The organism is Pseudomonas sp. KD5, assembly GCF_012932895.1.
Taxonomy (GTDB): domain Bacteria; phylum Pseudomonadota; class Gammaproteobacteria; order Pseudomonadales; family Pseudomonadaceae; genus Aquipseudomonas.
Window position 1 is genome coordinate 1 of record NZ_JDWJ01000021.1, and the last position, 43,135, is coordinate 43,135.

Genomic DNA, 43,135 nt, shown 5'->3' on the forward strand with positions numbered 1-43,135 from the left:
AGTCGTTATGCAGGGCTGGACGTGCGACTGACCCAGTCTGGAACGAGCATCGACAAGCCCGGACGCCTGAGCAAGGGTGGCAACGCCTACCTGCGCTCGGCGATGTTCATGCCTGCCATGTCAGCGATCCGCTGCGATCCTTATGTGAAGGCTTTTTACGACGTGCTAGTCGGTCGTGGAAAACGAAAAATGCAGGCCATCTGTGCGGTTATGCGCAAATACCTGACAGGCTTGTGGGCCTGCATACGCGCTGGAGAGGATTTCGATACGGCCAAGCTTTTCAGCGAAAAACATCTGCTAAAAGCTTGACCGTGAACAGAGTATCTACAGGATTGTCGGTCTTTCAAGAACCAAACGCCCGCGCCAGCGCGGTGAAGCTTGGTCCGGCCAGCACGATCAGCAATGCCGGGAAGAGAAACAACATCATCACCACGGACATTTTTGCGGACATCTTGGAGATGTATTCCTGCAAGCGTGTCAGGCGTCGGTCATCGAGCAGCAGCTTGAGCCCCAGCAGTGATTTCATCGCGCCGCCGCCCTGGTGAATCAGTTGTTGAAGGATCACGCAGGTGTCGGTGAATTCGTCCACCGCGAGCAATTGGGTGGCCTTGTTCAGTTCTTCGCCCAGTTCTAGACCGGAATCGACCCGCGCCAGTATCAGGCGCAATTCGTGGGTCAGGGCTGGTAGCAGTTGTTTGCTTTCGATGCTCAACACTCGCAGGGACTGTTCCACCGCCATGCCGGATTCGAACAGGATGCGCAGCAGTGGAATGAAGGTTGATACCTCGATCGCCAGTTGTTTTTGCCGCTGCTGCGCGGCGGCGGCGAGTAAGCGTTTGGGCAGCAGGTAGCCGAGGGCGGTGGCGAGGGTTGGAGTGATCCAGTGGTTGTTCACCTGCGGGAAGAACAGGCCCTGAATCAACAGGCACAGGGCCAACGCCAGCACCGGTGTGCCGATCTGGCAGGCGGCGAACAGCGAGCGTTGTCGGGCGCTGCGCCAGCCGAGGCGGTTGAGCAGGGTCTGGGTTTCGTTGTCCAGTTGGATCGAACGCTGACCGATGCGGCTGTCGCCCAGCAGTTGTAGCCAGTGACTGACGCGATGGTCGCTCAGCGGTTTGCCGTCCAGCCGTAGGGCTACCTGGCGCGCACGCCGGTGCTGGTCCAGCAGGCCGCTGAGCAGCAACAGCGTGGCCGCCAGAAACAGCAGTGCGCTCAGCAGCAGGGCGATTTTCATACACTTCGCAACATGCGCCACAGCGCCAGGCAGCCCACGACCTGTAAACCGAACGCGGTCGCCAGCATCATTTGTCCCGAGCCGCTGTGCCACATAGCCAGCAGGTATTTCGGATTGGACACCAAAAAGTAACCGGCAAGCCCCACAGGCATCAGGCCCAGGACCACGGCGGTGACGCGGGTTTCGCCGGTCATGGCGCGCAGTTGGCGCGCCGCCTGGTCTCGTTCGCGGATCATTTTGATCAGGTTTTCGAACAGCTCACTGGCATTGCCGCCATAGCGGTGATTGACCTTCAGGCCCAGCGCGAACAGGCGAAATTCGTCTTTCTCATACAGCTCGGCGAGGTCTGAAACGGCGTCCGGCAGGCTGACGCCCAAGTGCACGTTGCGCTGAACCCGACCCATGGCGTCTTTGAGTGGCGCTTCGGCGGCGTTGATGGCGCCCAGCACTGCATCGGCCAGGGTGCGTCCGGACTTCAGGCTGCGCACGGTGTGATCGAGCAGCGTCGGCAGTTGTTCGATCATGCGCTTGAGCCGGCGCTGATAACGCCAACTGATGTACAGCCGCAGAGCGAGGGGCGGCACCAGCAGCAACATCAACAAACCGATCCAGCCCGCGAGGGCAAACCCCAGCAGGACGCCAAAGGCCCAGAGCAGCAGCCACGACCCGATACGTTCGGTGGGACGGCCGAGGCCGGCGCGTAGAAAGGCTCGTTCCAGGCCAGACCAGGATGATTTCGCCACCGTCAGTTGCGGTTGTCCCTGGGTCAGGCGGCCGAGGGTTCGGTCGATGCCGGCCTGGCGCAGACTGTTGTAGAACAAACGGATCGACACCCCCAACAGCGTCAGACAAAGCAGGATGAGCAGCGCCGGTTTGAGCATACCGTGACCCTCAATATGCCAAGGGAGAGAGTGCCGACTCGCGACGCAGTTTGTCGCCGGCGGGGTTGGCTGCCTCGCGCAGAAAACCGCGGCCGGTGTGTCGGTCGAAGCGGAACAGGGTGTTGGTCACGTAGACGTCGTCACGAATACCGACGACCTCCACCACTTCGCTGATGCAGCGGCGGCCATCGGGCAGGCGTGTCAGTTGGATCACTACATCCAGCGCCGCGCAAATCATTTGCCGCAGGGTGCGTTCGGCGATGAGCCGCCCGGTCAGGCCCACCAGCGTCTCCAGGCGCAACAGCGCATCCTGGGCGTTGTTGGCGTGCACGGTGCTCATGGAGCCGTCGTGCCCGGTGTTCATGGCGGTGAGCACGTCGACCACTTCGACGCCGCGAATCTCGCCGAGGATGATCCTGTCCGGGCGCATCCGCAGCGCGTTGCGAATCAGGTCGCTGGCCTTCACTTCGCCGTGGCCTTCGGCATTCGGCGGCCGGGTTTCCAGGCGCACCACGTGAGGATGGCCGAGTTGCAGCTCGGCGACGTCTTCGATGGTGACCAGCCGTTCGTGAGGGGCGATCAATTGGCTGAGAATGTTCAGCAGTGTGGTCTTGCCGGTGCCGGTACCGCCGCTGACCAGGATGTTGCAACGCTTGCCCACGGCCTCCTGAATGAACTCGAAGATCGCCTGGTCGATGGATTGCATCGCCATCAGGTCGGTGCTTTTGAGCATGTCCTTGCGGAACTTCCGAATCGACAGGCATGGGCCGTCGAGGGCGATCGGTGGAATGATCGCGTTGACCCGACTGCCATCGGGCAGGCGCGCATCGACCATCGGCGAAGACTCATCGAGCCGTCGGCCGAGGGGCGCGAGAATTCGTTGCATGACCCGTTCGACGTGGTGGTCGTCGATGAACCGCAGGTCACTAAGGTGCAACACTCCCTCACGTTCGACGAACACCCGGTGCGGGCCGTTGACCAATATCTCGGTCACCGCCGAGTCGCGCAGCAGCACTTCCAGCGGACCGAAACCGGTGAGTTCGTCGACGATTTCTTCCGCCAGCCGTTCCATCTCGTAGCGGGAAATCGCCAGGTGCAGACGGGCGATGTACTCGGCGACTTTGTCGGTGACGAACTGCGACAGCATGGGCCGCGACCCTTCCAGCAGGTTTTTCCCGGACTCTTCGATGGCGTCGATGATGTAGCGGTGCAGCACCAGCTTCAGGCCTTCGTGGTCGGTATTGCCGGTCGGTCCGTGCGAGGGCGCGCCGAAGAGTTTTTCCCCGCTCATTGCACGCCCCTCAACCGGTTGAACCAGCCGGCCTTGGGTTTATCCAGGCTTTCGGAGCGTTTGGCCAGCCATTCGCCGAGGGCACGCAGGCTTTGCGTCAGGCTCTCGCGTGGGGCCAGTTCGAACAGGCTCATGCCCTGATTCTTGGCGTTGAGCCGCACTTCCGGGCTGTAGGCAAACACCGCGATCACCTCCATGCCGAAAGTTTTGCCCAAGGTGTCGGAGTCCGGCGCGACGCTGCGCAGGTAGCGGTCCACCAGCAGTCTGGCGTGGTCGAGCTTCAGGCCTTTTTCGCGCCAGCGGCTGAGCACCTCAAGGTTGCGTCGGCAGTCGAGCACGTTTTGATCGGTGTACCACAGCAACTTGTCGCAATGGCTGATGAAGGTGCGCAATGCTTCACTGTCCGACTGGCCGGTGAGGTTCACCACGATGTGCTGGAAATGTTGGCGCAAGGCACTGAGCAGCATGTACAGCTCGGCGGCGCTGGTCTGTTCGAGCGGTTCATCGTTGCTGGCGTAGGCGAGGATTCGCAGCCCGGCGTCGCAGGTGGTGAAGGCGCTGTCGATCAGCGTTGCGTCGAGGCGCCTGAGGTGACGCAATGCATCGCCGAAATGAAACGAACTCTCCAACCCCAGCAAGGCCAGGCTGTCGCCACGGGGCAGCCCCAGATCCAGCAACAGCGTTTGCTGGCCGCTCTTTTGCACCACGTGCGCCAGGTGGTTGGCGAGCAACGCGCCGTCGCCATTGCTCTGCGCGCCGTAAAGTACGGTCAGGCCACCTTGTGAAACCTGTTGGGTGTTCGGCGCCACGGTCGGCAGGCGTTTACTCAGGCGTCGCACCAGGCCGGCGACTTCACTGGACCGCGAGCCGTAAGAGACAAAATCCCGCGCTCCGGCGCGCATGGCATTGAGCACCAGTTGGTTGTCCATGCCATCGCCCAGGGCCACGATCGCCAGCATCGGTTTGGCTTCCAGGGCTCCCTCGATCAACGCGCTCTGGGCCACCACATGCTCATGGTCCAGGCCCACGAACACCAGGCTGGCGAAGGTCACGTCCACCAGCGTCAGGAGCTCGTCGAGGTTGCCGCCACCGGCGCTGATCACCCGGCCCAAAGGGGCGAGCGCCCCTTGCAGCCACTCCAAGTCGGTGCTGTTGCGTGTGATCGCGAGGAAGGTCTGGCTCAGGTTCTGGCTTTGGCTCATTGCGATAATCCGCCGTGTTTATCGACGTGGCCGTTTTCGCGGAAGTGCGGCGTGAAACATCTGCGCATGGAGAGTCCTCGCTCGATTCAGGGCGTTTGTTGGGTGACGGCATTGCCGCGGATGACTTCCACGCTCGGCTTGCGCGGTGCTGCGCCTCTGGGGGCGGGGGATTGTGGAGTGCCGGCCAAGGCCAGTTGACTGAACTGCACCAGCTCGCGGTTGGCATTGGCCAGGCTCGCCGATGAGTCACCACGGCCGGCCCAGTATTGGCTCAGGCGTTGTTCCTCGGCGCTGCGCACAGCCAGACGCAAAACCCCGACCTGTGCCGCGAGCATCAGGCGGCTCAAGAGGGATTCAGGGACGGCAAGCAACACGGTGCGGGCGCTGGAACGCAGTTGTTCCTGCTTGAGTTTCTCTTCATGGCTGAGTGCCGGGTTGGCAGGCTTGCCATCGTTCGTCAGCCCCAACTGCTCGCCGACCCCGAGTACGCGCAACGCCGGGACCACGACCTGGGCCGACTGCTGGAGGTTGTTGGTGTCCATACGCAGAAACAGCAGGACGTCGACATAGTCGCCGGGGCTCAATTGGCCGCCGACATTGATCACATCATCCGCCGCCACGGCGAGGGCGCGTTCATCGGCGCGGATCATCCGCGCCAGCGTACCGCCGGCTTCGAAACTCTGATCATTGAGCCAGCTGCCGGCGGTGAGCGCGTGCCAGGGTGTACGGCCAATGGCTTGATCGAGACGGGTCAGGCTGCCGACGGGGGCAGTACGCAGTTTTTCCAGGGTCACGTCGGCGGCGGTGATCTGCTCGAACGGTGCGATATCACGCAGCAGCACCACCACCGGTTGGCGGGTCGGGTCATCCACCGAGACCTGTATCGAGGGCGTTGATGTGCCGATTTGCGCGACAGGCTCGGGGGCCGGTTGGCGACTCAGCGCCAGCCCCCAGTAACCGGCAATGATGGCGCCTGCCAGGAACAGCCCGGCCAGGCCAAGGGTGACGCGGCTGTTCATGAAGGCTTTCTCCCTTTCCTGCGCGTAACGCCCCCAAGAACTCTAACGAGATGACTTCGCAATCAGGCAGTCATGAGCGTGGGACTGTTTCGCTATTTGACGGTAGCGCAGGTAAAGCAAAATGCCATCACAGGGCGATAAATATCTGACAAAAGTAACGGGCTGATGCCCAAAGTACTGTTTTGTGACGTTAATCAACCGGTTACTGCTTAAGTATTAATGCGTTCTTACAGTTGTTGGGCATGGGTTTGCCGACAATGCTGATGCTGGCATAGGGGCATCATGTTGCGGTCGTGCAACATCCGCTGTCATTCAGGAGACATGTCATGTTCTTCACTAAGACGGTTCAGAAGATCAAATCCCAAATCGCTTTTTACAAAGACCTTGCCAAAGACACCGAAGGCGCTTCGGGCATCGAGTACGCGATCATTGCAGGCATGGTGGCACTCGCGCTTGCGGCGTTTGTGACACCCATCTCCACGAGGGTCTCCGCAATGTTTCTCACGCTTCAAAACGCGCTTTGATTTGAAGGCTGGCAATGGGCAGTCATTTGCCAATCCCGTAAAGGGCCTCTAACGTCAAGGCTCAGTCCATTGCAGGTGTTACCCCATGAACGCTCCAGCCCTCCCTCGGCAACAGCTTCTTCTGGTCGATGATGAGGAGGATGCGTTACTGGAACTGGCGGAGTTGCTGGAGGGCGAGGGCTTTACGTGTTTTACGGCAACGTCGGTCAAGCTCGCCCTGCATCATTTGACTCGCCATCCTGATATTGCGCTGGTGATTACTGATTTGCGGATGCCGGAGGAAAGCGGCATCTCGTTGATCAAGCGTCTGCGTGAGCACACGGCTCGTCAGCATTTGCCGGTGATTGTGACGTCGGGGCATGCGGATATGGAGGATGTGAGTGACATGTTGCGCTTGCAGGTGCTGGATCTGTTTCGCAAGCCGATCTATCACGTGCGGTTGTTGGAGACGTTGAACAATTTGTTTCCGCAGCCTCGGGGTTTGATGAGTTCCTGAGTGTACTGTGGCGAGGGGGCAAGCCCCCTCACCACAATCCATCAGGCAACCGGCCGCCACTGCCCCACCATATGCTCGATCTCCCCGGCCCCCATCAACTGGAAATCTCCACTGGACCCCGCCGCGCTGGACATCAGCGTCACCTCGCTGGGCAAACGCACCGGTTTTCTGAACTGCACCGCAATCTCGACGTTGGCCGTCGGCAAATGATCGCTCAGGGCTGCCAGGGTGCGCGCCTTGTTCCACAGGCCATGGGCGATGGCGCTGGGGAAACCGAAGAGTCTGGCGCTGATCGCGCTCAGGTGAATCGGGTTGTAGTCTCCAGACACTTTGGCGTATCGGCGACCAATGTCCGCCGGTGCTTTCCAGTGGGCTACTTCGGTCAGCGACAACGTTGATGCAAACGCTTGCTCGACAGGCTCGCCTGCCAGTTTGACCCCGCGACAGAGCATCTGGCTTTCAGCTTCCCACAGCAGCCCCAATTGGTCGTCGAGCGTCGTCACTAATTCGAAGGTCGCGCCCTTGGCATGGGGTTGCAGGTTCTGCACCTTCACGCTGACCCGCACGCGACTCACGCCGCCCATGGGGCGCATGACTCGAATGCGATTGCTCAAGTGAATCAGCCCCAGCAGCGGGAAGGGAAACGCCTTGGCGGTGAGCAGCTGCATCTGCAAGGCAAACGCCAGGATGTGTGGATACGTCGGTGGCAGCAGCCCGTTGTCGGCGAAACCACACACTTTGCGATAAGCCTCCAGGCGTTTCGGATCGACGTTGACCCAACAGTGATAACCCAGCTCAGGCAGTGCGGTGCCAGTGATTTTGCGTCGCGTCGCCGCTCTCAAATACAGCGTCTGCAGGCCCGGTTCGCTATTGAGTGTGTGCCAGTCGGTGGTCATGGTCAGGCTCCCAACACGCTTTGCCCGCACACGCGCAGTGCTTGCCCGGTAAACGCTCCGGTGCCTGGTTGTGCCATCCAGGCCACGGCTTCGGCGACGTCTTGCGGCAGGCCGCCCTGGCCCAACGAACTCAAGCGCCGCCCGGCTTCGCGTACGCCGAAGGGCAGATGCGCGGTCATCTGGGTTTCGATAAACCCTGGTGCCACCGCGTTGATGCTGATGCCGCGCCCTGCCAGCAGTGGCGCCCAGGCCTGGGCCAGGCCAATCAGCCCGGCCTTGCTCGCGGCGTAATTGGTTTGCCCGCGATTGCCGGCGATGCCGCTGATGGACGCCAACAGGATCACTCGGCCGTCGTCGCGCAGGGTGCCGCTGTCGAGCAGCGCCTTGGTCAGCACTTGCGGCGCGTTGAGGTTGACCGCCAGCACCGCGTCCCAGAATTCCGGGGTCATGTTGGCCAGGGTTTTATCCCGGGTGATGCCCGCGTTGTGTACCACGATGTCGACGCCGTCGGGCAAGTGTTCGATCAGTTGCGTGGCGGCGTTTTCGGCGCAGATGTCCAGGGTGATGCTGCGCCCGCCGAGGCGCGCGGCCAGGGCGTCGAGGTCGGTTTTGGCCGGCGCCACGTCGAGCAGGATCACTTCGGCACCGTCCCGGGCCAGGGTTTCGGCGATCGAGGCGCCGATGCCCCGGGCTGCCCCGGTCACCAGTGCCTTGCGCCCCGACAAGGGGCGCGTCCAGTCCATCACCTGCGTCGCACACGCCTTCAAACGTATGACTTGTCCGGAAATGAACGCACTTTTGGGCGAGAGGAAAAACCGCAACGGGCCTTCGAGTTGATCTTCGGCCCCTTCGCCGACATAGATCAGCTGCAAGGTGCCGCCGTTGCGCAGTTCCTTGGCCAGCGAGCGGCTGAAGCCTTCCAGGGCACGCTGGGTGCTGGCGGCGAACGGGTCGCTCAAGGTCTCCGGCGCGCGACCGAGAATCACCAGGTGCGCATGGTGATCGAGGTTTTTCATCAGTGGCTGGAAGAATTCGCGCAGCTGTTTCAGCTGATCGACCTGCACCAGGTCACTGGCGTCGAACACCACGGCTTTGAGTTTCTGGCCGTGGCCGGGAATCCACGCGGTGGCCAGGGTCGGGTCGGTGCCGTAGCTGTAAATCGTGTCGGTCAAGCGGTTGGCGAGGGTGCTGATTTTTTCCGTCAGCGGGCCACCGCCTATCAACAGCGCCCCCTCGACAGGCCGCAATCGGCCTGCTTGCCAGCGTTCCAGCCGTACCGGCGACGGCAGACCCAGGGCACCGACCACACGATGGCCGATTGACGAATTGGCGAAGTCGATATAGCGGTCAGACATGAATCACGCTCCAGAAGCCGGGGTTAAAAGTGTGGACCAGGAATGGCAATTAGTCGTTCGATCCACGAGATAAGGCCTACGCTTGAACATTGCAGGTTGGTTTGAGCTTGGGTTTAGCAGGTCTTTCAGGAATTGCAGCCCGCTCCCACAGGGATGTGTGTTCACCATTGACTATCAGAAGGAGCTTTTTTCATGACTCAGCTGCGCCGCGTCGCGATTATCGGCGGTAACCGTATTCCTTTTGCCCGGTCCAACGGGCCGTACGCCACTGCCAGTAACCAGGCGATGTTCACCGCAGCGCTGGAAGGCTTGATCGAGCGCTATAACCTGCACGGTGTGCGCATGGGCGAAGTGGCGGCCGGGGCCTTGCTCAAGTATTTGCGCGACTACGGCCTGACCCGCGAATGCGTATTGGGCTCGCGGTTGTCGCCGACGACGCCGGCCTACGACATCCAGCAGGCCTGCGGTACGGGGCTGGAGGCGACGTTGTTGGTGGCGAACAAAATCGCCCTGGGGCAGATTGAATGTGGCATTGCCGGTGGTGTCGACACGGCCTCGGACGTGCCGATCGGCGTCAACGAAGACTTGCGCAAGATTCTCTTGCAAGCCAACCGTGCCAAAAGTACCGCTGACAAACTGAAAACCTTCCTGCAATTGCGTCCCCGACACCTGATCCCGGACTTTCCAAGTATCGGCGAGCCGCGCACCGGCCGGTCGATGGGCGAACACTGTGAATTGATGGCCCAGACCTGGGGCATCCCGCGTGACGAGCAGGATCGGCTGACCCTCGAAAGCCATCAGAAACTGGCGGCGTCCTACGCCGAAGGCTGGCACAACGATCTGATGACGCCGTTCCTCGGCCTGACCCGGGACAACAACCTGCGCCCGGAGCTGACCCTGGAAAAACTCGCCTCACTGAAACCGGCCTTCGAGAAAAGTACCAAGGGCACCCTGACCGCGGGCAACTCCACGCCACTCACCGATGGTGCATCGGTGGTGCTGTTGGGCAGCGAGGAATGGGCGAAGGAGCGCGGTTTGCCGGTGCTTGCCTATTGGCGCGATGGCGAGGCGGCGGCGGTGGATTTCGTCAACGGTGCCGAAGGGCTGCTGATGGCGCCGGTGTATGCGGTGCCGCGATTGCTGGCGCGCAACGGCCTGACCTTGCAGGATTTCGATTACTACGAAATCCACGAAGCGTTTGCCGCGCAGGTGCTGTGCACGTTGAAGGCCTGGGAAGATCCGGAGTACTGCAAAACCCGTCTCGGCCTCGACGCGGCGCTGGGTTCCATCGACCGCAGTCGCCTCAACGTCAAAGGCAGTTCACTGGCCGTCGGGCATCCGTTTGCCGCTACCGGTGCACGCATTGTCGCCAACCTGGCGAAGCTGCTGGACGCGGCGGGCAAGGGCCGAGGGTTGATTTCGATCTGCGCCGCCGGCGGTCAGGGCGTGACGGCGATTATCGAGCGCTGATTATTGAGGGCTGAGCACTGCCGCGTTTTGCTGCGCGGCCAGTTGCCGGTTGCGGTTGGCGTAACCCTCGGCCATCACCGAGCACACGATCAGCTGCAACGGGTGGTAGATCATGATTGGCAGCAGGATCAACCCAAGGCCGGGGTTGGCACCAAAGATCAACGCCGCCATCGGTGCTCCGGCCGCCAGGGATTTTTTGCTGGCGCAGAACACCGCGGCGATCTCGTCGGCGGGGCTGAACTTCAGCGCGTGGGCGGTGCGGGTGGTCATCCACAGGATGATCGCCAGCAGAATCGCGCTGCCAATCAACGCCGTGAGAATCACGCTGTTGCCCTGTTGCTGCCACATCCCCGAGACCATCGAGTTGCAGAACGCCGAGTACACCAGCAGCAGGATCACCAGTTTGTCGGCGATGTTGGTGTAGCGCTTGTGCCGAGCGAAAAACCTGCCCAGCCATGGCCGCAGCAATTGCCCGAGTACCAGCGGCAACAACAGCATCGCGCACAGGTCGAGCAGGGTTGAACCCAGGTCGATGCCGCCAGCGCCGCTGCCGACCACGAAACTCACCAGCAACGGTGTCAGGAAAATCCCCAAGACGCTGGACAGGCTCGCGTTGAGAATCGCCGCCGGTACGTTGCCGCCCGCGCTGCCGGTCAGGGCCACGGATGAGGAAATGGTCGAGGGCAGGGCGCAGAGGTAGAGGAAACCGAGCATCAGCAACGATGGAATGTGTGAGCCCAGCAGTGTGTCGCTCAGCAGCCAGATCAACGGAAACACCGCAAAGGTGAAGGCTTGGACCATCACGTGCAGCTTCCAGTTTTTCAGCCCGTGGCGGATCTGTTCGCTGGAGAGGTTGACCCCGTGCAGGAAGAACACCAGGAACACGCCGATGTTGATCACCCACTCGGCATGCATCCCGCCGCCGGTAGCGCCGAAGGTCGGGAAGAAATACGCCAGCAGCGTGGCGATCAGCATGCCGCACAAGAACCAGTCGGTGACCACGCGTTTAAGGTGTTTGAAGGCATGCATAACCGGCACCGAATCCATTTGTAAGAATTGATGACTTAGCCTAACGTCGGCCCTGTCAGCCGTCTTGCGACATAAGGCCAATCAATGCCGACTAACGGACAACTTACCCTCGAGCGGACCATCCCGGCGCTGACGGTGTTGCCGCGTCCGTTGTATGCGCGGGCGGAAAGCCTGAACGCCGGTTCGTGGACGCCGCCTCATCGTCATGATTGGGTGCAGTTTTCCTACGCCATCAGCGGTGTTCTCGGCGTGCACACCGCCGAGGGCAGTTTCTTTGCGCCGCCGCAGTGGGGCATCTGGATTCCGGCGGATCTCGAGCATCAGGTCGTGACCTCGATGCGTGCCGAAATGCGCAGCCTGTACGTGCGCCGCGAGGACTGCCAATGGGCGGACGAGCGTTGTCGGGTGCTGGAAGTTACGCCATTGGCCCGGGAGTTGATCAAGCGCTTTTGCCAGTTGCCGGTGGAGTATCCACAGGGCGACAGTCAGGAGGCGCGATTGGTGGGCGTGCTGCTCGATCAGTTGGCGAGTCTGCCGGAGGTGGGGTTTTCCTTGCCGCTGCCCCGGCATGAGCGACTGCTGGGTTTGTGCAACGAACTGATCGAAAGTCCTGAGTGCACGGTGACCTTGCAGGAATGGGCCGAGCGTTTGGGCATGTCGGAGAAAACCCTGATGCGGCTGTTTCAGCGCGAGACCGGGTTGAGCTTCCGCAGTTGGCGGCAGCGCATGCGGCTGCTGTCGTCGTTGAGTTTGCTGGAGGAGGGGGACAGCGTGACCAATGCCGCGCTGTCTTGCGGGTATGACTCGACGTCGGCGTTTATTGCGGCGTTCAAGGGGTTGTTCGGGTTTACCCCTGGTGAGTTGTTCAAACAGTAATTGTGGCGAGGGAGCAAGCTCCCTCGCCACAGGTATCTATTTCGACCAGTTGGATCAGTGACTTCAGGTTCTGAAGCGGCGAACCAACCCGTCCAGCTCATTCGACAACCCTGCCAGGCTCTGAGAGTCCAGCCGCGCCGAGTTTGCCAATTCCGCCACCAACTGCGCATCACCATGAATCTGGCTGATATGCCGATTGATGTCCTCGGCCACCTGATGCTGTTCCTCAGCCGCCGTAGCGATTTGAGTGTTCATGTCGCGAATCACATCCACCGACTCACGGATCTGCCCGAAGCTGCTGCGCGCTTCACCGATGCGGGTCACCGATTGCTGAGACACCTCCAGGCTCGCATGCATCTGCTGTGTCACCTGACTGGTGCGCTTGGCCAGGTTGCCCAGCAGGCCGTCGATTTCAGCCGTGGAATCGGCAGTTCGTTTGGCCAGGGCGCGAACTTCATCCGCCACCACCGCAAAGCCACGACCCTGTTCACCGGCCCGGGCTGCTTCGATGGCAGCGTTCAGGGCCAGCAGGTTGGTCTGTTCGGCGATGGAACGGATGGTCCCGAGGATCGACTGAATGTCGTTGCTGTCGCGCTCAAGCTGTTGCATCGATTGCGCCGACTGTTCGATTTCCTGGCTCAAGCGATCGACACTGCTCACCGCGGCATCGATCTGCTGCTGGCCTTCACGGGCCTGGCGCTGACCGCTGTCGGCCGACTCGGCGGCCTGGCTGCAAGAGCGCGCGACTTCGTTGGCGGTGGCGACCATTTCGTGGAACGCCGTGGACACCATGTCCACCGCTTCACGCTGACGCCCGGCGGCTTCGGCCATGTCGCTGGACACTTGGGTCGAACTCTTGGAGGTGGCGAGGATCTTGGTCGCGGCGCCGCCGATGCTTTGAATCAGGTTGCGGATCGCCGCCAGAAACTGGTTGAACCAGTTGGCCAGTTGCGCGGTTTCATCGCTGCCACGGATGGACAAATTCTTGGTCAGGTCGCCTTCACCCTGGGCGATGCCTTCCAGGCCGCTGGCCACGCTGCGGATCGGCCGCACGATCAGGCTGGCGAAACTGGCGCCGACGATGGCGAAGAACACCGCCAGTACCGCTGCGATGATCGCGATCAGCCAGGTCAGTTGAGTGGCCGAGCTCATCACATCGGTCTGCTTGATCAGGCCGATAAAGGTCCAGCCCAGTTGCTCCGACGGCCAGACGTTGGCCATGTAGCGCTCGCCATTGAGCTCAACTTCCACCAGCCCTTTGCCGGCCTTGCCGAGTTGCGCGTAACCGTCGCCGAGGCTGCTCAGGGCTTTGAAGTTGTGTTCCGGCTGCTTGGGATCGACCAGTATGGTGCCGGTGTTTTCCACCAGCATCAGGTAGCCGGTTTCGCCGAGTTTGATCTGTTTGACGATTTCAGTGAGCTGCTTGAGCGTCACGTCGATGCTGACCACGCCGCCATTGCTGCCCAGTTTGTTATCGATGGTGCGCACGGTGCTGACGTAGGTCGCGTCATCCTGAGCCCAGTAATAGGCCTCGGTGCGAAGCGGCTTGCCCGGCTTGGCCTGGGCCGCCTTGTACCAAGGGCGCTGGCGCGGGTCGTAATTGCTCAGCTTCGCATCGTCCGGCCAGGATACGTAACCGCCCGCCGCCGTCCCGAGAATCGCATAGGCGTAGGCCGGGTGGCTGTTGCCAAGGTCCTGGAGGAGGGCGAAGACCTTCTTGTCCATTTCGCCTTGGGGAATGCTCTCGGCGTTGGCGCTCATGTAGGTTTTGAGGCTGTCGTCGGAGTTCTTGATCAGCGGTTGGGTGGCCAGGTAGTCAACGTTCTGGCTGATGCCATCAAAGAACAGTTGCATGGCATTGCTGACCTGACGAATCTCGCGGCCACTGCCGTCGACAAAATTGTCCTTGGCATCACTGCGCAAGTTCAGCACGACGAGGGTGGCGACCAGCACCACGGGCAAGCAGGCGATGATTGCAAACGCCCAGGTCAACTTCTGTTTGATGTTCATCCGCGCTCCAGTTTTTCTTGTAGGCCCACGCAGTACTGATGACTCGCGGATTATTGGCAGCCGAAAACGTTTGATACGCCCCGATCCTTGAGCGCGCCTTCTTGATTATTGTTGAGGCGATTGTCAGACAATTCCTTTTCTCTCTAATGACTTCGGCTGAAGCGCGGGGAAATTGAGGTCTTTTGAGAAAAATCCTGCGAACGCCAGGGATCGAGGTTAGATTCTGTCGCAAATACCTTGGCACTCCGTCGTCAACAAGTGGTTCTCGCTCAGCTATGATCCCGGGCGGTCGATGAGTTTTGCCTGATTAATCCGGCACATTGTGTGCATCTTGATGTTCATGGGAACGTTCATAGGTCGGCAACCCCTCCCCCGAATGAGAGGATTGCCGTATAACGAATGACTTTCGCGTGTTTGGTAATAAAGGACCCACAATAAAAGCTGATGAAGACTCCAAAACGCATTGAACCCCTGATCGAGGACGGTCTGGTCGACGAGGTGCTGCGCCCACTCATGAGTGGTAAAGAAGCAGCTGTTTATGTGGTGCGCTGCGGCAACGAGCTGCGTTGTGCCAAGGTCTACAAGGAGGCGAACAAACGCAGTTTTCGTCAGGCGGCCGAGTATCAGGAAGGCCGCAAGGTGCGCAACAGCCGGCAGGCTCGCGCAATGGCCAAGGGCTCCAAGTTTGGCCGCAAGGAAACCGAAGACGCCTGGCAGAACGCCGAAGTGGCGGCGCTGTTCCGCCTGGCCAGTGCCGGGGTGCGGGTGCCCAAGCCGTATGACTTCCTCGAAGGCGTGCTGCTGATGGAACTGGTGGCTGACGAGTACGGCGATGCCGCGCCTCGCCTGAACGATGTGGTGCTGGAGCCGGACCAGGCACGCGAGTATCACGCTTACCTGATTTCGCAAATCGTGCTGATGTTGTGTACCGGTCTGGTGCACGGTGACCTGTCCGAGTTCAACGTGCTGCTGACGCCGACCGGCCCGGTCATCATCGACCTGCCGCAAGCAGTGGATGCAGCGGGCAACAACCACGCGTTCAGCATGCTGGAGCGGGACGTGGGCAACATGGCGTCGTACTTCGGTCGTTTTGCACCGGAGTTGAAACGCACCAAGTATGCCAAGGAAATGTGGGCGTTGTACGAAGCCGGCACCTTGCACCCGGCCAGCGTGTTGACCGGCGAGTTCGACGAGCCGGAAGAACTGGCGGACGTCGGCGGGATCATGCGCGAGATCGAGGCGGCCCGTCTCGACGAAGAGCGTCGCCAAGCGATTCGGGCGGCGGACGATGCGCCACCAAGCAAAGCCGAAGAACCGCCTCCGCCGTGGATGCAGTGATCGGTTGACCCAAAACCCGGCTTTGGCCGGGTTTTTTACACTAGCAATACCCCGCACACTCAAGGACTGAATGTGAACTCCATCCGCAATGCTCAGTTGATCGTCGCCGCCCGGCTGATTTCGGACTTCGGCGCTTTCCTCAACATGGTCGCCCTGGCTACCTACGTCTACCTGCTCAGCAATAGCGCCATGAGCGTCGGCATCTTCCTCGCCAGCCGTGTCGCCGGGGGGATCCTGGCCAGCCTGATCGGCACCCGGTTCTATCGCCGCTGGGCCGGGCGCCTGCCGCTGATTGCCTTCGATCTGCTGCGCGCCGGTTTGCTGGGTCTGCTGCTGGTGCTGCCGGTCAGCCAACAAGCGTTGCTATTGCCGCTGATCGCGTTCGGCCTGGGGTTTGGTAATTCGATGTTCGCCATCGGCCTCAACAGCCAATTGCCGCACCTGATCGAAGAGGCGCAATTACTCAAGACCAACGCCTGGATAACCTCAGCGTCGTCTGCGGCGATGGTCAGCGGGAGTCTGGTGGCTGGGTTGTTGGTGGCGGGATTTGGCTTTGAAACAGTATTTGCATTGAACGTGGTTACGTACCTGCTGGCAGCGCTGCTGATTGTGCCATTGCGGTTTTGCGGACCGGTCCCCAGTTGTGATGAACCTCTTCACAAACAGGGCGAATGGCAGGCCCTGCGCCAGGGGTTGCGCACGGCGCCGGTACTGGCGGCGATGCTGGCCGTTGCCATGGCCGACACCCTGGGCAGCGCCGCGCACAACGTCGGTCTTCCAATCATTTCAAAACTGCTCACACCCGAGTCGGCCAGCACCACCCTGGGCCTGATGCTGGCGGTGTGGGCCTGCGGCAAGTTCATCGGTGCGCGAATCGCCAGTCGCCTGAAAGGCACGGACAACGCGCACCTTGAGCGGCGATTTTTCTTTGGCGTGTTGCTGATGTCCTGCGGTTTCATCCTGACGTTTCAGCAGCAGACCCTGTACGGTTTGCTGCTGTTTTCGTTGCCCGCCGGGATAGGCGACGGTTTTTCGGAGGTCGGCCTGATGTCGCGCCTGCAACGTGAACCGGACAGCCTGCGCCTGCCGATTTTCAGTTTTCTGACGCTGCTGCAAATGACCGGGTTCGGTGTCGGCATGTTGATCGCCGCGCCGTTCTATTCCTGGTGGACACCCGGCGCGGTGGTGCTGTTGTTCCACGGCATTCCCCTCACCCTGTTGCTGGTGGTGAAGGGGTTGGCGCTCAAGAGTGAGCGGGTTCGACGCAACAACCCGAGGCCAGCTCCTTGAGAATCGGGCAGTCCGGGCGGTGGTCGCCGTGGCAATGTTCTACGAGGTCTTGCAGGGTGTCGCGCAACTGACCAAGTTCGCGAATCTTCTGGTTCAGCTCGTCGATGTGCTGACGGGCCAAGGCCTTCACATCGGCACTGGCGCGCTGGCGATCCTGCCAGAGGGTCAGTAGTTTGCCGACTTCTTCCAGTGAAAAACCCAAGTCCCGAGAGCGCTTGATGAACGCCAGGGTGTGCAGGTCGTCGTCGCCATAGACGCGGTAGCCACTGTCGGTGCGATGGGCCGCCTTGAGCAGGCCGATGGATTCGTAATAACGGATCATCTTCGCGCTCAGACCACTCTGGCGGGCCGCTTGGCCAATGTTCATCGATCGTCCTCCGGGTCTTTGGGTTTCCAGGTTTTCAACAGTAACGCATTGCTGACCACGCTGACGCTCGACAGCGCCATGGCCGCGCCGGCCAGCACCGGGTTGAGGAAGCCGAATGCCGCCAGTGGCAGGCCGATCAGGTTATAGACGAAGGCCCAGAACAGGTTCTGGCGAATTTTCGCGTAGGTCTTGCGGCTGATCTCCAGCGCCGCCGGCACCAGCCGTGGGTCACCGCGCATCAGAGTGATGCCGGCAGCGTGCATGGCGACATCCGTGCCGCCGCCCATGGCAATGCCGATGTCAGCAGCAGCCAGGGCCGGGGCGTCGTTGATGCCGTCGCCGACCATCGCCACCACGCCGGTTTTTTTCAGGGCGGCGACGGTGGCGGCTTTGTCCGCCGGGAGTACTTCGGCGTGAACATCCTTGATGCCCAGCGCTTGGGCGACGACTTTGGCGCTGCCGCGGTTATCGCCGGTCAGCAGGTGGCTGCTGATATTGCGGGCGCTTAGGCGTTGCACCGCTTGCAGGGCGCCGGGCTTGAGCGTGTCACCGAAGGCGAACAGGCCCAGCACCCGAGGTTCGGGGCTTTGTTCGATCAACCAGGACAGCGTCCGGCCTTCGGTTTCCCAAGCGCTTGCGGAGTCGGCCAATGGCCCGGCATTCAAGCCACTTTCTTCCAGCAAGCGCCGGTTGCCCAGGGCCAATCGCCGACCATCGAGGCTGCCGGCAATGCCGCGCCCGGTCAGCGATTGACTGTCGCTGACATCGGCCACGGTCAAGCCGCGTTCGGCGCAGGCATCCAGCACCGCCTTGGCCAGCGGGTGCTCACTGCCGCGTTGCAGCGCGCCGGCCATTTGCAGCAAGGCGGCTTCGTCACCCTCGATGGCACTCAAATGCGCGATGCGCGGCGTGCCCGAGGTCAGTGTGCCGGTCTTGTCGAACACCACGGCGCTGACTTCGTGGGCGCGCTCCAGGGCTTCGGCATCCTTGATCAGAATTCCGTGGTGCGCCGCCACGCCGGTGCCTGCCATGATTGCGGTCGGTGTGGCCAACCCGAGCGCACAAGGACAGGCGATCACCAACACCGCGACGGCGTTGATCAATGCGGTTTCCAGCGGAGCGCCATACAGCCACCAACCAACCAGGGTCGCCAGTGCAATCAGCAGCACCACGGGCACGAACACCTGGCTGACTTTATCCACCAGTTTCTGGATCGGCGCTTTCGCCGCCTGCGCGTCTTCGACCAGGCGGATGATCCGCGCCAGCACGGTTTCTGCGCCGAGCGCCAAGGTCCGCACCAGCAGCCGACCTTCACCGTTGATCGCACCGCCGGTGACCTTGTCGCCCGGTTGTTTTGGCACCGGCAGGCTTTCGCCGCTGATCAACGCTTCATCGGCGTGGCTCTGGCCTTCCACCACTTCGCCATCCACTGGGAAGCGCTCGCCGGGTTTGACCATGACCAGATCGTTGAGGCGCAAGGCACTGATCGCAACCTCCTGCTCGCGGCCGTCGATCACTTGGATGGCTCGCTCTGGACGCAAGGCTTCGAGGGCGCGGATGGCGCTGGCGGTCTGGCGCTTGGCGCGGCTTTCCAGGTATTTGCCCAGCAACACCAAGGCAATCACTACCGCCGAGGCTTCGAAATACAGGTGCGGCATGCGACCGGCAGCGGTGGTCCACTCGTAAACGCTCAAGCCGTAGCCAGCGCTGGTGCCCAGAGCCACCAGCAAATCCATGTTGCCGGCACCGGCGCGCACGGCTTTCCACGCAGCGACATAGAAGCGGGCGCCGAAGACGAATTGCACCGGCGTTGCCAGCGCGAACTGCACCCACGCCGGGAGCATCCAGTGCACACCGAAAGGTTGCAGCAGCATCGGCAGCACCAGCGGCAAGGCGAGGGCGATGGCCGCCAGCAAGGCCCAGCGTTCGCGCTGCAGGCGTTGTTGTTGATTATCGGTTTGCGGGTGTTCGACTTCCCAGACGCGGGCGGAATAACCGGCCTTGGTCACGGCGCCGATCAAGGTTTGCGGATCGACCTGGCCGAGCAGCTCAAGGTGCGCCCGTTCGTTGGCCAGGTTGACGCTGACACTTTTCACCCCCGGCACCTTGGCCAGCGCCCGTTCGACGCGGCCGACGCAAGACGCACAGGTCATGCCGTCGATGCTCAATTCGAGGGTCTGCTGCGGCACGCTGTAACCAGCCCGCTGCACGGCGTCCATCAAGGCTGGCAGGCTGTCACTGGGCGCTTGCACCCGGGCCTGTTCGGTGGCCAGGTTGACGCTGACGGCCGTGGCGCCGATGACTTTGCTCAAGGCACGCTCGACACGCCCGGCGCAACTGGCGCAGGTCATGCCGGCAATCGGCAGATCGAAAGTGGTGGATTCGGACATCGGTCACGCTCCCTGTAGAAATTGCCTACAGGATCAACCTTGCCATGCTGGCAAGGTCAAGTGCCATGTCTCAGATCAAAAGATCGCAGCCGACTCAGTATTCCAAAGCCGCAGGCTTGAGGTACATCCCTTCCTGCGTCATCGCAATCCGGAACTTCAACACATCCCCAGCCTTGAGTTTGATGTCCTGCGACCCCGGCGCGAGCATGCCCGGGTTGCAGCCCGGCGCCTGACCCGGCAGCAGTTTGAGGCGCAGGGACACATTGCCCGGCGGCAGGTTGAACGAGGTGCTCTGTTCCTGGAACAGCCGCCCGGCCAACTGATCCTGGATGTACACGCCGATCTCGCAGGAAGTCGACACTTCCAGGCGCTCGCGGGAAATGATCAGCACGCCGTAGTCCTCCCCGGCGGCTTGAACCGAAGGTGTCGCGGCAAAGAGGCTGAGGAAGCCAAACAGGCTGAGAGCTGACCAGCGCATGGCTGAATCTCCTGATGTCGAGTCATAGATGGACGCAGCTTGGCCGAGCGCGACGCCGATTGCCAGCCCGGCAGCTTGCTTCAGAACTTGACCTTGCCATGGTGGCAAGCTCGAGACTGCGCGCAACCCTCATGTAAGGGCTTCATTAAAGGAGACGTCCCATGCAAGTGTTCAACGTTGAAGGCATGTCCTGCGGTCACTGCGTCAAGGCTATCACTGAGGCGCTGCAAGCCAAGGATCCGGCAGCCAGCGTACGCATCGATCTGGCGGCAAAAGAAGTCGGCGTAGAAAGTGTGCTGACAGCCGATCAGGTAATCGCCGCCATCACTGAAGAGGGTTACGGGGTAAAACAGGCCTGAGCTATTTTTAATAGTTAGCGACCTATCGGAATGTTCAAGGCGTCCACGCCCGGCTAGACTGTCAGCCTGCCGATCCATGGCTAACCTGTCTGCCTAACCTGGACGCCTGATGAACCTGCGCACAATCCTGATTCTCGGCGCCTTGAGCGCTTTCGGCCCGCTGGCGATCGATTTCTACCTGCCGGCCTTCCCGGCGATGGCGCTCGCTTTCGGCACCGACGAAAAACACGTTCAACTGACCCTGGCAGCCTATTTCCTGGGGCTGTCCATCGGCCAACTGGCGTACGGCCCGGTGGCGGATCGCTTTGGGCGACGGCTTCCCTTGCTGACCGGTGTCGGTTTATTCACCGTGGCCTCATTGGCCTGTGCTTACGCGCCGAGTCTTGAGTGGCTGATCGGTGCCCGCTTTGTCCAGGCGCTGGGTGGTTGCGCGGGCATGGTGATCGCCCGGGCAGTGGTCAGCGATAAATGCGATGCGGTGGGTTCGGCGAAGGTCTTTTCGCAGTTGATGCTGGTGATGGGCCTGGCGCCGATTCTTGCGCCGATGCTGGGCGGGTTGTTGGTCAACACGACGGGTTGGCAGTCGATCTTTCTTGTGCTGACCGGTTTCAGTGCGCTGGCCGGGTTGGCGGTGGCCCTCGGGCTACCGGAAAGTCTACCGGCCCATATGCCGCGCCAACCGTTGTCGGGCGCGCTACGCCAGTACGGTCGGTTGCTGGCGGACCCGATATTCCTCGGTCATGCCCTGACCGGTGGTGTCGCCATCGCCGGGATGTTTGCCTACATCGCGGGCTCGCCGTTCGTCTTCATCAAACTCTATGGTGTGCCGGCCGAGCATTTCGGCTGGCTGTTCGGGATCAACGCGGCGGGGTTCATCCTGGTGGCCCAGGTCAATGCCCGGTTGCTGGCGAGACGCGGTCCGGCCTTCTTGCTGGCGCGCACTGTCTGGCTCTACCTGGCGGGCGGCCTGGCCCTGTTGGCGGTCAGCTCGCTGCACACTGCGCACTTGTGGCCATTGCTGATTCCGCTTTTTGTCTGCATCGCCAGCCTGGGTTGTATCGTGCCCAACGCCTCGGCCTGCGCGATGAGCGGCCAGGGGGCACGGGCGGGCAGTGCCTCGGCGATGCTCGGTTGCCTGCAATTCAGCGTCGCCGCCGGGGCCGCGGCGCTGGTGGGTGTTTTGCACGATGGCAGTGCCATGCCGATGGCCATGGTCATCAGCCTGTGCGCAATTGTGGTGGTGAGCGTGGCGATGCTCACCCGGCGTTTGCAGAATGCCCGGGCGTTGGAACAAGCCCAGGCCTGAGGACGGACTCAGCCAGCAGTGCGCTGCTGACGGCCGGGAATCTGATGGGGCGCGAGCAAGCGCGCTTCAAGCGTTTTAGTGAAGGCCAGGGCTTCGGCTTCACTACGGAACGTCACAGCGTGTTGATCCAGGCGAACCTGCCAGCGGGATGTTGCCAATTCTTTTATCAGGATCTTCATTGCTGAGTTCCTCTTGTGAAAGACGTCTCGCAAAAGACATCACGTAAAAGATTGTTCGCAGAGTTTTCGATTGTAGACCTGAATACGATCGCAATTGTGACAACGATCAACTCTCTGACTGACGGCAAAAGATCGCTGGCGCAGCGATCTTTTGATCTTCGGGTCAGAACCCTTCAAGCACAATCTTGCCCTTGGACTTGCCGCTTTCCAGCAGTTCATGGGCGCGACGCAGGTTGGCGGCGTTGATGGTTCCGAAGTGCTCACCGACCGTGGTTTTCAGTGTGCCGGCATCGATCAGCCCGGCGACGCGGTTGAGCAGTTTGTGCTGCTCGATCATGTCGGCGGTTTCGAACAGCGAGCGGGTGTACATGAACTCCCAATGCAGCGACAGGCTCTTGCGTTTGAGCTTGGTCACGTCCAGTGCCTTCGGATCATCAATCAGCGCCAGTTTGCCTTGTGGTGCCAATGCCTCCACCAATTGATCCAGGTGTTGGTCAGTCTGGGTCAGGCTGGCAACGTGGGTCACATGCTCGAACCCGGCACGTTTGAGTGCTTCACTCAGCGGCTGACTGTGATCTATCACCTGATTGGCACCCAGGTCACGCACCCAACTCTGGGTTTGGGCACGGGACGCGGTGCCGATGACTTTCAACCCGGTGAGCTGGCTGGCCAATTGCGTGAGGATTGAACCAACGCCCCCGGCGGCACCGACGATCAGCAGGCTCTGACCCTCATCGGTTTTGCCTTCGCGTATTTGCAGGCGTTCGAACAACAGTTCCCACGCGGTGATGGCGGTCAGCGGCAGGGCGGCGGCTTCGGCGAAACCAAGGGTCTTCGGCATATGGCCGACGATGCGCTCATCCACCACATGAAGCTCGCTGTTGCCGCCGGCACGGACGATGGAGCCGGCGTAGAACACCTTGTCGCCGGCCTTGAACAAGGTCACTTCGCTGCCAACAGCCTTGACCACACCCGCCACGTCCCAGCCCAGCACTTTGGCCGTGCCACCTTCAGGCTGCACGTTCTGGCGAATCTTGGTGTCCACCGGGTTGACCGAAATGGCTTTGACCTCCACCAACAGGTCGCGCGGGCCGGCGACCGGTTCTGGCAGTTCGATATCTTGCAGGGACTTTTCGTCGCTGATCGGCAGGGAGGCGTAGTAGGCAATGGCTTTCATAGTGGGGTCCTGGGAGAGAGAGGATTTCGATGGCACAGATGATTGGTTATTTCTCTGCAAGATAAAACCCGCTAAAAGAGCAGTCTCTTTCAATATTTTTTTGATAATCGGGGCTGAAGATGTTGCGTTTCGATGACTTGCAGTTGTTCGTTCGGGCGGCGGACCTGGGCAGTCTGTCGGCGGCGGCACGGGTGATGGATATGTCGGCGGCGGTGGCCAGCGCGGCGTTGAAGCGCATCGAACAACAACTTGGCGCACGCTTGCTCACCCGTTCTACCCGTAGCCTGCGCCTGACGGCCGAAGGCGAGGGCTTTCTGGAGTACGCCCGGGCCGCCTTGAGCAATCTCGATGAGGGCCGCCGTTTGCTGGCCAGTGGGCAGGATCAGGTCAGTGGGATTTTGCAGCTGTCGGCGCCTTCGGATTTCGGGCGCAACCTGCTGTTGCCATGGCTCGACGAGTTTCAGCGCGAGCATCCGAAACTCACTGTACGGTTGCTGCTGGGCGACCGCATCGCCGACCTGTTCCGCCAACCGGTGGACATCGCCCTGCGTTACGGCGAGCCGGAAGACTCGAGCCTGGTGGCGTTGCCCATCGCGCCGCAGAACCGTCGCGTGCTGTGTGCTGCGCCGAGTTATCTGGCCCGACATGGCGAACCACGGCAGCTGGAGCAATTGGCGCAGCACAATTGCCTGCTGTTTATGCTCGGTAGCCGGGTCCACGATCACTGGAGTTTTCATGACGGCAAACGCGAGGTGAGCCTGACCGTCAGCGGCGATCGCTTCAGTGACGATGCCGATGTGGTGCGGCTGTGGGCCGTGGCGGGAGCGGGGATTGCGTATAAGTCCTGGCTCGATGTCGCCACCGATGTGCTCGCCGGTCGCTTGAAAGTGCTGATGCCTGAATTGCTGTGTGAGCGCGCACCGCTGAATTTACTGTGCGCCCATCGCGCACAATTGAGTAAGCCGGTGAACCTTTTGCGGGAAATGCTTGCCAGCCGATGCGCTCGGATAAGCAGTCAATTTCCGACGATATCGGGTGTCGATCATTAGTCGCAGGCAAATAGCGAAATTTCTGTCAGGAACTATCACCACCAATGGATTCCCGAGGGCAGGAACCGGCGGTTAACCCGCTTATACTAGCGCCCGCCTCATGTACGCGCCGTCGATCTCGCAATGGCGAGTCCACGTTCGAGTCGGTCAGACCCTAAGGTCATCACCGGACCTTCGCTGCACCCGCGAAGCAATGGCCTGGGTGAGTGGGTGGCTTTGCCCGGCTTATGGCGGTTTTCGCGTCTTGGCCGAAGACACATTACTGGTCAAGATGTCTCTGAGCAGTAGACGAAACGATTCAACAGGGAGTGAATACATGGAACATGCACCTTGCATCAGCCAGATTGCCACGTTGCTGGCTGACCCAAAGCGCAGCGCAATGATGTGGGCCTTGATGGACGGCACGGCACGGCACACTGAGGAGCTGGCGTTGCTGGCGGGCCTGTCGCCGTCTTCGGCCAGTGCGCATCTGGGGCGCTTGTCCACGGGCGGTCTGTTGAAAGTCGAAACCCGTGGGCGCAAACGGTTTTTCCGGCTTGCCGCGCCCGAAGTCGGCGCCGCGATAGAAGCCTTGGCCAGCGCTACCCTGGCCAGTGCGCCTCGGGATATTCCAGAGGTGTTCAAACGCACGAGTCCTATCGCCAAACCTCAGGCGGCGCCTTCGTCACTGCTACGGGCCAGGCTTTGTGACGACCATCTGGGCGGCACCCTGGCCGCCGATCTTTACCAGCGTCTGCTGGATGCCGGCTGGATCGAGCAACTCGATCAGCGGGTCATGATCACTCACAAGGGTTCCACGCAATTGGCAGCACGCGGTGTGTTCATCCAGGCGCTGGCCCATCGCAACGGCAGAGTCGCCTGCGCATGCCCGGACTGGAGCGAAAGACGCCCGCACATGGGTGGTTCCTTGGGGGCGGCCTTGTTGCAACTGTTCATGCAGTCCGGCTGGTTGAGCCTGCCCAGTGATTCTCGAGCCTTGCAGATCACGGCCACGGGGCAACGTGAAATCCATCGTTTCGCCAAGGAAACCGAGCTGGAAATGGCGCTTTAGAGCCATTGGGGGGCGATGTCCGGGATTCTTGGCTTCAGGCGTCGTTCAGAGCTGTGGGCAGGTCGTATCCAGCAATAACACCCAGTCGCTATCGCGCACACTCGATCCGGGGACTTTCGGATTGGGGGAATGTGGCATGGAAACACGAAGCTTCAGCGCGGCGGAACGACTGGAACGGCTACCCATCAGTGGTTATCACCGCATCATTTTCATCATCATTGCCTTGGCGTTTTTCTTCGACTCCATGGACCTGGCGATGATGACCTTCCTGCTCGGCTCGATCAAAACCGAGTTCGGCCTGAGTACGGCGCAGGCCGGGTTGCTGGCCAGTTCGAGTTTCTTCGGCATGGTGGTGGGCGCCTCGCTGTCCGGCATGCTGGCCGACCGCTTCGGGCGCAAACCGGTGTTCCAGTGGAGCATTGTGTTGTGGGGCATTGCCAGCTACCTGTGTTCGACGGCGCAGAACGTCGAAATGCTGACGTTGTTCCGAATCCTCTTGGGGATCGGCATGGGCATGGAGTTTCCAATTGCGCAGTCGATGCTGTCGGAGCTGATTCCGGCCAAGCGGCGTGGGCGTTACATCGCATTGATGGACGGCTTTTGGCCGCTCGGTTTCGTCGCGGCCGGGGTGCTGTCGTACTTCCTGTTGCCGGTGATTGGCTGGCGCGACATCTTTCTGGTGTTGGCGGTGCCGGCGGTGTTCGTCCTGGCGATTCGTTTTTTCATACCCGAGTCACCGCGATGGCTGGAACAGGCCGGGCATCATGATGCAGCGGACACGGTTTTACACCGCATCGAAGAACGGGTTCGGGCTTCATTGGGCCGTTCGGATCTGCCTGAGCCGATTCGCCTGCCACGGGTGGCGAGTCAACCGGGCAACTTCTTCTCCGCGCTGCGGGAAATCTGGTCGGTGCAGTATCGCCGGCGCACGATGATGATCTGGAGCGTGTGGTTCTTTGCCTTGCTGGGTTTCTATGGCTTGACGTCCTGGCTCAGTGCGCTGCTGCAACAGTCGGGTTTCGCTGTGACCCAGTCGGTGTATTACACAGTGCTGATTTCCCTCGGCGGGATTCCCGGGTTCCTCATGGCCGCCTGGCTGGTGGAGCGTTGGGGGCGCAAACCGGTGTGCGTCGTGACCTTGCTCGGCGGCGGCGTGATGGCGTTTCTTTATGGTCAGAGCGCGGTGTTCGGCGGCAACGTCAGCCTGTTGATCACCTCGGGACTGCTGATGCAGTTCTTCCTGTTCGGCATGTGGGCGGTGCTCTACACCTACACCCCGGAGTTGTACCCGACGTCGGCACGGGCCACGGGCTCGGGGTTCGCTTCGGCCATCGGCCGCGTGGGTTCGCTGCTCGGGCCAATGGTGACCGGGCTGGTGTTCCCGATGACGGGGCAGGGCGGGGTGTTTGCGTTGGGGGCGATGTGCTTTGCGATTGCGGCGGCAGTGGTGTGGATCTTCGGGATGGAAACCCGGGGCAAGACATTGGAAGAATTGAGCGAGCCGGTGATCATCAATTAATCACCGAACCTGTGGGAGCGGGCTGGCCCGCTCCCACAGGTTTATCGGCTGACCTTTAAGGTTTCACCAACCGCGCATCCAGGCTGTTCTGCGCCAGACGCTTGGCCTGATCCTGGGTCATGCCCAGATCGGTGTACAGCGCGTGGAAGTTCTCGGTGACATAGCCACCGAAGTACGCCGGGTCATCGGAGTTCACCGTGACCTTCACGCCGCGTTCGAGCATGTCGAGGATGTTGTGCTGGGACATGTGATCGAACACGCAAAGCTTGGTGTTCGACAACGGGCACACCGTAAGCGGGATCTGCTCGTCGATGATCCGCTGCATCAAGCGCTCGTCTTCGATGGCGCGCACGCCGTGGTCGATGCGCTGGATTTTCAGCAGGTCGAGGGCTTCCCAGATGTACTCGGGCGGGCCTTCTTCACCGGCGTGGGCCACGGTCAGGAAGCCTTCGTGGCGGGCACGGTCAAATACGCGCTGGAACTTGCTCGGCGGGTGGCCCATCTCCGAACTGTCCAGGCCCACGGCTACGAACGCATCACGGAACGGCAGCGCTTGGTCGAGGGTTTTCTGCGCTTCGTCTTCGCTCAAGTGGCGCAGGAAGCTGAGGATCAAACCGCTGGTGATCCCCAGTTGCTGCTCGCCATCTTTCAATGCGGCGGCGATGCCGTTGAGCACCACTTCGAACGGGATGCCACGGTCGGTGTGGGTTTGCGGGTCGAAGAACGGTTCGGTGTGAATCACGTTCTGTTCCTTGCAGCGCAACAGGTAGGCCCAGGTCAGGTCGTAGAAATCCTGGGAGGTGCGCAGCACATCGGCGCCCTGGTAATACAGGTCGAGAAACTCTTGCAGGTTGTTGAAGGCGTAGGCCTTGCGCAGGGTGTCGACGTCGTTCCACGGCAGGGCGATCTTGTTGCGTTCGGCCAGGGCGAACAGCAGCTCAGGCTCCAGCGAACCTTCCAGATGCAAGTGCAATTCTGCCTTGGGCAGAGCGTTCAGCCAGTCGTACATTTTTGAAATCTCATCAAGTGCAATGAGGGCATTCTACAGATGCCCGCCGAAACAATGAGTAAAACCTGACCAGCCGGTTCATTACACGGCTTCCTGTTCCCGTCGATAAGCGTAGGTGTCGGCAAAGCGCGAGAGCAAGAATTCGGCGCAAGTGGTGGCCGGATACTTCGCCGGATGCTGTTCGTCCTGGCAACCGGGCAGGCACTCGATGGGGGTGTCGGGATGTGGCTCGGCAAAGAACGGCATCGAGTACCGATCCACTCCCAGCGGGCTGATCACCCGATGTGGCGTCGACAGGTAACGGTCGTTGCTCCAGCGCGCCATCATGTCGCCGAGGTTGACCACGAACGTGCCTTCCATCGGTGGCGCATCGATCCATTCGCCCCGCACGTTGCGCACTTGCAGTCCGCCAGCGGCATCCTGATAGAGCAGGGTGATGCAACCGTAATCGGTGTGAGCGCCGGCACCTTGCTGATCGATGGAGCTGGCAGTGTGGCGCGGCGGGTAATGAATCATCCGCAGCACGCTGACCGGCTCTTTGAAACGGCTATCGAAGAAGTCACGCTCGATGCCCAATGCCAGGGTCATGGCCCGCAGCAGGGTTTGCGCGAGTGCTTGCATGTCGACGTAGTGTTGCTCCATCAGCGCTTCCCAACCGGGCATCGACGGATGACGGTTGGGTCCGCGCAAGGGTTTGTCCGCCAGCACCTCCGGATGATCGGCGGGCAGGTGCAGGCCCATGTCGAAGGTTTCTTTCAGATCGCTGGGTTTGCTCGGGTCGAGTTGTTCGGTGGCGATGGCGCCATAGCCGCGGTGGTGGCGGGTCCGGGTGATGTCGATCTTGAGTTTTTCGGCGGCGGGCAGGGCGAAGAAGCGTTGGGCATGTTCGAGCACCGCCTCGATGCGCGACGGGGCGATCGGGTGGCCCTTGATATAGAAAAAGCCCCATTCGCGGCAGGCGCGGTCGATGCCTGTGGCGACCGATTGCCAGGCTTGAGCGTCATCGCTGTAGAGCGGGGCGATGTCGATGATCGGGAGTTGGTTCATGCGAAGTCCTGCATCCAGCAGATGAGCTGTTATGTGGGAGCGAGCCCGCTCCCACAGGGTTTTGTGTTCCTGACCGGAATTACTTCGGCATCTCGGCCTTCATGCCTTCCACGTAGTAGTTCATCGACGCCAGTTGCGCATTGGTCGCGCTCACGCCCGCCGGGATTTTCTCCACGCCAGCCTGATCCTTGATCGGCCCGGTGAATGGATGCAGCGCACCGCTCTTGATGTCGGCAATGATCCGCTCGGCTTCGGTTTTCACCGCGGCCGGCACCAGGTCGCTGATTGGCAGCTCAACCGTGCCTTCCTGCAAACCGCCCCAGTAATCCTGGGATTTCCATGCATGGTCGAGCACACTTTGGGTCGCCTGAATGTAGTGCGGGCCCCAGTCGTTGACGATAGACGTCAACACCGCTTTCGGCCCGAAGTGCGCCATGTCCGATGCATAGCCGACGGCATACACGCCACGACGTTCTGCTGCCTGGATCGGCGCCGGGCTGTCGGTGTGCTGGAACACCACGTCCACGCCCTGATCGATCAGCGCATTGGCGGCGTCGGCTTCCTTGCCCGGATCGAACCAGGAATTGACCCACACCACTTTGATCTCGGTGCCCGGGTTGTACTTGTTCAGCGCCAGCTGGATGGCGTTGATGTCGCGGATCACTTCTGGAATCGGGAAGGAAGCGACGTAGCCGATTTTCTTGGTCTTGGTCATCTTCGCCGCAAGGAAACCGCCGACGTAGCGGCCCTCGTAAGTGCGTGCCAGGTAAGTGCCGAGGTTCTTGTCCTGCTTGTAGCCGGTGGCGTGTTCGAAGGTCACCTTGGGAAATTGCTTGGCAACTTTCAGGGTCGGGTTCATGTAGCCGAAAGACGTGGTGAAGATCAGGTCGTACTGGTCCTTGGCCATGTTGCGGATCACCCGCTCGGCATCGGCGCCTTCGGCTACGTTCTCCACGTAGTTGGTGGTGATCTGGTCACCGAACTTCTCCGCCAGCGCCTTGCGCCCCTGTTCATGCTGATACGTCCAGCCGTGATCACCGATCGGGCCGATATAGACGAAGCCGACTTTCAGCGGGGCGGCAGCACTGGCGGTCAGACTGGCGCTCAGACCGATGGCTGCGGCGACAGCGCAAAGCAGCTGCTTCAACGGACGTTTGTGCATGAACTGGAACTCCATTTTGTTGTGAGGTGTATCGGGTCAATGCAAATTGCTGACCAACAGGACAACAAAATCCGGGGCCGCATAACGGCATTCGCAGGCAAGCCTCGCTCCTACAGGTTTTGCGTTGCACCCAATCCCGCGATAGGCACAATTCCTGTAGGAGCGAGGCTTGCCCGCGAAGGGGCCCTAACGACCACCACAGAACCATCCCGGTGCACCTTCGCGAATTCACGCCATCCGCTGGTGCGAGTGTCTCCCGCAATAGGTCTGCGTCGACTTAGACGCCGGCGATCAACTGCCGAGCCGCCTGGCTGTGATCGGCGATCAACCCTTTCAGATCCAGCCCCTCGACTTGCCCATCGATCACCCGCCACTTGCCGCCGATCATCACCCGGTCCGCCCGGTCCGCGCCGCACAGCAGCAGCGCCGACACCGGATCATGGCTGCCGGAGAAGCGCAGTTCATCCAGTTTGAACAGCGCCAGATCCGCTTGCTTGCCCACTGCCAGTTCGCCGATGTCGCTGCGCCCGAGCAACTGCGCCGAACCCTTGGTGGCCCAGCCCAATACGCGTTCCGGGGTGATCTTCTGCGCGCCATAACGCAGACGCTGGATGTACAGCGCCTGTCGGGTTTCGAGCATCATGTTCGAGGCGTCGTTGGACGCCGAACCGTCCACGCCCAGGCCCAGCAACGCGCCAGCGTCGGTCAACTCGATGGTTGGGCAAATCCCTGAAGCCAGGCGCATGTTCGAACTCGGGCAATGGCAAATACCGGTGCCGGCCGCGCCGAGGCGGGCGATTTCGTCGGGGTTGAAATGAATGCCGTGGGCCAGCCAGGTGCGTGGGCCGAGCCAGCCGACGCTGTCCAGATAATCCACGGTACGCAGGCCGAAGCGTTGCAGGCAGAAGTCTTCTTCGTCGAGGGTTTCGGCCAGGTGAGTGTGCAGGCGCACGTCGAGGGTGTTTGCCAGTTCGGCGCTGGCGGACATGATTTGCGGGGTTACTGAAAATGGCGAGCAGGGCGCCAAAGCGATCTGGATTTGCGCGCCGTCACCACGTTCGTGGAACTCGGCAATCAAGCGTTGGCTGTCGGCGAGAATCACTTCGCCTTCCTGGACAGTCTGCTGCGGCGGCAGCCCTCCGTCTTTTTCACCGAGGCTCATCGAACCGCGAGTGAGCATGGCGCGCATGCCCAGTTCGCGGACACTCTCAACCTGCACGTCGATCGCATTTTCCAGGCCTTCCGGAAACAGGTAATGGTGATCGGCCGCAGTGGTGCAGCCGGACAACAGCAACTCGGCCAACGCGACTTTGGTGGCGAGGGCGAGTTTTTCCGGCGTGAGCCGCGCCCAGACCGGATAGAGAGTTTTCAGCCATGGGAACAACGGCTGATTGACCACCGGCGCCCAGGCGCGGGTCAGGGTTTGATAGAAGTGGTGATGGGTGTTGATCAGCCCCGGCAGGATCACATGTTCGCGGGCATCGAAGACTTGTCCACAGGGGGCTGACGGCTGCTGGCCGACGCCGAGCACTTCGACGATCAAACCGTCTTGCAGCACCAGACCGCCACGGGCATCGAGCGCGTTGGCCGTGAAAATGGCGAGGGGTTTTTTTAACCAGGTACGGGTCGCAGGCATAGTGGCCGGCTCCTCTGAAAGTGGGGTTCAGGGTTGCCAGCTCAGTGTTGCCCTGTCTGCTGATCCAGGGTCGCCGCGGGGGGCGAGGTGCGGAGTTTCAATCAAAAAAGCTTCGCGGGCAAGCCTCGCTCCTACGGAGTCATGCGTCGGACCTGTAGGAGCGAGGCTTGCCCGCGAAGGCGTCAAATCCAACACCCGATTACCAGGGAATGGTTTCACCCCGGTAGTTCACAAAATGATGCCCGCCCTTGCCGGCATACGCATTCACCTGATCGATCAACCCGCGGGTGCTGGTTTCCACATCGATGTCGGCACCTTCGCCACCCATGTCGGTCTTCACCCAGCCCGGGTGCAGCGACAGCACGGTGAGTTTCTGTTCGCCCAGTTGCGTGACGAAGCTGTTGGTCATCGAGTTCAGCGCCGCTTTGCTGGCCTTGTACAGCGCCAGCTCCGGCGCGTCGGGCATGGTCACGCTGCCCAGCACCGAACTCATGAACGCCAGCACGCCACTGCCTTCACGAATCTGCGCGACGAAGCGCTGGGCCAGGTTGATCGGCGCCACGGCGTTGGTGAAGAACAATTGACCGACCTCGGCCAGGGTCGCGCCACCCGGCGTCTGGACTTCCGGCCCCTTGACCCCGGCATTCACGAACAACAGGTCGAACACCTCGCCCTTGAGCTGTTGGCTGAGGGCGATGACCGCTTGCTGGTCGTCCATGTCGAGTTTTTCGATCCGTACCTTGCCCAACGCCTGCAAGGCTTCGGCACCCTGCGGGTTGCGCACGGTGGCGGTGACTTGCCAGCCGCCGGCCAGCAGGGTTTTCACCAGACCGAGGCCCAATCCCCGGGAGGCGCCGATGATGAGTGCGGTTTTTGCCGTGGACATGAATGGCTTCCTTGATGTCTCGAGAGGGCTTGACCTTGGAGCATACTCCAGGCTTTAGCCTTGTTGCTCCTTGAATTTATGGAGCAATACCCATGTGGAGTTCAACGCAATATCGTCAATTGGTGCGTGGCAGTGCGTGGTACGACCTGATCGTCATAGCGGCATTTGCCACGCCATGGAGTTTTACGGCGTTGCATGGCGTGCTGTTACGCCTGACTCAGACTTTCAATCTGCCCGGCGAGCTACCGCCGTTCGAGCCGATGCACATGCTGATGGCCAATCTGTTGGGTTCGATTGTGTGCGTGTGGGCCGTGCTGCGGATTCGCGATCCGCAGCCGGTGTTTGGGCGATATGACGCGGTGGGGAGGTTTCTGTTTTCGGCTTGGCAGGCTTATGCCCTGGCCCATGGGGCGAGTTCGCTATTGGCGATTTTCCTGTTCTTTGAATTGGCGTGGGGCGTGGCTCAGGTGTTGCCGGTTCGGACGCCTTCACGGGCCACCATTTAATGCCCCGCCCGCCACGGCTGCCCCAACGACACCGGCGCATACAATCGTGTGCGCACGGCATCCCGGGACAGCAGCACCAACACCACAATGGTCGCGACATACGGCAGCATCGCCAGCAGACTCGACGCAATCGCCAGCCCCAACCCCTGCGCCACCAAATGCAGGATGCTGGCGAGACCAAACAGATACGCTCCAAGCAGCAACCGCCACACTCGCCAACTGGCAAACACCACCAGCGCCAGGGCAATCCAGCCGCGACCGGCGCTCATGTTCTCTGCCCACATCGGCGTATAGGCCAAGGACAAATATGCCCCAGCCAACCCCGCCATCGCCCCGCCAAACAGCACCGCCAGCGTACGCACGCGCAACACCGGCAAGCCCATTGCACTGGCGGCGTCCGGGCTTTCGCCGACCGCCTGAATAATCAACCCTACGCGACTTTTCACAATCACCCAGGCCACCAGCGCAAACAGGGCAAACGACAGATACACCAACAGGTCCTGGGCAAACAGCATCCGCCCGATCAGCGGAATTTCACTCAGATAAGGAATCGCCAGCGGCTCGAAACCCGCCAACGGTTTGCCGACCCACGCAGCGCCAACGAAGGTCGACAGGCCCACGCCGAAGATCGTCAACGCCAACCCTGTCGCCACCTGGTTGGCGTTGAACACCAGCGCCACCAGGGCGAACAGCGACGACAACAGCATCCCGGCGAACATCGCCAGCAACACGCCGAGCCAGAGATTGCCGCTGTTCAGGGCGACGATAAAACCGATCACCGCCCCAAACAGCATCATGCCTTCCTGCCCAAGATTGAGGACGCCGCTCTTCTCGCAGATCAACTCGCCCAACGCCACCAACAACAGCGGTGTGCCACAGCGAACCATGGCATAGAAAATATTGCTCAGCAGATCGATATCCATCACAAGGCTCCAGCTTGTACGGCGGTGGTCGAGGTGCGCCGTACCCAGCGCAGGTTCAAACGTGGTCGGTAGAGAATCAGCACGTCACTGGCCAGCAGGAAAAACAGCATCATCCCCTGAAACAATTGAGTGATGGCTTGCGGCAGGTTCATGCTCATCTGCGCGTTTTCGCCACCGATGTACAGCAGCGCCATCAACAGGCTGGAAAACAGAATGCCGATGGGATTCAGCCGTCCGAGAAACGCCACGGTGATCGCCGCATAGCCATAACCCGGCGAAACCTGCGGCACCAGTTGTCCAATGGGCCCGGTGACTTCGCAAACCCCGGCCAGCCCCGCCAAGCCACCGCTGATCAACAGCGCCAGCCAGATCAGCCGCTTCTCGCGAAAGCCGACAAAACCCGCCGCGCGCTTGTCCAGCCCGAGCACTTTGATCTGGAAACCGACAAAGCTCTTCTGCAACAACACCCACACCGCAACCAGCGCGAGCAAGGCGAAATACACGCCCGCATGGACCCGACCGTCCTCCATCAACAACGGCAAACGACTGGCATCGCCAAACATCGCCGACTCCGGAAAGTTGAACCCGGCGGGGTCCTTCAGCGGCCCGTGAACGCAGAACAGCAGCAGGTTCAACGCGATGTAATTGAGCATGATGCTGGTGAGGATTTCATTGGCGTTGAAGCGTGTGCGCAACCATGCCGTCAGCCCGGCCCATGCGGCACCGGCCAGGGTGCCGGTGAGCAGGATCAACACCAGCGCCCAACGGCTTTGCAGGTCGATGATGTTCACCGCCAATGCACTGCCGGCCAAGGCGCCGAGCAGCAACTGACCTTCGGCGCCGATGTTCCAGATCCGTGCCTGATACGCCACTGCCAGGCCCAATGCACAGAGCAGAATCGGCAATGCTTTGACCAACAACTCAGAGACCCCGTACAGGTCGCTGATCGGTGCAATCAGCAAGGTGTGCAAGGTCAGCAACGGGTCGTGGCCCAGCGCGATAAACAACAATGAGCCACAGCCCAGGGTCAACACAGCCGCCAGCAACGGCGAGCACCACAACATCAGGCGCGATTGCTGGCCACGGGGTTCGAGAGAAAGCAGCATGTGAAACTCCGTTAAAACGTTACGGGTGCAGGTGATTGGGGTGCATCGAACTGGCCGGCCATCCAGCCGCCGACATCGATCAGGCGGGTGTCGACGGTGGCTTGCAGTGCCGACAGCCGGCCGCCGCACAGGGCGCCGAGGCGATCGCTGATCTGGAACAGTTCGTCGAGGTCTTCGGAGATCACCAGGATCGCCGCCCCAGCGTCGCGCAAGGCGATCAGCGCCCGGTGAATGGTCGCGGCGGCGCCGACGTCCACGCCCCAGGTCGGGTGCGCGGCCACCAACAACCTGGGTTGCTGAAGGATTTCCCGGCCGAGGATGAATTTCTGCAAGTTGCCACCAGACAGGCTGCGAGCCGCTGCCTGGGCATCGGGTGTCTTGACCCCGAAGCGGCGGATGATGTCTTCGGCCAGTGCCTCGACTTTGCTGCGCTGGATCAATCCATTGCTGACTAGCCCTTGTTGAAAGGCGGTGAGCAGGGCGTTGTCCGCCAGGCTCAGTTCCGGTACCGCGCCATGCCCCAGACGCTCGGCGGGGACGAAGGCCAGGCCGAGTTTGCGTCGTGCATCCGGCCGCAGGTGCGCCACCGGTTGCCCGCCGAAACTGATTTTCGCCCCGTCATTTCCCGGCAGCCGTTCTTCACCGCTGAGCAAGGCCAGCAACTCATCCTGGCCATTGCCGGCCACTCCGGCGACACCGACGATTTCGCCGCTGCGCACCTCGAGATCGATGCCCTTGAGCGAGCAGCCGAACGGGTCCGGGTTGTACCAGGACAATCCGGTCACGTTCAGAAACGCGTCAGCCCCCCTGACCTTCGGATAGTCAGTAATCAGCTCAGCGGCTTCACCGACCATCAACTGCGCCAGTTGCCGGTCCGAACACTCGGCCGGCACGCAATGCCCGGCCACTCGTCCGCCGCGCAACACCGTGGCGCTGTGGCACAGCGCGCGCACTTCGCCGAGCTTGTGGCTGATGAACAGAATGCTGCAGCCCTCGGCGGCCAGTCGACGCAACGTGATGAACAATTCGTCGGCCTCTTGCGGGGTCAGTACCGACGTCGGTTCATCGAGAATCAGCAGGCGGATGTCCTGCATCAGACAGCGAATGATTTCCACCCGCTGACGCTCGCCGATGGACAGGCTGTGGACCAGTCGCTCCGGTTCCAGCGCCATGCCATAGCGTTGGGACACCTCGCGGATTTTCGGTTCAAGCTGCTTCGGCGTACCGGCCGCAGCGCCCATCGCCAAGGCGATGTTCTGCGCCACGCTCAGGGTTTCGAACAGCGAGAAATGCTGGAACACCATGCCGATCCCGAGGCTGCGGGCCTGGGCCGGATTGCGCATGGTCACGCGCTGGCCCTGCCAGATCATCTCCCCTGAGTCGGCGTGTGTGACGCCGTAGATGATCTTCATCAGGGTACTTTTGCCCGCACCGTTTTCGCCGAGCAGGGCGTGGATTTCACCGGGCGCAATGCTCAAGTCGATGGCATCGTTGGCCAGGCAACCGGGGTAACGTTTGCTGATTCTGCGCAATTGCAGGCGGGGTGTTTGATCGGGGGGAGGCGCAGGGTTGGACATGACAGGCTCGGGTCGCAAAAGGATATGCCTGTGGATAAAGCAATTTCCTGGCCATTGAGTCAGGAAATCGGCAAAAGCCTGTTGGCGCAGCCGTTGCGGACGCTGCCTCGACCTCTACCAACTCCTGGAGAGGCACCACTTGAGGGCAAGGTTTTGGATCAGGTTCCGGTTTTGCGCGCGATCAATTGGTCAAAAAACGAGCAATAAGCTGCAGGCATTGTCAGGCATGGGGCTGCGCCAGCCATGAACGGGTTATCCACAGCTTGTTCCACAGTATCTGTGCGCAAGCCGGCCGTGTGGGCATAAGCACCGAGGGGCTTTCTTCTAATGGCGATAAACCACTCTAACTGATTGTTTTTACGTGGAATAAACGTCGCGGATGGCGAGTTGGACGAAAAATGAGCAAAGCCCGCAAAGCCGCATGACAGAAGGGTTACAGCAGAATGTGCTCAGGTTATCCACAGCCGGGTGCACAGCAGATGTGGGCAAGTGTCGAGAGCAAAGAAAATCGGGGTGCCCCAAAAGATCGCAGCCTTCGGCAGCTCCTACGAGATTTGCGTTTATCCGGTATTACGGGGGGACACGGTCGGCGTAGGAGCTGCCGAAGGCTGCGATCTTTTGATCTTCAACGCTGCAACAAAATACGCCCGCGACTCAAATCCGCCAGCTGCGTTTGCAGGGTATCGATCTGCCCGTCGCCAATCGCCAATTGCAGTTCCACACCATTGGCCGTGAAGGTTTCCTCCACCACCAAACCACCCAGCTCCGCCACCCGAAGTTTCACTAGCGCCAACTCGCCAAATGCACAGGCACAACGGACCGGCACCCGACTGATCAACTCGACTTTCGGCGCCCCTTGCAGGCATTTGTTGGCACTGCCGCCATACGCTCGGGCGAGGCCGCCGGTGCCCAGCTGGATGCCGCCATACCAGCGGATCACTACGACCGCGACCTGATCGCAATCCTGCGCTTCAATCGCCGCAAGGATCGGCCGGCCAGCGGTGCCACCGGGTTCGCCATCGTCAGTGCTGCGGTATTGATCGCCGAGCTTCCAGGCCCAGCAATTGTGCGAAGCGTTCAAATCACTGTGCTGCTCGATGAACGCCTGGGCATCGGCTGCGCTGGCGATCGGCGCGGCGAGGGCGATGAAGCGGCTTTTGCGAATCTCTTCGCGGTATTCGCAAAAACCGCTGAGGGTAAAAGGCATGGGTGTCTTAAATAGCCGGCGTCAGGCCGCAGCCTTTGAGAATGATGCGAATCAGGTTGCTGCCGGCGTCTTCCATGTCTTGCTTGGTCAACTTGGTGCGCCCGGTGACACGGCAGATCTGCGTGGCAAAGTCCGCGTAATGCTGGGTGCTGCCCCACAGCAGGAAAATCAGGTGCACCGGGTCGATCGGGTCCATTTTGCCGGCGTCGATCCACGCCTGGAACACCGCGGCCCGACCTTGAAACCAGGTGCGGTAGTCCTGGTTGAAATGCTCAGTCAGGCAATCACCGCCGCTGATGACCTCCATGGCGAAGACCCGCGAAGCTTGTGGCTGGCGCCGGGAGAATTCCATCTTTGCGCGAATGTATCGCGTCAACGCTTCAGCCGGATCGTCCTCGACGGTCAGGGTATTGAAGGTGCTGTCCCACAACTCAAGGATGTTACTCAGCACCGCCACGTACAAACCGAGTTTGTTGGTGAAGTAGTAATGCAGATTCGCTTTGGGCAACCCGGCTTTCTGCGCAATGGTGTTCATGCTGGTGCCTTTGAACCCGTGACGGGCGAACTCGTCTTCGGCGGCTTTGATGATGGTCTCTTCGTTCTTCTGACGAATGCGGCCGGCGGGTTTGCCGCCGTGGGCTGGGACTTCAAAGGTCATAGGCACTTCCGAACAGGTAGATGGGTGCAACCAGATGCGTTGATAGCGCACCCACGGGCCTCAGACAAGTCCTATGGCGATAAAACCTTGGGCACCGCTCCCACAAGCTTTCAGCGAGTCGCCGCCAGACTCTCCAGAAAGCTCTCCAGAACCAGATGCGGACGACGGCCCTTGCGTGTAACCGATGCCAGGCTCAGGTCATAAAAACGTGCCTTGGGTTTCAGTGCACGCAAACGGCCTTGCTGCACCCAGAGGCTGGCGTAGTGATCCGGCAGGTAACCAATGTAGCGCCCGGTCAGGATCAGAAAGGCCATGCCCTCGCGATCCGACGCACTGGCGGTGCAATTGAGCGCCTGGTAATGGGCCTGAATCTCGGCGGGCAAACGGAAGGTCGGGGCGATGGCGTCCTGGCTGTTGAGGCGCTCATCGTCCAGTTGTTTGTCGTCGACATAGAACAGCGGATGGCCGACCGCGCAATACAGCAGCGAGCGTTCGCTGTAGAGCGGTTGATATTCCAGCCCCGACAGCGCGCTGGCTTGTGGCACCACGCCAACATGCAAACGACCGTCGAGCACGCCTTGCTCGACTTCGTTGGGCGCGATCATGCGGATCTGGATCTGTACGTCGGGGCCACGTTCCTTCAGTTGCGCCAAAGCGTGGGTGATGCGCATGTGTGGCAGGGTGACCAGGTTGTCGGTCAGGCCGATGGTTAATTCGCCGCGCAAGTGTTGGTGCAGTCCGTTGACCTCGGTGCGGAAGCTTTCCAGCGCACTTAATAGCTGCAACGCAGATTGGTAGACCTCACGGCCTTCTTCGGTCAGGGAAAACCCCGCGCGACCTCGCTGGCACAGGCGCAGCCCCAGGCGTTGTTCCAGATCGCTCATTTGCTGGCTGATGGCCGAGCGACCGATACCCAGCACCGATTCCGCCGCGGAGAAGCCGCCACACTCCACCACGCTGCGAAAAATCCGCAGCAGACGGATATCAAAGTCACTGACTTGCGCCAGCGGATCGGGGCGACGGGTACTCATAGTTTAGTCCGGGCCTGACTGAAGGTTAGAAAAGTTGGATTTCACCGACTTTATCCCCGTGGCAATTTAGCTGCAAGAACGCTTTTGATCTCCACGCCGCTTATTTGCTCTGCGAGGTTTTGCCCATGAACGTGCCTGAAAACGCCCCGACTTCCCTGGCCAGCCAGCTCAAGCTTGACGCTCACTGGATGCCCTACACCGCGAACCGCAATTTCCAGCGTGACCCGCGCCTGATCGTGGCGGCCGAGGGCAGTTGGCTGACAGACGACAAGGGCCGCAAGGTCTACGATTCGCTCTCGGGTCTGTGGACCTGCGGCGCCGGGCACACCCGCAAGGAAATCCAGGAGGCGGTGGCCAAGCAATTGGGCACTCTCGATTACTCGCCGGGCTTCCAGTACGGTCACCCGCTGTCGTTCCAACTGGCGGAGAAAATCACCGACCTGACCCCGGGCAATCTGAATCACGTGTTCTTCACCGATTCGGGTTCCGAGTGTGCAGATACCGCGGTGAAAATGGTGCGTGCCTACTGGCGCCTGAAGGGCCAGGCGACCAAGACCAAGATGATCGGCCGCGCTCGTGGTTATCACGGCGTGAACATCGCCGGCACCAGCCTCGGCGGCGTGAACGGCAACCGCAAGCTGTTCGGTCAGGCGATGATGGATGTCGATCATCTGCCGCACACCTTGTTGGCGAGCAATGCTTTCACTCGTGGCATGCCGGAGCAGGGTGGTATCGCGCTGGCGGATGAATTGCTCAAGTTGATCGAACTGCACGATGCCTCGAACATCGCAGCGGTATTCGTCGAGCCATTGGCCGGCTCCGCTGGCGTGCTGGTTCCGCCGCAGGGTTACCTCAAACGTCTGCGCGAGATCTGCGATCAGCACAACATCCTGCTGGTGTTCGACGAAGTGATCACCGGTTTCGGTCGTACCGGTTCGATGTTCGGTGCCGACAGCTTTGGTGTCACTCCGGACCTGATGTGTATTGCCAAGCAAGTCACCAACGGCGCGATCCCGATGGGCGCGGTGATTGCCAGCTCCGAGATCTACCAGACCTTCATGAACCAGGCGACGCCTGAGTACGCGGTGGAATTCCCGCACGGCTACACCTATTCCGCGCACCCGGTGGCTTGCGCCGCAGGCCTGGCGGCACTCGACCTGCTGCAAAAGGAAAACCTGGTGCAGAGCGTGGCCGAAGTCGCACCGCATTTCGAAAACGCACTGCACGGTGTGAAGGGCAGCAAGAACGTCATCGACATTCGCAACTACGGGTTGGCCGGTGCGATCCAGATTGCACCTCGCGACGGCGATGCCATCGTGCGTCCGTTCGAAGCTGGCATGGCGCTGTGGAAAGCCGGGTTCTACGTGCGCTTCGGCGGCGACACCCTGCAGTTCGGCCCAACCTTCAACAGCAAGCCACAGGACCTTGATCGTCTGTTCGATGCGGTCGGCGAAGTGCTGAACAAGATCGACTGATTCCCTCTTCTATATAAAGGCGTCCTTTCAAAGGACGCCTGTGGACAATTTCAGGAGCCCCGCATGAGCCTCATCCCGCATTTGATCAATGGCGAACTGGTGACCGAAGACGGTCGCACGGCCGATGTGTTCAACCCGTCCACCGGCCAGGTTATCCACAAGCTGCCGTTGGCCAGCCGCGAAACCATTCAGAAAGCCATCGACTCTGCCAAGGCTGCGTTCCCGGCCTGGCGCAATACGCCAGCGGCCAAGCGCGCTCAGGTGATGTTCCGTTTCAAGCAACTGCTGGAACAGAACGAATCCCGCATCGCACAACTGATCAGCGAAGAACACGGCAAGACCCTGGAAGATGCTGCCGGTGAATTGAAGCGCGGGATCGAGAACGTCGAGTTCGCGTGCGCGGCACCAGAAATCCTCAAGGGTGAGTACAGCCGTAATGTCGGGCCGAACATCGATGCCTGGTCGGATTTCCAGCCATTGGGCGTGGTGGCCGGCATTACCCCGTTCAACTTCCCGGCCATGGTGCCGCTGTGGATGTATCCGTTGGCGATCGTCTGTGGCAACTGCTTTATCCTCAAGCCGTCCGAGCGCGATCCAAGCTCCACGCTGCTGATCGCTCAATTGTTGCTGGAAGCCGGCCTGCCGAAAGGCGTGCTGAGTGTGGTGCATGGCGACAAGGCCGCAGTGGACGCGCTGATTGAAGCGCCGGAAGTCAAAGCGTTGAGCTTCGTCGGTTCGACGCCGATTGCCGAATACATCTACGCCGAAGGCACCAAGCGCGGCAAACGCGTCCAGGCGCTGGGCGGGGCGAAGAACCATGCGGTATTGATGCCGGATGCAGATCTGGATAACGCGGTCAGCGCGTTGATGGGCGCCGCTTACGGTTCGTGCGGTGAGCGCTGCATGGCGATTTCGGTGGCCGTGTGTGTCGGTGACCAGGTGGCGGATGCGTTGGTGGCCAAACTGACACCGCAGATCAAGGCACTGAAAATCGGCGCTGGTACAACTTGTGGCCTGGACATGGGGCCTCTGGTCACCGGTCAGGCGCGGGACAAGGTCAGCGGTTATGTTGAAGACGGCGTAGCCGCCGGTGCGAAGCTGGTGGTGGACGGTCGTGGTCTGAGCGTGGCCGGTCATGAGGACGGCTTCTTCCTGGGTGGCTGCCTGTTCGATAACGTCACGCCAGAGATGCGCATCTATAAAGAAGAGATCTTCGGGCCGGTGCTGTGCGTCGTCCGGGTCAACAGCCTGGAAGAGGCGATGCAACTGATCAATGATCACGAGTATGGCAATGGCACCTGCATCTTTACCCGTGATGGGGAAGCGGCGCGGTTGTTCTGCGATGAGATCGAAGTGGGTATGGTCGGCGTCAACGTACCGTTGCCGGTGCCAGTGGCGTATCACAGCTTTGGCGGCTGGAAGCGTTCGCTGTTCGGCGATCTGCATGCTTATGGTCCGGATGGCGTGCGGTTCTATACCCGTCGCAAGGCTATTACCCAGCGCTGGCCGCAACGGGCAAGCCATGAAGCTTCGCAATTCGCATTCCCTAGCTTGTAAGTAGAAGGGCAGAAGGCCGACCTCTTGAGGTCGGCCTTTGTGTTTTCGGGCTGTTTTGACCGATATGACAGAAATGTGAAATTAGAGGTTGACGGCAGATTCTGGACGTCTATAATTCGCCCCACTTCCGGCGCAGTCGAAACGGAAAACTCCTTGTTAAACAACGAGTTACGCAGTTTTCGGCAGCGGTTACGCTTCAGATCATCGAAGCCAGAAGGAGTTGGTAAGGCAGAGAGTTGTCGCCTTATTGACGGTTCGATCTTCTCGGTCGAAAGCGGAGAAAAAGAGGTGTTGACAGCAGCGACTAACGCTGTAGAATTCGCCTCCCGCTAACGAGAGATCGGAAGCGCAAGTGGTTGAAGTTGCTGATGTTTCTTACGGGAAACTTTGAAAACTTCTGAAAATAACCGCTTGACAGCNACAGAGGCTGCTGTAGAATGCGCGCCTCGGTTGAGACGAAAGATCTTAACCAACCGCTCTTTAACAACTGAATCAAGCAATTCGTGTGGGTGCTTGTGGAGTCAGACTGATAGTCAACAAGATTATCAGCATCACAAGTTACTCCGCGA

General features: G+C 60.7%; 41 protein-coding genes and 1 pseudogene. 16 read left to right on the top strand and 26 right to left on the bottom strand.

The genetic code is table 11. The features are described from left to right. Positions 1-309, top strand: a 309-nt coding sequence (locus AF70_RS28855; RefSeq protein ID WP_169342507.1) for a transposase, incomplete at its 5' end; no start/stop codon positions are given. A 34-nt stretch (positions 310-343) separates the two neighbouring features. Here the strand turns inward: AF70_RS28855 and AF70_RS28860 are convergent. The 5 genes from AF70_RS28860 to cpaB form a co-directional block, all read right to left on the bottom strand. Further along, positions 344-1,234 (bottom strand): type II secretion system F family protein, encoded by an 891-nt coding sequence (locus AF70_RS28860; RefSeq protein ID WP_028940383.1) that lies wholly within the window; start codon positions 1,232-1,234, stop codon positions 344-346. Continuing rightward, positions 1,231-2,115 (bottom strand): type II secretion system F family protein, encoded by an 885-nt coding sequence (locus tag AF70_RS28865; RefSeq protein ID WP_028940382.1) that lies wholly within the window; start codon positions 2,113-2,115, stop codon positions 1,231-1,233. The genes AF70_RS28860 and AF70_RS28865 overlap by 4 nt, the downstream gene beginning before the upstream one ends. Before the next feature lie 10 nt (positions 2,116-2,125). Continuing rightward, entirely contained in the window at positions 2,126-3,406 is a 1,281-nt protein-coding gene (locus AF70_RS28870) for a CpaF family protein (RefSeq protein ID WP_019582289.1), read from the bottom strand. Continuing rightward, positions 3,403-4,608: a pilus assembly protein gene (locus AF70_RS28875; protein WP_028940381.1), complete on the bottom strand. Its 1,206-nt coding sequence runs from the start codon at positions 4,606-4,608 to the stop codon at positions 3,403-3,405. The genes AF70_RS28870 and AF70_RS28875 overlap by 4 nt, the downstream gene beginning before the upstream one ends. 86 nt (positions 4,609-4,694) lie before the next feature. Next, positions 4,695-5,627: a Flp pilus assembly protein CpaB gene (cpaB, locus tag AF70_RS28880; protein WP_028940380.1), complete on the bottom strand. Its 933-nt coding sequence runs from the start codon at positions 5,625-5,627 to the stop codon at positions 4,695-4,697. 326 nt (positions 5,628-5,953) lie between these two features. On the opposite strand from cpaB, the gene AF70_RS28885 reads away from it, so the two are divergent. Next, positions 5,954-6,151, top strand: coding sequence for a Flp family type IVb pilin (locus AF70_RS28885; protein ID WP_028940379.1), 198 nt, complete (start codon positions 5,954-5,956; stop codon positions 6,149-6,151). An 85-nt stretch (positions 6,152-6,236) separates the two neighbouring features. Then, positions 6,237-6,647, top strand: coding sequence for a response regulator (locus AF70_RS28890; RefSeq protein WP_019582293.1), 411 nt, complete (start codon positions 6,237-6,239; stop codon positions 6,645-6,647). Positions 6,648-6,688: 41 nt separating this feature from the next. On the opposite strand, the gene AF70_RS28895 is transcribed toward AF70_RS28890, so the two are convergent. Both AF70_RS28895 and AF70_RS28900 read right to left on the bottom strand, forming a co-directional pair. Then, positions 6,689-7,543, bottom strand: a complete 855-nt coding sequence (locus AF70_RS28895; RefSeq protein WP_019651895.1) for a MaoC/PaaZ C-terminal domain-containing protein — start codon at positions 7,541-7,543, stop codon at positions 6,689-6,691. 2 nt (positions 7,544-7,545) lie between these two features. Further along, positions 7,546-8,898, bottom strand: coding sequence for a 3-oxoacyl-ACP reductase (locus tag AF70_RS28900; protein ID WP_018928393.1), 1,353 nt, complete (start codon positions 8,896-8,898; stop codon positions 7,546-7,548). Between the two features lie 192 nt (positions 8,899-9,090). Between AF70_RS28900 and AF70_RS28905 the strand changes: the two genes are divergently transcribed. Beyond that, positions 9,091-10,368, top strand: coding sequence for an acetyl-CoA C-acetyltransferase (locus tag AF70_RS28905; protein WP_028940378.1), 1,278 nt, complete (start codon positions 9,091-9,093; stop codon positions 10,366-10,368). Here AF70_RS28905 and AF70_RS28910 read toward each other — a convergent pair whose 3' ends face one another. Further along, on the bottom strand, positions 10,369-11,397 hold the full coding sequence (locus AF70_RS28910) for a bile acid:sodium symporter family protein (RefSeq protein WP_028940377.1): 1,029 nt from the start codon (positions 11,395-11,397) through the stop codon (positions 10,369-10,371). A gap of 84 nt (positions 11,398-11,481) precedes the next feature. Here AF70_RS28910 and AF70_RS28915 point away from each other — a divergent pair, with 84 nt between their 5' ends. After that, the gene (locus AF70_RS28915; RefSeq protein WP_028940376.1) at positions 11,482-12,273 is read left to right on the top strand and encodes a helix-turn-helix transcriptional regulator; all 792 of its coding nucleotides are present in this window, start codon (positions 11,482-11,484) and stop codon (positions 12,271-12,273) included. 63 nt (positions 12,274-12,336) lie between these two features. On the opposite strand, the gene AF70_RS30145 is transcribed toward AF70_RS28915, so the two are convergent. Beyond that, on the bottom strand, positions 12,337-13,104 hold the full coding sequence (locus AF70_RS30145; protein WP_370694472.1) for a methyl-accepting chemotaxis protein: 768 nt from the start codon (positions 13,102-13,104) through the stop codon (positions 12,337-12,339). A 90-nt stretch (positions 13,105-13,194) separates the two neighbouring features. Continuing rightward, positions 13,195-14,283, bottom strand: a pseudogene (locus AF70_RS30150) (cache domain-containing protein); the annotation flags it as partial. Positions 14,284-14,727: 444 nt separating this feature from the next. On the opposite strand from AF70_RS30150, the gene AF70_RS28925 reads away from it, so the two are divergent. Beyond that, positions 14,728-15,621: a PA4780 family RIO1-like protein kinase gene (locus tag AF70_RS28925; protein ID WP_018928388.1), complete on the top strand. Its 894-nt coding sequence runs from the start codon at positions 14,728-14,730 to the stop codon at positions 15,619-15,621. 72 nt (positions 15,622-15,693) lie between these two features. Beyond that, the gene (locus AF70_RS28930; protein WP_028940374.1) at positions 15,694-16,911 is read left to right on the top strand and encodes an MFS transporter; all 1,218 of its coding nucleotides are present in this window, start codon (positions 15,694-15,696) and stop codon (positions 16,909-16,911) included. Here AF70_RS28930 and cueR read toward each other — a convergent pair. The 3 genes from cueR to AF70_RS28945 form a co-directional block, all read right to left on the bottom strand. Continuing rightward, on the bottom strand, positions 16,865-17,278 hold the full coding sequence (gene cueR, locus AF70_RS28935; RefSeq protein ID WP_007940146.1) for a Cu(I)-responsive transcriptional regulator: 414 nt from the start codon (positions 17,276-17,278) through the stop codon (positions 16,865-16,867). The two genes, AF70_RS28930 and cueR, sit on opposite strands and share 47 nt — an antisense overlap. Then, a complete protein-coding gene (locus tag AF70_RS28940; protein WP_028940373.1) occupies positions 17,275-19,668 on the bottom strand; it encodes a heavy metal translocating P-type ATPase in 2,394 nt (797 codons plus the stop codon). The genes cueR and AF70_RS28940 overlap by 4 nt, the downstream gene beginning before the upstream one ends. 94 nt (positions 19,669-19,762) lie before the next feature. Further along, a complete protein-coding gene (locus AF70_RS28945; RefSeq protein WP_018928385.1) occupies positions 19,763-20,146 on the bottom strand; it encodes a hypothetical protein in 384 nt (127 codons plus the stop codon). Positions 20,147-20,307: 161 nt separating this feature from the next. On the opposite strand from AF70_RS28945, the gene AF70_RS28950 reads away from it, so the two are divergent. Beyond that, entirely contained in the window at positions 20,308-20,505 is a 198-nt protein-coding gene (locus tag AF70_RS28950; RefSeq protein WP_018928384.1) for a heavy-metal-associated domain-containing protein, read from the top strand. 109 nt (positions 20,506-20,614) lie between these two features. After that, positions 20,615-21,811: a multidrug effflux MFS transporter gene (locus AF70_RS28955; RefSeq protein ID WP_028940372.1), complete on the top strand. Its 1,197-nt coding sequence runs from the start codon at positions 20,615-20,617 to the stop codon at positions 21,809-21,811. 8 nt (positions 21,812-21,819) lie between these two features. On the opposite strand, the gene AF70_RS28960 is transcribed toward AF70_RS28955, so the two are convergent. Continuing rightward, positions 21,820-21,990 (bottom strand): hypothetical protein, encoded by a 171-nt coding sequence (locus AF70_RS28960; RefSeq protein ID WP_018928382.1) that lies wholly within the window; start codon positions 21,988-21,990, stop codon positions 21,820-21,822. Positions 21,991-22,153: 163 nt separating this feature from the next. Then, entirely contained in the window at positions 22,154-23,167 is a 1,014-nt protein-coding gene (locus AF70_RS28965; protein ID WP_028940371.1) for a zinc-binding alcohol dehydrogenase family protein, read from the bottom strand. 119 nt (positions 23,168-23,286) lie between these two features. Here AF70_RS28965 and AF70_RS28970 point away from each other — a divergent pair, with 119 nt between their 5' ends. The 3 genes from AF70_RS28970 (at position 23,287) to AF70_RS28980 (ending at position 26,786) form a co-directional block, all read left to right on the top strand. Beyond that, positions 23,287-24,216, top strand: a complete 930-nt coding sequence (locus AF70_RS28970) for a LysR family transcriptional regulator (RefSeq protein WP_019582304.1) — start codon at positions 23,287-23,289, stop codon at positions 24,214-24,216. A 316-nt stretch (positions 24,217-24,532) separates the two neighbouring features. After that, positions 24,533-25,267 carry a helix-turn-helix transcriptional regulator gene (locus AF70_RS28975; protein ID WP_028940370.1) on the top strand — a complete coding sequence of 245 codons (735 nt, stop codon included), beginning with the start codon at positions 24,533-24,535 and terminating at the stop codon, positions 25,265-25,267. Positions 25,268-25,403: 136 nt separating this feature from the next. Continuing rightward, positions 25,404-26,786, top strand: coding sequence for an MFS transporter (locus tag AF70_RS28980; protein WP_028940369.1), 1,383 nt, complete (start codon positions 25,404-25,406; stop codon positions 26,784-26,786). A gap of 55 nt (positions 26,787-26,841) precedes the next feature. Here the strand turns inward: AF70_RS28980 and AF70_RS28985 are convergent, their stop codons facing one another. The 5 genes from AF70_RS28985 to AF70_RS29005 all read right to left on the bottom strand — a co-directional run bounded on the left by AF70_RS28985 (position 26,842) and on the right by AF70_RS29005 (position 32,526). Continuing rightward, positions 26,842-27,795, bottom strand: a complete 954-nt coding sequence (locus AF70_RS28985; RefSeq protein WP_018928377.1) for an adenosine deaminase — start codon at positions 27,793-27,795, stop codon at positions 26,842-26,844. 81 nt (positions 27,796-27,876) lie between these two features. After that, positions 27,877-28,842: a 2-oxoglutarate and iron-dependent oxygenase domain-containing protein gene (locus AF70_RS28990; RefSeq protein ID WP_028940368.1), complete on the bottom strand. Its 966-nt coding sequence runs from the start codon at positions 28,840-28,842 to the stop codon at positions 27,877-27,879. A 79-nt stretch (positions 28,843-28,921) separates the two neighbouring features. Continuing rightward, positions 28,922-30,004: a BMP family ABC transporter substrate-binding protein gene (locus AF70_RS28995; protein ID WP_028940367.1), complete on the bottom strand. Its 1,083-nt coding sequence runs from the start codon at positions 30,002-30,004 to the stop codon at positions 28,922-28,924. Positions 30,005-30,281: 277 nt separating this feature from the next. Next, the gene (locus AF70_RS29000; protein ID WP_028940366.1) at positions 30,282-31,640 is read right to left on the bottom strand and encodes an 8-oxoguanine deaminase; all 1,359 of its coding nucleotides are present in this window, start codon (positions 31,638-31,640) and stop codon (positions 30,282-30,284) included. Positions 31,641-31,839: 199 nt separating this feature from the next. Continuing rightward, the gene (locus tag AF70_RS29005; RefSeq protein WP_018928373.1) at positions 31,840-32,526 is read right to left on the bottom strand and encodes an SDR family oxidoreductase; all 687 of its coding nucleotides are present in this window, start codon (positions 32,524-32,526) and stop codon (positions 31,840-31,842) included. A gap of 92 nt (positions 32,527-32,618) precedes the next feature. Between AF70_RS29005 and AF70_RS29010 the strand changes: the two genes are divergently transcribed. Further along, entirely contained in the window at positions 32,619-33,032 is a 414-nt protein-coding gene (locus tag AF70_RS29010; RefSeq protein ID WP_028940365.1) for a hypothetical protein, read from the top strand. Here AF70_RS29010 and AF70_RS29015 read toward each other — a convergent pair. The 3 genes from AF70_RS29015 to AF70_RS29025 are packed head-to-tail and all read right to left on the bottom strand — an operon-like array spanning position 33,029 to position 36,638. After that, entirely contained in the window at positions 33,029-33,955 is a 927-nt protein-coding gene (locus AF70_RS29015) for an ABC transporter permease (RefSeq protein ID WP_019582313.1), read from the bottom strand. The genes AF70_RS29010 and AF70_RS29015 overlap by 4 nt on opposite strands. Beyond that, complete coding sequence (locus tag AF70_RS29020) at positions 33,955-35,061, bottom strand: ABC transporter permease (protein ID WP_028940364.1); 1,107 nt, start codon at positions 35,059-35,061, stop codon at positions 33,955-33,957. The genes AF70_RS29015 and AF70_RS29020 overlap by 1 nt, the downstream gene beginning before the upstream one ends. A gap of 11 nt (positions 35,062-35,072) precedes the next feature. After that, the gene (locus AF70_RS29025; protein ID WP_018928369.1) at positions 35,073-36,638 is read right to left on the bottom strand and encodes an ABC transporter ATP-binding protein; all 1,566 of its coding nucleotides are present in this window, start codon (positions 36,636-36,638) and stop codon (positions 35,073-35,075) included. Between the two features lie 30 nt (positions 36,639-36,668). Here AF70_RS29025 and AF70_RS29030 point away from each other — a divergent pair, with 30 nt between their 5' ends. After that, positions 36,669-36,845 (top strand): hypothetical protein, encoded by a 177-nt coding sequence (locus AF70_RS29030; protein ID WP_155954648.1) that lies wholly within the window; start codon positions 36,669-36,671, stop codon positions 36,843-36,845. A 418-nt stretch (positions 36,846-37,263) separates the two neighbouring features. On the opposite strand, the gene AF70_RS29035 is transcribed toward AF70_RS29030, so the two are convergent. The 3 genes from AF70_RS29035 to AF70_RS29045 form a co-directional block, all read right to left on the bottom strand. Continuing rightward, positions 37,264-37,845, bottom strand: coding sequence for a YigZ family protein (locus AF70_RS29035; protein ID WP_028940363.1), 582 nt, complete (start codon positions 37,843-37,845; stop codon positions 37,264-37,266). A 7-nt stretch (positions 37,846-37,852) separates the two neighbouring features. After that, positions 37,853-38,503: a TetR/AcrR family transcriptional regulator gene (locus AF70_RS29040; RefSeq protein ID WP_018928367.1), complete on the bottom strand. Its 651-nt coding sequence runs from the start codon at positions 38,501-38,503 to the stop codon at positions 37,853-37,855. A gap of 110 nt (positions 38,504-38,613) precedes the next feature. Then, on the bottom strand, positions 38,614-39,534 hold the full coding sequence (locus tag AF70_RS29045) for a LysR family transcriptional regulator (RefSeq protein ID WP_007940170.1): 921 nt from the start codon (positions 39,532-39,534) through the stop codon (positions 38,614-38,616). Positions 39,535-39,659: 125 nt separating this feature from the next. On the opposite strand from AF70_RS29045, the gene AF70_RS29050 reads away from it, so the two are divergent. Both AF70_RS29050 and AF70_RS29055 read left to right on the top strand, forming a co-directional pair. Then, on the top strand, positions 39,660-41,009 hold the full coding sequence (locus AF70_RS29050; protein ID WP_018928366.1) for an aspartate aminotransferase family protein: 1,350 nt from the start codon (positions 39,660-39,662) through the stop codon (positions 41,007-41,009). A 63-nt stretch (positions 41,010-41,072) separates the two neighbouring features. Further along, the gene (locus AF70_RS29055) at positions 41,073-42,566 is read left to right on the top strand and encodes a CoA-acylating methylmalonate-semialdehyde dehydrogenase (RefSeq protein ID WP_019582319.1); all 1,494 of its coding nucleotides are present in this window, start codon (positions 41,073-41,075) and stop codon (positions 42,564-42,566) included. Positions 42,567-43,135: the final 569 nt, after the last annotated feature.

What these genes read in the sequence shown, in the direction of transcription:
- AF70_RS28890 (WP_019582293.1), top strand. Translation starts at nt 6,237, where the DNA reads ATGAACGCTCCAGCCCTCCCTCGGCAACAGCTTCTTCTGGTCGATGAT.
- AF70_RS29050 (WP_018928366.1), top strand. Translation starts at nt 39,660, where the DNA reads ATGAACGTGCCTGAAAACGCCCCGACTTCCCTGGCCAGCCAGCTCAAG.
- AF70_RS28900 (WP_018928393.1), bottom strand. Translation starts at nt 8,898, where the DNA reads ATGTCTGACCGCTATATCGACTTCGCCAATTCGTCAATCGGCCATCGT.
- AF70_RS30145 (WP_370694472.1), bottom strand. Translation starts at nt 13,104, where the DNA reads ATGGCCGAAGCCGCCGGGCGTCAGCGTGAAGCGGTGGACATGGTGTCC.
- AF70_RS28885 (WP_028940379.1), top strand. Translation starts at nt 5,954, where the DNA reads ATGTTCTTCACTAAGACGGTTCAGAAGATCAAATCCCAAATCGCTTTT.
- cueR (WP_007940146.1), bottom strand. Translation starts at nt 17,278, where the DNA reads ATGAACATTGGCCAAGCGGCCCGCCAGAGTGGTCTGAGCGCGAAGATG.
- AF70_RS28995 (WP_028940367.1), bottom strand. Translation starts at nt 30,004, where the DNA reads ATGCACAAACGTCCGTTGAAGCAGCTGCTTTGCGCTGTCGCCGCAGCC.
- AF70_RS29005 (WP_018928373.1), bottom strand. Translation starts at nt 32,526, where the DNA reads ATGTCCACGGCAAAAACCGCACTCATCATCGGCGCCTCCCGGGGATTG.
- AF70_RS28925 (WP_018928388.1), top strand. Translation starts at nt 14,728, where the DNA reads ATGAAGACTCCAAAACGCATTGAACCCCTGATCGAGGACGGTCTGGTC.
- AF70_RS28970 (WP_019582304.1), top strand. Translation starts at nt 23,287, where the DNA reads ATGTTGCGTTTCGATGACTTGCAGTTGTTCGTTCGGGCGGCGGACCTG.
- AF70_RS28905 (WP_028940378.1), top strand. Translation starts at nt 9,091, where the DNA reads ATGACTCAGCTGCGCCGCGTCGCGATTATCGGCGGTAACCGTATTCCT.
- AF70_RS28980 (WP_028940369.1), top strand. Translation starts at nt 25,404, where the DNA reads ATGGAAACACGAAGCTTCAGCGCGGCGGAACGACTGGAACGGCTACCC.
- AF70_RS29025 (WP_018928369.1), bottom strand. Translation starts at nt 36,638, where the DNA reads ATGTCCAACCCTGCGCCTCCCCCCGATCAAACACCCCGCCTGCAATTG.
- AF70_RS29020 (WP_028940364.1), bottom strand. Translation starts at nt 35,061, where the DNA reads ATGCTGCTTTCTCTCGAACCCCGTGGCCAGCAATCGCGCCTGATGTTG.
- AF70_RS28870 (WP_019582289.1), bottom strand. Translation starts at nt 3,406, where the DNA reads ATGAGCGGGGAAAAACTCTTCGGCGCGCCCTCGCACGGACCGACCGGC.
- AF70_RS28940 (WP_028940373.1), bottom strand. Translation starts at nt 19,668, where the DNA reads ATGTCCGAATCCACCACTTTCGATCTGCCGATTGCCGGCATGACCTGC.
- AF70_RS29015 (WP_019582313.1), bottom strand. Translation starts at nt 33,955, where the DNA reads ATGGATATCGATCTGCTGAGCAATATTTTCTATGCCATGGTTCGCTGT.
- AF70_RS28910 (WP_028940377.1), bottom strand. Translation starts at nt 11,397, where the DNA reads ATGCATGCCTTCAAACACCTTAAACGCGTGGTCACCGACTGGTTCTTG.
- AF70_RS28955 (WP_028940372.1), top strand. Translation starts at nt 20,615, where the DNA reads ATGAACCTGCGCACAATCCTGATTCTCGGCGCCTTGAGCGCTTTCGGC.
- AF70_RS28915 (WP_028940376.1), top strand. Translation starts at nt 11,482, where the DNA reads ATGCCGACTAACGGACAACTTACCCTCGAGCGGACCATCCCGGCGCTG.
- AF70_RS29045 (WP_007940170.1), bottom strand. Translation starts at nt 39,534, where the DNA reads ATGAGTACCCGTCGCCCCGATCCGCTGGCGCAAGTCAGTGACTTTGAT.
- AF70_RS28875 (WP_028940381.1), bottom strand. Translation starts at nt 4,608, where the DNA reads ATGAGCCAAAGCCAGAACCTGAGCCAGACCTTCCTCGCGATCACACGC.
- AF70_RS28960 (WP_018928382.1), bottom strand. Translation starts at nt 21,990, where the DNA reads ATGAAGATCCTGATAAAAGAATTGGCAACATCCCGCTGGCAGGTTCGC.
- AF70_RS28950 (WP_018928384.1), top strand. Translation starts at nt 20,308, where the DNA reads ATGCAAGTGTTCAACGTTGAAGGCATGTCCTGCGGTCACTGCGTCAAG.
- AF70_RS29040 (WP_018928367.1), bottom strand. Translation starts at nt 38,503, where the DNA reads ATGACCTTTGAAGTCCCAGCCCACGGCGGCAAACCCGCCGGCCGCATT.
- AF70_RS29000 (WP_028940366.1), bottom strand. Translation starts at nt 31,640, where the DNA reads ATGCCTGCGACCCGTACCTGGTTAAAAAAACCCCTCGCCATTTTCACG.
- AF70_RS29010 (WP_028940365.1), top strand. Translation starts at nt 32,619, where the DNA reads ATGTGGAGTTCAACGCAATATCGTCAATTGGTGCGTGGCAGTGCGTGG.
- AF70_RS28965 (WP_028940371.1), bottom strand. Translation starts at nt 23,167, where the DNA reads ATGAAAGCCATTGCCTACTACGCCTCCCTGCCGATCAGCGACGAAAAG.
- AF70_RS28860 (WP_028940383.1), bottom strand. Translation starts at nt 1,234, where the DNA reads ATGAAAATCGCCCTGCTGCTGAGCGCACTGCTGTTTCTGGCGGCCACG.
- AF70_RS29055 (WP_019582319.1), top strand. Translation starts at nt 41,073, where the DNA reads ATGAGCCTCATCCCGCATTTGATCAATGGCGAACTGGTGACCGAAGAC.
- cpaB (WP_028940380.1), bottom strand. Translation starts at nt 5,627, where the DNA reads ATGAACAGCCGCGTCACCCTTGGCCTGGCCGGGCTGTTCCTGGCAGGC.
- AF70_RS28865 (WP_028940382.1), bottom strand. Translation starts at nt 2,115, where the DNA reads ATGCTCAAACCGGCGCTGCTCATCCTGCTTTGTCTGACGCTGTTGGGG.
- AF70_RS29035 (WP_028940363.1), bottom strand. Translation starts at nt 37,845, where the DNA reads ATGCCTTTTACCCTCAGCGGTTTTTGCGAATACCGCGAAGAGATTCGC.
- AF70_RS28895 (WP_019651895.1), bottom strand. Translation starts at nt 7,543, where the DNA reads ATGACCACCGACTGGCACACACTCAATAGCGAACCGGGCCTGCAGACG.
- AF70_RS28990 (WP_028940368.1), bottom strand. Translation starts at nt 28,842, where the DNA reads ATGAACCAACTCCCGATCATCGACATCGCCCCGCTCTACAGCGATGAC.
- AF70_RS28985 (WP_018928377.1), bottom strand. Translation starts at nt 27,795, where the DNA reads ATGTACGACTGGCTGAACGCTCTGCCCAAGGCAGAATTGCACTTGCAT.
- AF70_RS28975 (WP_028940370.1), top strand. Translation starts at nt 24,533, where the DNA reads ATGGAACATGCACCTTGCATCAGCCAGATTGCCACGTTGCTGGCTGAC.
- AF70_RS28945 (WP_018928385.1), bottom strand. Translation starts at nt 20,146, where the DNA reads ATGCGCTGGTCAGCTCTCAGCCTGTTTGGCTTCCTCAGCCTCTTTGCC.